The 49477-nt window shown below is 67.5% G+C and carries 48 protein-coding genes and 1 pseudogene (1 of these 49 only partly in view); 18 read left to right on the top strand and 31 right to left on the bottom strand.

Annotation, left to right across the window (positions count from 1 at the left end):
- The 3 genes from J2X70_RS05745 to J2X70_RS05755 form a co-directional block, all read right to left on the bottom strand.
- A protein-coding gene (locus tag J2X70_RS05745; RefSeq protein ID WP_032978283.1) for an FtsX-like permease family protein crosses the window boundary here: on the bottom strand, positions 1-910 show its 5' portion. The gene continues 248 nt to the left of window position 1, outside the view; the window shows 910 of its 1158 coding nt (coding positions 1-910); it begins with the start codon at positions 908-910; the stop codon falls past the left edge of the window.
- 14 nt (positions 911-924) lie between these two features.
- Entirely contained in the window at positions 925-1614 is a 690-nt protein-coding gene (locus J2X70_RS05750; RefSeq protein WP_025878346.1) for an ABC transporter ATP-binding protein, read from the bottom strand.
- Positions 1615-1731: 117 nt separating this feature from the next.
- A complete protein-coding gene (locus J2X70_RS05755) occupies positions 1732-2979 on the bottom strand; it encodes an efflux RND transporter periplasmic adaptor subunit (RefSeq protein ID WP_309909385.1) in 1248 nt (415 codons plus the stop codon).
- A gap of 202 nt (positions 2980-3181) precedes the next feature.
- On the opposite strand from J2X70_RS05755, the pseudogene J2X70_RS05760 reads away from it, so the two are divergent.
- The 3 genes and pseudogenes from J2X70_RS05760 to J2X70_RS05770 all read left to right on the top strand — a co-directional run.
- A pseudogene (locus tag J2X70_RS05760) lies at positions 3182-3493 on the top strand (ATP-binding cassette domain-containing protein); the annotation flags it as partial.
- A 30-nt stretch (positions 3494-3523) separates the two neighbouring features.
- Entirely contained in the window at positions 3524-4738 is a 1215-nt protein-coding gene (locus tag J2X70_RS05765) for a sensor histidine kinase (protein WP_309909387.1), read from the top strand.
- Entirely contained in the window at positions 4735-5337 is a 603-nt protein-coding gene (locus J2X70_RS05770) for a response regulator transcription factor (protein WP_025878350.1), read from the top strand. The genes J2X70_RS05765 and J2X70_RS05770 overlap by 4 nt, the downstream gene beginning before the upstream one ends.
- 510 nt (positions 5338-5847) lie before the next feature.
- Here the strand turns inward: J2X70_RS05770 and J2X70_RS05775 are convergent.
- The 10 genes from J2X70_RS05775 to J2X70_RS05820 form a co-directional block, all read right to left on the bottom strand.
- The gene (locus J2X70_RS05775) at positions 5848-6384 is read right to left on the bottom strand and encodes a cytochrome b (protein WP_088100728.1); all 537 of its coding nucleotides are present in this window, start codon (positions 6382-6384) and stop codon (positions 5848-5850) included.
- Entirely contained in the window at positions 6381-7487 is a 1107-nt protein-coding gene (locus J2X70_RS05780) for a catalase (protein ID WP_309909390.1), read from the bottom strand. Before J2X70_RS05780 ends, J2X70_RS05775 begins: the two co-directional genes overlap by 4 nt.
- A gap of 168 nt (positions 7488-7655) precedes the next feature.
- Positions 7656-9023 (bottom strand): M17 family metallopeptidase, encoded by a 1368-nt coding sequence (locus J2X70_RS05785; RefSeq protein WP_223497514.1) that lies wholly within the window; start codon positions 9021-9023, stop codon positions 7656-7658.
- 3 nt (positions 9024-9026) lie between these two features.
- Complete coding sequence (locus tag J2X70_RS05790; protein WP_025878355.1) at positions 9027-9755, bottom strand: HAD-IA family hydrolase; 729 nt, start codon at positions 9753-9755, stop codon at positions 9027-9029.
- Between the two features lie 62 nt (positions 9756-9817).
- Positions 9818-10288 (bottom strand): hypothetical protein, encoded by a 471-nt coding sequence (locus J2X70_RS05795; protein WP_032978295.1) that lies wholly within the window; start codon positions 10286-10288, stop codon positions 9818-9820.
- A gap of 96 nt (positions 10289-10384) precedes the next feature.
- On the bottom strand, positions 10385-11491 hold the full coding sequence (locus J2X70_RS05800; protein ID WP_025878356.1) for an AI-2E family transporter: 1107 nt from the start codon (positions 11489-11491) through the stop codon (positions 10385-10387).
- 67 nt (positions 11492-11558) lie between these two features.
- Complete coding sequence (locus tag J2X70_RS05805) at positions 11559-11996, bottom strand: protein sip-5 (RefSeq protein WP_309909393.1); 438 nt, start codon at positions 11994-11996, stop codon at positions 11559-11561.
- Positions 11993-12463, bottom strand: a complete 471-nt coding sequence (locus J2X70_RS05810; RefSeq protein WP_025878358.1) for a phage holin family protein — start codon at positions 12461-12463, stop codon at positions 11993-11995. Before J2X70_RS05810 ends, J2X70_RS05805 begins: the two co-directional genes overlap by 4 nt.
- An 8-nt stretch (positions 12464-12471) precedes the next feature.
- A complete protein-coding gene (locus J2X70_RS05815) occupies positions 12472-12834 on the bottom strand; it encodes a hypothetical protein (protein WP_025878359.1) in 363 nt (120 codons plus the stop codon).
- 104 nt (positions 12835-12938) lie between these two features.
- Positions 12939-14372 carry a Do family serine endopeptidase gene (locus J2X70_RS05820; protein WP_025878360.1) on the bottom strand — a complete coding sequence of 478 codons (1434 nt, stop codon included), beginning with the start codon at positions 14370-14372 and terminating at the stop codon, positions 12939-12941.
- 489 nt (positions 14373-14861) lie between these two features.
- Between J2X70_RS05820 and J2X70_RS05825 the strand changes: the two genes are divergently transcribed.
- Both J2X70_RS05825 and J2X70_RS05830 read left to right on the top strand, forming a co-directional pair.
- The gene (locus tag J2X70_RS05825) at positions 14862-15776 is read left to right on the top strand and encodes a histone (protein ID WP_223483448.1); all 915 of its coding nucleotides are present in this window, start codon (positions 14862-14864) and stop codon (positions 15774-15776) included.
- A 139-nt stretch (positions 15777-15915) separates the two neighbouring features.
- Positions 15916-16614, top strand: coding sequence for a hypothetical protein (locus J2X70_RS05830; protein ID WP_223483449.1), 699 nt, complete (start codon positions 15916-15918; stop codon positions 16612-16614).
- Between the two features lie 15 nt (positions 16615-16629).
- Here J2X70_RS05830 and J2X70_RS05835 read toward each other — a convergent pair whose 3' ends face one another.
- Positions 16630-16989 carry a DUF1428 domain-containing protein gene (locus tag J2X70_RS05835; protein WP_025878363.1) on the bottom strand — a complete coding sequence of 120 codons (360 nt, stop codon included), beginning with the start codon at positions 16987-16989 and terminating at the stop codon, positions 16630-16632.
- A 278-nt stretch (positions 16990-17267) separates the two neighbouring features.
- Between J2X70_RS05835 and J2X70_RS05840 the strand changes: the two genes are divergently transcribed.
- Together J2X70_RS05840 and J2X70_RS05845 are read left to right on the top strand one after the other, a co-directional pair.
- The gene (locus tag J2X70_RS05840) at positions 17268-17840 is read left to right on the top strand and encodes an Ax21 family protein (protein WP_025878364.1); all 573 of its coding nucleotides are present in this window, start codon (positions 17268-17270) and stop codon (positions 17838-17840) included.
- A gap of 191 nt (positions 17841-18031) precedes the next feature.
- Positions 18032-18709: a response regulator transcription factor gene (locus J2X70_RS05845; protein WP_033832821.1), complete on the top strand. Its 678-nt coding sequence runs from the start codon at positions 18032-18034 to the stop codon at positions 18707-18709.
- A gap of 9 nt (positions 18710-18718) precedes the next feature.
- Here the strand turns inward: J2X70_RS05845 and J2X70_RS05850 are convergent, their stop codons facing one another.
- Positions 18719-19108, bottom strand: coding sequence for a DUF6165 family protein (locus tag J2X70_RS05850; RefSeq protein ID WP_025878366.1), 390 nt, complete (start codon positions 19106-19108; stop codon positions 18719-18721).
- A 165-nt stretch (positions 19109-19273) separates the two neighbouring features.
- Between J2X70_RS05850 and J2X70_RS05855 the strand changes: the two genes are divergently transcribed.
- Positions 19274-19972 (top strand): TorF family putative porin, encoded by a 699-nt coding sequence (locus J2X70_RS05855; RefSeq protein ID WP_025878367.1) that lies wholly within the window; start codon positions 19274-19276, stop codon positions 19970-19972.
- Here the strand turns inward: J2X70_RS05855 and J2X70_RS05860 are convergent.
- Positions 19969-21162, bottom strand: a complete 1194-nt coding sequence (locus tag J2X70_RS05860) for an MFS transporter (protein WP_309909398.1) — start codon at positions 21160-21162, stop codon at positions 19969-19971. The genes J2X70_RS05855 and J2X70_RS05860 overlap by 4 nt on opposite strands.
- Positions 21163-21261: 99 nt before the next feature.
- Between J2X70_RS05860 and J2X70_RS05865 the strand changes: the two genes are divergently transcribed.
- On the top strand, positions 21262-22149 hold the full coding sequence (locus J2X70_RS05865; protein ID WP_309909400.1) for a LysR family transcriptional regulator: 888 nt from the start codon (positions 21262-21264) through the stop codon (positions 22147-22149).
- Here J2X70_RS05865 and J2X70_RS05870 read toward each other — a convergent pair.
- A complete protein-coding gene (locus J2X70_RS05870) occupies positions 22118-22585 on the bottom strand; it encodes a DUF1456 family protein (protein ID WP_025878370.1) in 468 nt (155 codons plus the stop codon). The two genes, J2X70_RS05865 and J2X70_RS05870, sit on opposite strands and share 32 nt — an antisense overlap.
- An 85-nt stretch (positions 22586-22670) precedes the next feature.
- On the opposite strand from J2X70_RS05870, the gene J2X70_RS05875 reads away from it, so the two are divergent.
- Positions 22671-23165, top strand: a complete 495-nt coding sequence (locus J2X70_RS05875; protein WP_309909403.1) for a hypothetical protein — start codon at positions 22671-22673, stop codon at positions 23163-23165.
- Between the two features lie 88 nt (positions 23166-23253).
- Positions 23254-24006 (top strand): SDR family NAD(P)-dependent oxidoreductase, encoded by a 753-nt coding sequence (locus J2X70_RS05880; RefSeq protein ID WP_025878372.1) that lies wholly within the window; start codon positions 23254-23256, stop codon positions 24004-24006.
- Between the two features lie 85 nt (positions 24007-24091).
- Here the strand turns inward: J2X70_RS05880 and J2X70_RS05885 are convergent, their stop codons facing one another.
- The 4 genes from J2X70_RS05885 to J2X70_RS05900 all read right to left on the bottom strand — a co-directional run bounded on the left by J2X70_RS05885 (position 24092) and on the right by J2X70_RS05900 (position 28212).
- The gene (locus tag J2X70_RS05885) at positions 24092-24985 is read right to left on the bottom strand and encodes an SPOR domain-containing protein (RefSeq protein WP_080150423.1); all 894 of its coding nucleotides are present in this window, start codon (positions 24983-24985) and stop codon (positions 24092-24094) included.
- Positions 24986-25006: 21 nt separating this feature from the next.
- Positions 25007-26695: an arginine--tRNA ligase gene (argS, locus tag J2X70_RS05890; RefSeq protein WP_025878374.1), complete on the bottom strand. Its 1689-nt coding sequence runs from the start codon at positions 26693-26695 to the stop codon at positions 25007-25009.
- A 114-nt stretch (positions 26696-26809) separates the two neighbouring features.
- Positions 26810-27514 (bottom strand): DNA repair protein RadC, encoded by a 705-nt coding sequence (gene radC / locus J2X70_RS05895; RefSeq protein ID WP_025878375.1) that lies wholly within the window; start codon positions 27512-27514, stop codon positions 26810-26812.
- A 71-nt stretch (positions 27515-27585) separates the two neighbouring features.
- Complete coding sequence (locus tag J2X70_RS05900; RefSeq protein WP_025878376.1) at positions 27586-28212, bottom strand: response regulator transcription factor; 627 nt, start codon at positions 28210-28212, stop codon at positions 27586-27588.
- A 225-nt stretch (positions 28213-28437) separates the two neighbouring features.
- On the opposite strand from J2X70_RS05900, the gene coaBC reads away from it, so the two are divergent.
- From coaBC to J2X70_RS05915, 3 genes are read left to right on the top strand one after another with little or no spacing between them, the layout of a single operon-like run.
- Entirely contained in the window at positions 28438-29694 is a 1257-nt protein-coding gene (gene coaBC, locus J2X70_RS05905; RefSeq protein WP_059064131.1) for a bifunctional phosphopantothenoylcysteine decarboxylase/phosphopantothenate--cysteine ligase CoaBC, read from the top strand.
- Positions 29691-30179 (top strand): dUTP diphosphatase, encoded by a 489-nt coding sequence (gene dut / locus J2X70_RS05910; RefSeq protein WP_309909408.1) that lies wholly within the window; start codon positions 29691-29693, stop codon positions 30177-30179. Before coaBC ends, dut begins: the two co-directional genes overlap by 4 nt.
- Before the next feature lie 12 nt (positions 30180-30191).
- Entirely contained in the window at positions 30192-32540 is a 2349-nt protein-coding gene (locus tag J2X70_RS05915; protein WP_309909410.1) for a phosphomannomutase/phosphoglucomutase, read from the top strand.
- Between the two features lie 333 nt (positions 32541-32873).
- On the opposite strand, the gene J2X70_RS05920 is transcribed toward J2X70_RS05915, so the two are convergent.
- The 8 genes from J2X70_RS05920 to pyrE form a co-directional block, all read right to left on the bottom strand.
- The gene (locus J2X70_RS05920) at positions 32874-33587 is read right to left on the bottom strand and encodes a response regulator transcription factor (protein WP_025879418.1); all 714 of its coding nucleotides are present in this window, start codon (positions 33585-33587) and stop codon (positions 32874-32876) included.
- Entirely contained in the window at positions 33568-36228 is a 2661-nt protein-coding gene (locus tag J2X70_RS05925; protein WP_025879419.1) for a sensor histidine kinase KdpD, read from the bottom strand. The genes J2X70_RS05920 and J2X70_RS05925 overlap by 20 nt, the downstream gene beginning before the upstream one ends.
- Positions 36229-36279: 51 nt before the next feature.
- Positions 36280-36924, bottom strand: a complete 645-nt coding sequence (kdpC, locus tag J2X70_RS05930; RefSeq protein WP_025879420.1) for a potassium-transporting ATPase subunit KdpC — start codon at positions 36922-36924, stop codon at positions 36280-36282.
- Positions 36921-38981: a potassium-transporting ATPase subunit KdpB gene (gene kdpB, locus J2X70_RS05935; RefSeq protein WP_309909414.1), complete on the bottom strand. Its 2061-nt coding sequence runs from the start codon at positions 38979-38981 to the stop codon at positions 36921-36923. The genes kdpC and kdpB overlap by 4 nt, the downstream gene beginning before the upstream one ends.
- Positions 38982-38990: 9 nt before the next feature.
- Entirely contained in the window at positions 38991-40700 is a 1710-nt protein-coding gene (gene kdpA, locus J2X70_RS05940; protein WP_025879422.1) for a potassium-transporting ATPase subunit KdpA, read from the bottom strand.
- 12 nt (positions 40701-40712) lie between these two features.
- Positions 40713-40805 carry a potassium-transporting ATPase subunit F gene (locus J2X70_RS05945; RefSeq protein ID WP_005407770.1) on the bottom strand — a complete coding sequence of 31 codons (93 nt, stop codon included), beginning with the start codon at positions 40803-40805 and terminating at the stop codon, positions 40713-40715.
- Positions 40806-40980: 175 nt separating this feature from the next.
- Positions 40981-41655 (bottom strand): hypothetical protein, encoded by a 675-nt coding sequence (locus J2X70_RS05950; RefSeq protein WP_025879423.1) that lies wholly within the window; start codon positions 41653-41655, stop codon positions 40981-40983.
- A gap of 18 nt (positions 41656-41673) precedes the next feature.
- Positions 41674-42333, bottom strand: coding sequence for an orotate phosphoribosyltransferase (gene pyrE, locus J2X70_RS05955; RefSeq protein WP_025879424.1), 660 nt, complete (start codon positions 42331-42333; stop codon positions 41674-41676).
- A 163-nt stretch (positions 42334-42496) separates the two neighbouring features.
- On the opposite strand from pyrE, the gene J2X70_RS05960 reads away from it, so the two are divergent.
- The 3 genes from J2X70_RS05960 (at position 42497) to J2X70_RS05970 (ending at position 44906) form a co-directional block, all read left to right on the top strand.
- Complete coding sequence (locus J2X70_RS05960; protein ID WP_033832834.1) at positions 42497-43297, top strand: exodeoxyribonuclease III; 801 nt, start codon at positions 42497-42499, stop codon at positions 43295-43297.
- Entirely contained in the window at positions 43294-44598 is a 1305-nt protein-coding gene (locus tag J2X70_RS05965; protein ID WP_059064137.1) for an MFS transporter, read from the top strand. Before J2X70_RS05960 ends, J2X70_RS05965 begins: the two co-directional genes overlap by 4 nt.
- 77 nt (positions 44599-44675) lie before the next feature.
- On the top strand, positions 44676-44906 hold the full coding sequence (locus J2X70_RS05970; protein WP_025879428.1) for a hypothetical protein: 231 nt from the start codon (positions 44676-44678) through the stop codon (positions 44904-44906).
- Positions 44907-44993: 87 nt separating this feature from the next.
- Here J2X70_RS05970 and J2X70_RS05975 read toward each other — a convergent pair whose 3' ends face one another.
- Both J2X70_RS05975 and J2X70_RS05980 read right to left on the bottom strand, forming a co-directional pair.
- Positions 44994-46121 carry an anhydro-N-acetylmuramic acid kinase gene (locus J2X70_RS05975; protein WP_080277682.1) on the bottom strand — a complete coding sequence of 376 codons (1128 nt, stop codon included), beginning with the start codon at positions 46119-46121 and terminating at the stop codon, positions 44994-44996.
- Between the two features lie 64 nt (positions 46122-46185).
- A complete protein-coding gene (locus J2X70_RS05980; RefSeq protein ID WP_025879426.1) occupies positions 46186-47655 on the bottom strand; it encodes a peptidoglycan DD-metalloendopeptidase family protein in 1470 nt (489 codons plus the stop codon).
- A gap of 167 nt (positions 47656-47822) precedes the next feature.
- Between J2X70_RS05980 and tyrS the strand changes: the two genes are divergently transcribed.
- Positions 47823-49031: a tyrosine--tRNA ligase gene (gene tyrS, locus J2X70_RS05985; RefSeq protein WP_309909420.1), complete on the top strand. Its 1209-nt coding sequence runs from the start codon at positions 47823-47825 to the stop codon at positions 49029-49031.
- Positions 49032-49477: the final 446 nt, after the last annotated feature.

The raw sequence follows: 49477 nt of genomic DNA on the forward strand, positions 1-49477 counted from the left end.
CCGTGCTGTCCTTGAAGCCCAGCGTCTTCAGCGTGGCCAGTTCCGGAACGCGCTCGCGCACCGCCTGGGCCATGGTGTTGCCGGTCAACAGCAGCAGGGTGAAGAACACCGCGCCCATGATCGAGGTGACGATCATGCCGATGTCGGCGAACTGTTTCACGAACGCCTGCTGGAACGCCGATTCGGTCTGGGTCTTGGTTTCGTGGTCGGAGTTGGCCGAGATCGCATCGATGGCCTGCGCCACTCTCGACGACTGCTCCGGGTTGTCCAGCGTCACCGTGTACCAGCTCACCTGGTTCTTGATGTAGTCGTTGGACTCATCGAAGTACTTCCAGTTCATCATCAACTGGCGTTCTTCATTGGCCGCCAGTGCGCGATCCTTCGAGCGGTAGATGCCCTTCAGTTCCAGCGGCCAGTCGTTGCTGCCGCCACGCGGGAAGATGGTGGCCTGCAGCGGGATGGTGTCGCCGATCTTCCAGCCGAACTGCTTGGCCAGCGTCTCGCCGACGATCGCGCCGGTACGGGTCTGCTGCCAGTCCTGCAGCTGCGCCGGGTCGATCTGCAGCTCGCGGTAGACATCGAAGTAGTTGGGCGCCACCGAGAAGTTGGGGAAGAAGTTCTTCGGGTCCTGGTAGATGCCGCCGAACCACATGCCGTAGGTGACATCGCGCACGCCGCTGACCTGGCGGATCTGCGTTTCCAGGCGGATCGGCAGCGACTGGGTGATCGACAGGCGCGAAGCCACCACCAACCGGTTGGCACCTTCCACGCTGCCACCGGACGAGAACGCCACGCGCACCGAGTCGAGCATGCCGAACAGCAGGAACGCGGCCACCACCGACAGCAGGGTCAACAGGGTGCGGGTGCGGCTGCGGAACAGCTGCGCCCAGACCAACGAGAAGTATTTCATCGCTGTGGCCTCCGTCAGTGGGCCAGCGGCGCGTCGGCCAGCTCGCCCTTGTCCAGGTGCACCGTGTGGGTGGCGTACTCGGCAGCCTTCGGGTCATGGGTGACCATGATGATGGTCTTGCCGTGTTCGCGGTTGAGTTGCTGCAGCAGGCCCAGGATCTCTTCGGCGGACTGGCGGTCAAGATCGCCGGTAGGTTCGTCGCAGATCAGGAAGGTCGGGTCGGAGACGATCGCGCGGGCGATCGCCACGCGCTGCTGCTGGCCGCCGGACAGTTCGTTGGGGCGATGGCTGCGGCGGTCGGCCAGGCCGACCAGGGTCAGCGCGATCTCGGCATTGCGCTTGCGCTGCGCCGCGCTGAGGTGGGTCAGCAGCAACGGCAGTTCCACGTTCTTCTGCGCGGTCAGCATCGGCATCAGGTTGTAGAACTGGAACACGAAGCCGACATGGTGGCTGCGCCACGTCGACAGCTGGCCGCCGCTCATCTGGTCGATGCGCTCGCCTTCGATGCTGATCTCGCCGCCGGTGGGGTTGTCCAGGCCGCCGATCAGGTTGAGCAGGGTGGTCTTGCCGGAACCGGACGGGCCCATCAGCGCGACGAAATCGCCGCTGGCGATATCCAGGTCGATGCCGTGCAGCACCTGCACCTTTTCGGGGCCACGCTGGTAGGTCTTGGTGATGTTGCGCAGTGAAACCAGGGTCGACATGGGTGGTTCTCCACGAAAGGCGGGAAACGGGGATGCGTCCCGGCCAACGGCCGGCACGCGTCGAACAGTGGTGTTTTCCAGCGGTACTGCCGGTGGCGCCATGCGGGCGCCGGGCCGTTACTGCGCTTGCTTCTGCTTGACCCTGGTGCCGTCGCGCAGGGTGTCCGGCGGGTTGACCACCACCGACTCCCCTGCGCTCACGCCCTTGAGGATCTGGCGGTCCTTGCCCATCGCCTGGCCCACCTCGACCGTGCGTTGCTGCACACGGTTGTCATCGCCCAGTGCGAAGGCCACCGACGCGCCCTCACGCTCGACCACCGCAGTGGCCGGAACGCGTACGCCCTGTGGCTTGGCTTCGGTCTGCGGCTTGGCCTGTTCCAGGAAGCTGACCCGCACGCCCATCTCCGGCACGATGCGCGGGTCTTTCACCTTCAGTGCGACCCGTACCTTCACCGTGGCCTTGCCGCGGTCAGCGGTGGGGACGATGGCGATCACCTCGGCCGGGATCTTCCAGTCCGGGTAGGCGTTGAGCGTGGCTTCCACCGGCATCTTCGGCTGCACGCGGCCGATGAAGGCTTCGCCGACCTCGACTTCGATCTCCAGCGATTCCATGTCGACGATGGTGCCGATGCCGGTACGGGTGAAGCCACCACCGGCCGACAGCGGCGAGACGATTTCGCCGGGCTGCGCGGCCTTGGCGGTGACCACGCCGGAGAACGGCGCGCGCACGATGTTGTTGTCCACGCCAAGGTCGGCGATGGACAGCTGGTCGTTGGCAACCTTGACGTTGCGTCGTGCGGTTTCCAGCTGCGCACGCAGGCTGTCACGCTGGGCCACGGCCTGGTCGTACTGCGAACGCGAGACCAGCTGCTGGCCGACCAGTGCCTGCAGGCGGCTGGTTTCAGCGGCGGCCTGCTTCTGCTGGGCTTCCAGGCCGACCACCTGGCTGCGTGCGGCCTGCAGCTGCGAGGCGTACAGGTTGCGCTGGGCGTCGGCATCGATCGGGTCCAGGGTGGCCATGATCTGCCCCTGTTCCACCCGCATGCCTTCTTCGATCATCACCTCGCGCACCTTGCCGGTGATCTTGGCCGACACCGTGGCCATGCGCCGGGCGACCACGTAGCCGCTGGCGTCGAGCACCGAGCTGCTGGCGCTGCCCTGCTGGATGGCCACCGCCGGCGCGGTGTCCACTTCCACGGTGGGCGCGCGGCCGAACAGTGCGAATGCACCACCGGCCAGCAGCACGATGATCACGGCCACGGCGATCCACAGCCAGCGGCGGCCACCACTGCCGCCGCTGGAGGCGGGCGGCGGCGACTTGCGGTCGATACGGAGTTCCTTCAACAGCTCGGCAGAAGCGTTCATTCGTTCCATCACAGGCGTTCGGGCGGGTGTGACCGGAGGGGCAGGCAGCGGCGGTTCCGGCGGTGGAGCGTGCGGCACAGCATGAAGGCAGGTGCATCGGCGATGGCAGTGACAGCTGTCATCCGATGTCATTGACGGCGGCAACTGCGAAATGTGACCACGGCGGCACAGGATGGCAACGTCCCCGCTACCGGTACCGCCCATGGATACGATCGCTCCGTCGCTGGCCCGCCTGCAGCAGGTGCAGGTGCGTTACCGCGACCATACCGCCCTGCACGGCATCGACCTGCAGGTGCGCGCTGGCCAGGTACTGGCCCTGCTGGGCCGCAACGGTGCCGGCAAGAGTACCGCGATCAGCGTGCTGTTGGGCCTGCGCCGTGCCGACGCCGGCCAGGTCGAGCTGCTGGGCGGTGATCCGCAGCAGCGCGATCAGCGGCTCGGCCTCGGCGTGATGCTGCAGAGCACCAGCCTGCCGCCGATGCTGCAGGTGGATGAACCGGTGGCGCAGGCGTGTCGGCGCCTGCGCCGGGTCGGCTGAACTGGCATGATCGGCAGCGATCGTCCCCGCCTGGAATCTTCCGTGCCACCGAGCTGGCCTGCGTCCCTGCTGCGCCCTGCCCCGGATTCGGCGGTGGCCGAACTGCTGCGGCGTGGCAAGTCGCCCTGGAGTGGTGCGATCCACCTGCTGTGGTCGGTCTGGATCTTCCTCACCCCGGTGCTCGGGAATGGCTTCACGCTGCGCTGGCTGTTGCTGACGCTGGCCAGCTATCCGTTGTTCCTGCTGTTCTATGCCAGGGCGATGCTGGCGCCACGGCACCACGCCTGGCGCTACGCGCTGGGCATGATTGCGATGGCCCTGGTGCTGCTGCCGTGGTATCCGTCGGGACTGAGCTACTTCGTGTTCGGCTGCGTGATGATCCGCATGAGCAGCCGCGGCGGCTGGTGGGTGTACCTGTTGCAGCTCACTGGCCTGAATCTCCTGTTCTGCAGCACCGCGCTCTACTTCGGTTATCCGTGGCAGGCCATGGTGTGGATGCCGGCGGTGTCGTTCATTGTCGGGCTGGTGGTCAACGTGGAGGCCTTGAGCCATCAGCGCGACGTTGCCCTGCAGCTGTCCCAGGACGAGGTGCGGCGCCTGGCGACCACCGCCGAGCGCGAGCGCATCGGCCGTGATCTGCATGACCTGCTGGGGCATACGCTGTCATTGATCACGCTGAAGCTGGAACTGGCGCGCAAGCTGTACGACCGCGATGACGCGCGTGCCCGGCAGGAAATCGGCGAGGCCGAGGACATTGCCCGCGAGGCGCTGGCGCAGGTACGCAGTGCGGTCACCGGCATCCGCGCCAGCGACCTGGCCGGCGAACTGGCCTCGGCACGCCTGCTGCTGGAATGCCAACAGGTACACCTGCAGTACATGCCGCCGCCACCGATGCCAGTGGAGGTAGAGCGTGGGCTGGCACTGGTGCTGCGCGAGGCGGCGACCAACATCGTGCGCCACGCGCAGGCGACCCGGGTGCAGGTGGATTTCATGCTTGAGGACCGACAGTTGGTGATGCAGATACGCGATGACGGCCGTGGTGGTGTGCAGGCCGAGGGCAACGGATTGTGTGGCATGCGTGAGCGCGCAGCGGCGCTGGGTGGCCAGTTGACGCTGCAGTCGCCGCGCGGGGAAGGCACGCTGCTGACCGTGCGCGTGCCCCTGGTGGCCGCGACTACGCCGCTGTCGCCGGCATCGCTGGCACAGGGAGGCGCGGCATGATCCGCATCCTGCTGGCCGAGGATCAGGCGATGGTGCGTGGCGCATTGTCGGCGTTGCTGGGCCTGGAACCGGATATCGAGGTACTGGGCAGTGCTGCCGACGGCGAAGCCGCCTGGCGCATGCTGCAGCAGCTGCAGCCGGACATCCTGGTCACCGACATTGAGATGCCGGGGCTGAGCGGGCTGGAACTGGCCCAGCGCATCGCCCGCCATGAACTGCCGATCAAGGTGGTGATCGTGACCACCTTCGCCCGTGCCGGTTTCCTGCGTCGCGCATTGGAAGCGGGCGTACTGGGCTATCTGCTGAAAGATGCACCGGCCGAGAACCTGGCCGAGGCACTGCGCAAGGTGAAGCAGGGCATCCGTGCGATCGATCCGCAGCTGGCGCTGGATGCGTGGTCGCAGGCCGACCCGCTGACCGACCGCGAACGCCGCGTGCTGCGCCTGGCGGGCGAAGGTCGCACCGCCAGCGAGATCGCCGAGCAGCTGGGGCTGTCGCACGGCACGGTGCGCAATTACCTGTCCGAATGCATCGGCAAGCTGGGCGTGGCCAACCGGATCGAGGCGTATCGGCTGGCACGGCAGAAGGGGTGGTTGTAGGGGGGTGTCACTTTCTTTGCTCGTGCAAAGAAAGTAACCAAAGAAACACGCCGCCGGCCGCGAGCCGGTGCTGCGCACCGGTACCCTGCGCTTCTCGGTGAATCAGGGGACGGCGCCGAACTCGCTGCGCTCAGACATCGGCGCCTCTACGCCCCTGCTTCCCCTGCGATGCTCGGCTCGCTATAAGGCGGACCCAACGTCAAACGCCACACCTGCACCCAGTAGATCCACGCCATGCGTGGATGCTCTTCGCTTTGCTTTTCCAATCCGCCTTCAAGCGAGCCGAGCACCGCAGGTCCGGCGAGGGCGAAGAGGCGCGGGTGTCTGAGCGCAGCGAGTTCCGCGCCGTCCCTCGGCGGACCGAGGAGCACAGGGCACCGGCGTGCGAAGCACGCCGGCTCGCGGCTGGCGGCGCGTTTCTTTTGGTTACTTTTCTTTTCGCGCGAAAAGAAAAGTGACACCCCTCCGCAGTCGCGGAAATGACCAGCCGGGAACCCCCGGCGAACCCATTCAATCCTTCCCGCGTGCCATCGCCTGGAACACGCCATCGCGGCGCACCCACAGGTGGAACAGCGCCGCACCCACGTGCATCAGCACCGTGGCGAACAACACGTAGGCCAGCAGGCTGTGCGCATTGCGCAGCGCGGCGTACAGCGCTGGCGTGTGCGGCACGATCGGCGGCAGGTGCAGGCCACCACCCAGCACGATCGGGTAGCCGCCGGCCGACAGCATCGCCCAGCCGATCAGCGGCATCGCCAGCATCAACGCGTACAGCATCCAGTGCGAAGCCTTCGCGGCCAGCACCTGCCACGCGGGAAGATCCGCTGGCAGCGGCGGTGGGCGATGGCGCAGGCGGTTGTACAGGCGCAGCACCGCCAGCAGCAGGATGGCGATACCCAGCGGCCGGTGCAGGTCGATCAGCATGGGGCGCAGGTGCAGCGAGGCGACCATGGTCACGCCGATGAACAGCATGGCGATGATCATCAGCGCCATGGACCAGTGCAGCACCCGGGCGAGCGGGTTGAAGTGGCCGTTGCCGGTACTCATCGTGCTTCCCCCTTCGTTTGTGCCGCCGCACCGCTGGCGCGCTCGCGCTCGCGGCGGTTGAACGACTGCGAATACACCGCCGAGCGCGCAGCCAGGATCGGGTCGTCGCTGCCGCGCACGCCGCTGGGCACGATCAGCGGATCGAAGTTGAGCTGGCCGCAGGCGCCTTCTTCCTGCGACTGCATGCGGTCGAGGCTGAGCACGCCCGCCACCACCTGTTCGCGCGATTCAGGCCACGGCACCGAGGGATCATCGATGGCATCGCCCGGCGCGGCCAGGCTGACCACCAGGTTCCAGCGCACCGGGCCGGTGGCCAGGCGCTGCTGCAGTTCCTGGCTGAGGAAATCGACATTGGCCTGCTTGCGTGCCTCCGCATCCATCTCCACCAGCGGCGCCTGCGGCTGCCAGCGCCAGCGCACCGCGCGTTTCTGTCCCTGCGCGTTGGTGAACCAGAAACTGTTGACGCTGTTGAAGGTGGTGTTGGCCCAGCTGCTGGTCCACGGTGCGCTCTTGGCCCACTGCTGGAAGGCCTGTGCGCTGGGGTACCTGGCCAGCACGGCCGCCATCTTCTGCGGGTCGGGCTTGCCGGTGGCCGGATCCGGAATCTGCGCGCGGGTCTGCTCGTAGAACGCCTCGGCGGTGGGCACGGCGAAGAACGGGAAGCTGTTCATCGCCATCCGCCATTCCTGCCCGTCATCGCCCACCAGCTGCACGGCGATGCTGCGCACGCGCGCGCTGCCATCGGCGCCGTGCGGATCGCCGCCGCCGATCGACAGCCGGCCCAGCACCGGAACCTTCGCCTGCGAGAACACCCGTGCGCTGGACAGCGTGGGCGCCTGTGCGCTGGGTTCGAACCAGCCGCTCACGCACACCCCTTTGCTGTGCGCGCGGCGGAAGCCGGGATGTGCAGGGCCGGTGGCCTCGATGGTGTCGGTGAAGCGCTGTGCGGTCAGCCGGTCGCGGCCGATCCAACCGGCCAGCCAGGCGAAGGCGAGGGCAACGATGCCCAGGATCAGTGCGATCAGCGCGATCCAGGGCAAGGGCGAATGCCGGTGCGGCGCGCCCGGCTCCTGGCCGGCGCGGGTGTAGCGGAAGAGCGACATGGTCGGAGTCCTGCCTTCACGGATGTGTGGGTGGGCGACCACACCATCCTCGCAGAACCCGGCCGGGGCCGAAATTCAATTTTTCGTCAGATTTGCAGGGTGATGCAGTGCCGACCACGGTCGGCACCCACCGGCATGGGCAGCGCCGGGCCATGCCCGGCGGCTCCATCAGCCGTAACGTGCCTTCAGCATCGTCCAGGCCGAACGCAGGGCCAGGGCTTCGCCACCGGCCGGGCGGCCCGGGCGCTCGCCATCGTTCCAGGCATACACGTCCAGATGTGCCCAGCGCTGTCCGTCTTCCAGGAAGCGTTCCAGGTACAGCGCGGCGGTGACCGAGCCGGCCATGCGCGAACCGGCGTTGGCCAGGTCGGCGATGCCGCTGCTCAGGTAACGCAGGTACGGGCGCCACAACGGCATGCGCCACACCGGGTCACGGGTGGCGTCGCCCGCCTGCAGCCACTGCTGGGCAACCGTGTCATCGTTGCTGAACAGCGCCGGCAGGTCCGGGCCCAGCGCGATGCGTGCCGCGCCGGTCAGCGTGGCGAAGTCCAGCACCAGGTCCGGCTTCTGCTCACCGGCGAACGTCAGCGCGTCGCACAGGATCACCCGGCCTTCGGCATCGGTGTTGTCGATCTCCACGCTCAGGCCCTTGCGGGTGGCGATCACTTCGCCCGGACGGAAGGCATCCGGGCCGATCGCATTTTCCACCGCCGGTACCAGCAGGGTCAGGCGCACCGGCAGCTGCTGGGCCATCACCAGCCCGGCCAGCGCCAGCGCGTGTGCGGCGCCGCCCATGTCCTTCTTCATGTTGCGCATGCCATCGGCCGGCTTGATGTCCAGGCCGCCGGTATCGAAGCACACGCCCTTGCCGACCAGCGCCAGCGCCGGGTCGGTCTCCTTGCCCCAGCGCAGCACGATCAGCCGCGGCGCACGGTGCGAGGCACGGCCCACCGCATGGATGGCCGGGAAGTTCTGCGCCAGCAGTTCGTCGCCGGTGATGGCTTCCACCTGCGCGCCATGCGCTTCAGCCAGGGCACGCGCGGCGTCTTCCAGCTGCTGCGGGCCCATGTCTTCGGTCGGCGTGTTGACCCAGTCACGCACGCGCAGGCTGGCGGCGATCAGGTCGGCCACTTCGCCGGTCGGTGCAGCCACCAACTGGGCCGGCGCGCGGTTGCGCTTGCGGTAGCGGTCGAAGCGGTAGCTGCCCAGGCCCCAGCCCAGCTGCAGCAGCGCCTGCTCGGCGGCCGGCAGTTCGCTGGCCAGCTGCCACACGCTGCCTTCCGGCAGGGCATGCGGTGCATGGGCGTAGCTGTAGGCGTCGGCACGATCACCGACGCCGATCACCGCGCCAGCCAGGCCATCGGCGCCGGGCAGCAGCGCAACCGAATGCGCGCCCGCAGTGAAGCCCTGCGACTTCAACCACGCCTGGGTGGCAGCAGATTGGCTGTTCTTCCACGCCTCGAACTGGCTGCGGTCCAGCACGTGCAGCGGCAGTGCGGCGGTGGTGTCGGCGGTGAAGCCAGTGATCTCGCTCATGCGTCAGGTACTCCGGGATGCGTCAGCGTCGGCGGCGTCGAGGTTGGCATCGAGCCAATCGGCCAGGCCGGTGAGGGTGTCGAACTGCAGGTCAGGCTGCAGCTGCGGATGGTTCCAGGTGGCTGCTTCGCGGTTGATCCAGCAGCCGCGCAGGCCGGCAGCCATCGCGCCGGCCACGTCCATCTCGACGTGGTCGCCCACGTGCAGCACCTGCGCCGGGGCGACGCCCAGACGGTCGCAGGCAGCGTGGAAAATGCTCGCTTCGGGCTTGGCCGCGCCATGCTCGCGCGCGCCCAGCTGGAAGCTGAAGTGATGGGCCAGGCCGATCCGTTCCAGATCGGCGTTGCCGTTGCTCAACGCGGCCACCGGCACCCGCGCGGCGATACGCGCCAGTGCGTCCAGCGCATCGGGGTAGCACTCCACCTGGTTGCGCGCGGCGTAGAACACTTCATACGCCGGCTCCAGAAGATCCAGGCTGGCGCCACTGTTTTCCAGCGCCTCCTGGATCGTCAGCCGGCGCAGCGCGCTCAGGTCGAAATGCAGGTGGGGGTTGTCGCGGAACGAGCGCTCGCGCAGTTCGCGCATGGCCGCCACCGGATACATCGCGGCGGTGGCGGGGCTGTGTTCGCGCATCCAGTCGAACAGGACCTGGTCGATGCGGGCGCCGATCGGAGCGAACGGCCACAGCGTATCGTCGAGGTCGAGGGTGATGGCAAGGACAGGGAATTTCACCCCGCCATTCTACGCCTGCCCGCGCGGGCTTTCATGCGCGCGGCGGGCAGGCGCTGCCGCCGTCAGTGGCTGCGCAGGTCGTAGGAGCAGTACAGGACGGTCTGGCCATCGACGCGATCCACGCTCAGGTCATGCCTGCCCACTTCGCGCCGGTAGCCACCGGCCACCGGCGGCGGCATCTTCGCCAAGGCGGCGACCTTGCTGATTTCCGCGCTGCCGAAGTACGCCGTGTAACTGTCCACGCCATCCTCGCCGCTGGAGCCGTCGTAGGAGGTCACATGGGTCACCGGCAGGCCAAGCACCATCAGCGGCGAGGCCAGTGTGTAGCCGTCGTCGTACTCGTCCCTGGTCTTGGCCCCGGCGGGCATCAGCACCTTGGCCATGGCATCGAACTGTTCGGGCGTGAGATGGCGCTGGCAGGTGATGGCCTCCACCAGCTGGGTGCGGGCCACTTCCGCACTGGGCGGGGCCGCGGCGAAGGCGGGGGCGGCCAGGCAGGTCAGGGCGAGGCATCGACGCGCGAAAGAGAACATGGGGAGGGTTCCATCCTGGGAAAAGCGGGCGCATATTCTGCCAGCCTTCGCCGTCCCACCGTTCCTCTCCCCGCACGCCCGTCGATGGAGCGCGCCTCACTCCAGCAGCCGCGCCCAGCCGTGCATGCCGTCCAGCCGCGCCAGCACCAGCTTGATGCAGACCAGCAGCGGCACCGCCAGCAGCAGGCCGATCATGCCCCAGGCCCAGCCGAACACCATCAGCGCCAGGATCAGCACCAGCGGTGACAGTTTCATCTGCCGGCCAAGCACGATCGGCGTCACCAGCTGCCCTTCCAGGGTATGCAGGGCCAGGTAGGCGGCCGCAGGCAGCAGTGCCTGAAGCGGGTCGCGGAACTCCACAAAGCCCATCAGCAGCATCAACGCGACGCCGAGCAGCGGGCCGACATAGGGCGCGAAATTCAGCAGCGCCGCCACGGTTCCCCACAGCAGCGCCTCCTGCAGGCCGATGCCCAGCAGCATCAGCACCCCGGCCAACAGCAGGCCGACCACCGTGTTGATCACGCTGATGGTCAATACGTAGCGCGACACCTCATGCTCGATCGAGCGCAGGATGTCACTGGTGAAACGCTGCTGCTGCCGGTTCGGGAACAGGGCGATCGCTGCACGCTGCAGGCTCTGGCCGTAGATCATGAAGAACAGCGTCAGCAGCACGACGGCCAGCACCGAGGCGGCCAGCCGCGGCGCACGGGTGAGCATCCGGTAGGGGTCGTCCAGCTGGGTGCGGATCACCTGCACCTTGCGGTTGCCGTCGCCGCCGGCCACGCGCGCGAAATTCTCTGCGGCCTGGTTGGCCTGCTGCACCGGCTTGGTCAGGTCCTGCACCTGGCGCGCAACCTTGCGCAGCTGCTGCGGTGCTTCCTGTGCCCAGTCCATCGCCGGGCCGATCAGCTGCACCGCCAGCGCACCGGTCACGCCCAAGCCGGCGCCCAGCACCAGCAGGGCGCCGAGCGCGCGCGGAATCCACAGCTTCTGCAGCAGGCGCAGGATGGGGTTGCCGACCAGGGCGAAGAACATCGCCAGCAGGACCGGCAGGATGATGTCCTGCGCCGCCCACAGGGTGAACGCCACGGCCAGGGTCGCCAGGATCACCAGCGACATCGGGCCACGTGGGCGCGAGGGCGGCGGCAGGGGTGCGGACTCGTCCGGCGCAGGCGACGACGGGGACAACAGGGACTCGCTCATCGACGCACCGACCAGAAAGAGAAGCCCATTATCGGCCCGCCGCGATCAACGCGGCGGGTAAGGTTCGTCAACGTTCGGACATCTCGGTCGCCGCTTCGGCCGGACGGGGCTCACGCAGCTCGGGCTCGGCCACCGGGCGTGCTGCCGGTCGTGCTGCGGCGGAGGGGGGCGGCCCGGCCGCTTCATCCACCTGGTCGGCGGCATCGTCTGCGGTTTCCGCCGCCTGCGCCGCCACCACCGAAGCAAACGCGGCCTGGGCGCTGGCGAACAGGCTGGACACCGAACCGACCATCTGCAGCCAACGCGCTCCGTTGACCTTGCCCGGAACCTCCAGCTTGCCGGCGATGAACCCGCCGGCCAGACCCACCACCACGATGCGCAGTGGCGACCAGCCCTGTCGCCAGACCTGGCTGAGCACGTTCCAGTGGTCCTGGGTCTCGCCGAGGCGCACGGCCATCACCTGTTCGCAACGTTTCACACGCCGCTGCAGTGCACCGAACTTCATGGCTTGCCCTCCGGGATCTGCACGCCTGCATCGGGATCATCATCGGTGGGCTCATCGAACAGGCCCAACCGGGACAACTGACGCCGGGTGGCGTGCATGCCGGTGTGGTGGAAGAAGTAGGAAACGCGCCATATCGCATAGCCGGTGACGGCCAGGCTCAGCAGCGAGGTGATCAGCAGGGCCTGCAGCCAGCTCAGGCCGAAGCTCTGCAGCAGGGCGATGAGGGTGGCGGCCAGCAACAGCCAGGCCGACGCACCGAACACGATGGCGACGCCGGCCCAGGCCAATGCGCGGCCGAATGCGCTGCGCGCCAGCGCGAAGTCCGCCGACGCCAACCGGCGCAGCGAACGCAGTGAGTGCTTGGCCGAATCGGCAGTCGCCCGGCCGGCTGCGCCGACCTGGCGGATGCTTTCGTCCAACGGCGGCGTGGCCGCCGGATCAGGACGTTGCGTGGTGTCTTCGCTCACGCCGCAGCTTACTTGTCGCTGCCGCGGGCCAGCTTGGCGATGATCCAGCCGGTAGCGAAGGCCACGCCGAACGAGGCCAGCGGACGTTCGCGGATCAGCTCAGCAGCGCTGTCGATCAGGTCCTTGCCCTTGTCCATCAGCGCGTCGACCTGTTCCTTGGCGGCGGCACCACCGAACTCGGCAGCAGCCAGGCCCGACAGCGCGCTGTCGGAAAGTTCAGCCTTGACGTTGGCCTTGCCGATGCGCAGTTCATCGGTCGCGGCGCCGGTAGCGCCCTTGATCGCACCGCCGGCAGCGCTGGCGGCCTGCTTCAGGTGGGAACCGGCTTCACCCAGGTGGTCCTTCAGGTTCTCGGTATTGGTGGGGCTCATCGAATCACTCCTGTTGCGATGGGGGAACGGGCGATCGGCGCTTGGCCGACCTGGACGTACAGCAATAGCATCACGTGGGTATAGGGGGCGTTACGGCCAGGCGATCAGCGCATCACCAACTGGCCCTGCTGCTGGCCATTGTTGCGCAGCACGCGCAGCACCAGGGTGGGCGGGCGCTGCTGGAAATTGGCGCGCCAGCTGGCCAGGTCGGCGAATTCGCCCACCGTGGCGTCGGTGATGATGTCGCCCTGCTGCAGGCCATTGGTCGCGGCGCGGCTGCCGCGCTTGACCTCGCTGACCAGCACGCCGCCCACGCCAGACTGACGCAGCGATTCGGGCAGGTCGACGAAGCTGGCACCGGTCAGGCGCGGGTCCAGGCTCTCGCCGCTGACCACGCGCGCCTGTTCCTTCAGCGTTGCCTTGATCTGCAGCGGCTTGCCTTCGCGGCGAACGTCCAGGGTCAGCACGCTGCCCACCGCCGCCAGGCCTTCCACGTTGTGCAGTGCTTCGGCACTGTCCACCCGCTGGCCGTTGGCCGATACCACCACGTCGCCCGGCTTCAGTCCTGCGGCGGCACCGGCCGAACCGGCCAGCACGCGGGTTACCAGGGCGCCGCGGGTTTCGCCCAGGCCCAGGCCCTGCGCGATCTGCGCGCTCAGGTTCTGGCTTTCGATGCCCAGTGTGCCGCGCACCACCACGCCATGCTTGACCAGCTGGTCGACCACGCTGCGGGCCAGGTTCGACGGAATCGCCAGGCCCAGGCCGATGTTGCCGGCCATGCTGCCCTGCGGGTTGAAGCTGGCGGTGTTGATGCCCACCAGCTGGCCCTGCAGGTTGACCAGCGCGCCTCCGGAATTACCCGGGTTGATCGATGCATCGGTCTGGATGAAGTTCTGGTAGCCCAGCCCGCGGATGCCACTGCGGCCCACCGCCGAGACGATGCCCGAGGTGACCGTCTGGCTGAAACCGAACGGATTGCCGATGGCGACCACGAAGTCGCCCACCCGCAGCTGGTCGCTGTTGCCCAGCTTGATGTCGGTCAGGTTCTGCGCCGGAATGCGGATCAGCGCGATGTCGGTGTCGCGGTCCGAGCCGAGGAACTCGGCCTTCACCGTGCGCCCATCGGCCAGTGTCACCTGCACGTCATCAGCGTTGTCGATGACGTGGTGGTTGGTCAGCACCAGGCCTTCGGTGGCATCGATGATGACGCCCGAACCGAGTGACTCGTTGATTCGCTCCTGCGGGATGTCCGGGAACAGGCGGCGGAAGAACGGGTCGTTGAAGAACGGGTTGCGTACCCGCACCACCTGCTTGGTGTTGACGCTGACCACCGCCGGCATCGCCTTTTCCAGCATCGGTGCAAGCGAAGGCACCGCCTGCCCGGCGACCGCGGCCGGCAGCGCTGCGGAGGTGGGCAGTACCGCCGGCAGCGGAGCGGCATCGGCACGGTTGTCCAGGTGCGCATTGAGGCCGGTGGCAACGAAGCCGCCGAAGGCAGCGGCGATTGCGAGCGTAAGCAGGGTGGGAAGCGGTCGCATGGGAGTCGGTTCGCAGGCTGAGGTTGGGGCCGTTGACGCATACGGTAGAACAAGCTGAATGAGTGTGTCGCGATCTGGATAAATGCCCCATGAAAATCCGACCCCCACCGCAGGCGCCGGAAAGCTGACGCGCGCACCACAACGCTGTTCGCGACAGCCGCGAGCGAGCGCCGCAAGGCACGCCGGCAGCGCCCTGATACACCGCGACACTTGCGCAGTTCCGCGCATCCCGACCTTGCGATGACGCTCAGTGCTGCGCGGATGTGTGGCTGCTGCCAGTGCCTGCATCGGCACGCCAGCAGCAGGCAGGCTGCGCAGCACACTGCTTAAAAAAAGGGATTTCCTGACTGCGGGGCACGTCAGCCGCCGCTATCGCTTACTCCAGTTGCGTCGCACCGGATGCGATTGGCTGGTCGTGCCCGTTCCACGATAGCCATTGTCGGTATAGCATCGCCCCGTTTTGACAATCCAGGCCCCTAGGAGGGCAACATGAGCAACGGTAATGGTGTGTCGGTCGTGACCGACGCCGTCGAGAACGTGAAAGAAACCGCCACCAACGTCGGCGAGACCATCGCCCACGCCGCCGAAGACGCAGTGAAGTCGGTCAAGAAGACCGTCAAGCGCGCCCGCAAGGCTGCCACCACCCGCGTCGCCAAGGCCAAGAAGGTCGTGGCCAAGGTCGAGAAGACCGTTGCCAAGAAGGCCGAGAAGGCTGCCAAGTCGGTCGGCAAGACCGTTGCCAACGCCAAGAAGAAGCTGGAAGCGGCCAAGAAGAACGCCAAGGCCGAAGCGGCTGCCCTGAAGAAGGAAGTGGCCAAGAAGAAGGCGGCTGCCGGCAAGACCGTGACCAAGAAGGCTGCTGCTGCCAAGAAGACCACCAAGGCTGCCGGCAAGAAGGTCGCTACCGTGAAGAAGGCCGCCACCAAGAAGGTTGCGACCGCCAAGAAGGCTGTGGCAAAGAAGACCGCTGCTGCCAAGAAGGTTGTCGGCAAGAAGGTCGCTACCGCCAAGAAGGCTGTGGCCAAGAAGACCGTGGCCGCCAAGAAGGTTGCCGGCAAGAAGGTCGCTACCGCCAAGAAGGCTGTGGCCAAGAAGACTGTCGCTGCCAAGAAGGTCGTCGGCAAGAAGACCGCTGCTGCCAAGAAGGTTGTCGGCAAGAAGACCGTCGCTGCCAAGAAGGTCGTCGGCAAGAAGACCGTCGCTGCCAAGAAGGTTGTCGGCAAGAAGACCGCCACTGCCAAGAAGGTTGTCGGCAAGAAGACCGCTGCTGCCAAGAAGGTTGTCGGCAAGAAGGTCGCTGCTACCCGCAAGACGGTCGCCAAGAAGGCTGCACCGCTGAAGAAGGCCGTGGCCAAGAAGGCTCCGGCCAAGAAGGCCGTGCGCAAGGCTGCCAAGCGCAAGTAAACGCGCGTGGTTCGAAGGCCCTTCCGCTCATCGGGCGGGAGGGCCTTCTGCGTTTTCGGGGGGGGACTGATCATTGCCTGGCGTGGATCTGCGGCAGCAGCCTGGGGCAAGATGAAGGTCTTCCGCAGGAGCCCTGACCATGCGCGGCATCGATTTCAGTTCCTGGCAGGGCGTGCTGTCCACCCTGGCCGGGTTGGTCCTGATCACCCTGCTCGGCGTGGGCATCCGCCTGCTGGTGATGCAGACCCTGCAGCAGCGCCGCGAACGAGAGAACCGGCAGATCAATGAGCGGCTGCGTACCTTGATGGCGGCCTACAAGACGCTGGGCGGCTCCTTCACCGGTGAACTGGGGGTCGATCCAACCCACCTGCGCGACCTGCGCCAGCGGGCCCACGAAGAAGGCATCGCCGAGCCGGGCTCGGATCGGGCCCGGCGCATCCGCGATGCGGTCGAAGCGGCCTTGTCGGACATCCTGCTGCTGGGCACCGACGAGCAGGTACGGCTGGCCGCGCGCGCTGCCAGTGAACTGGCACAGGGGCGTGCGGTGCACACACACGAACTGGTGATCTCGCTGCGCGACTTCGTCCGCGAGGCGCTGGACCTTGCGCCGGTACCGGGCGACCTGGAGATCCCGCGCCAGGGGCCTACCCGCCCTGCGGGCAGCGGTGGCGGAAGTGGCAAGGGCCGCAACGAGGGCGAAGCCAAGGGCGGTCGCACCGGTGGAGGTGGCGGCGGTGGCGGCGGCATGGGTGCCGGAATGGGCGGGCTGGGTGTTGGTGCCGGTGCTGCGCTGGGTGCCGGCCACGCGGCCGGTGAGGATGAAGCGGGCGCCCGCTGAGGACGCCCGCCCGGGTCAGCGCTTGAGTTCGAAGATCGGCTCGAATCCGCCGTAGATCATCCGTGCACCGTCGAACGGCATGGGATTCTTCGACGGGTCCAACCGCGGGTCTTCCATCATTTTCTGCATGCCTGCATCGCGGGTGGCCTTGTCCGGCCACTCGATCCAGGAAAACACCACGGTCTCCTCCGCCGTGGCTTTCACCGCGCCGAAGAAGTCGGTGGTCTTGCCGTGCGGCACGTCATCGCCCCAGCACTCGACCACGCGCAGCGCGCCGTGTTCGAGGAACACCACGTCGCCGCTGCGCGCGTGGGCGAGGAACTTCTCCTTGTTGGCGGTCGGCACCGCCAGGACGAAACCATCGATGTAGCTCATCGCTTGCCTCCGGAATGGACCGTGCCAAGTGCACGGCCTTCATTGAGTCGACGCTTCAGGGCGCGGCAAATCGACATCGATTGCCGCGCCATTGAATCGAAGCGCGTGCGCGTACCGCGCGCGTATGCCTGAGCCTTGCTGAATCAATGCAAAAAATTCAGCAATGCGAAGACCGCTGTTTTCAGGGAGCGTTGTGGCGAATAACGGAGAATTTACATTCCCGATGCGATGGCGCCCTGGCGCTGCTGCACACCATAAGAAAGTAAAGGTGTACCCCCATGAAGAATTCGCTGATTGCTCTGGCTCTGGCCGCTGCCCTGCCGTTCACCGCTTCGGCCGCCGAGAACCTGTCCTACAACTACGCCGAGGCTGACTACGCCAAGACCGACGTTGACGGCATCAAGGCTGATGGCTGGGGCGTGAAGGGTTCCTACGGCTTCCTGCCGAACTTCCACGCTTTCGGCGAGTACAGCCGTCAGGAAGTCGACCACACCAACATCAAGGTTGACCAGTGGAAGGTCGGTGCCGGCTACAACGTCGAAATCGCTCCGTCGACCGACTTCGTTGCCCGCGTCGCCTACCAGAAGTTCGACCAGAAGCACGGCCTGGATTTCAACGGCTACAGCGCTGAAGCCGGTATCCGTACCGCGTTCGGTGCCCACGCTGAGGTCTACGGCCTGGTCGGTTACGAAGATTATTCGAAGAAGCACGGCGTCGACATCGACAGCCAGTGGTACGGCCGTCTGGGTGGTCAGGTCAAGCTGAACCAGAACTGGGGCCTGAACGGCGAGCTGAAGATGAACCGCCACGGCGACAAGGAATACACCGTCGGCCCGCGCTTCAGCTGGTAATTGCATCTACGGCGCGCCCGCGCGCTGTTCGTGCTGAAACAGGCCCGGCATTGCCGGGCCTGTTGCGTTGTGGGGAATCAGAACAGAGTCTGACTGCGATGCGCGGCGTCATGTTGCATTGCAATGAATTGGATTCCGCCACCGCCAGTGGCGGCCTACGGTGGATATCCCGTGCTGCCGGATACACCGCGATGCCGCCCGTACTCCCACCGCTGCTCCCCGACCGGCCGCGCCGTCTGGCGCTGCTGGATCCGCATCCGGTGCTGCGGCTGGGGGTGGAAGTGCTGCTGCACCAGCACAGCGGCGTGCACGTGCGTGGCAGCTACGCCAACGAAGATGACCTGGTGGAACTGCTGCAACGCGAACCCGGCTGCGTTGACCTGCTGGTGATCGATGCGCTGCCGCTGGGGGATCTTGGCGACGGGTTGCAGCTGCTGCGCGGATTGTCCCGGCGCTGGCCCAGCCTGCCGATACTGGTGCTGTCGGCGCACTGCAATGCCAGCACCGTGGCCACGACGATGCAGGCCGGCGCACGCGGCTTCCTGTCCAAGGCGACCACGCCGGAAATGCTGCTGCGCGCGGTGGACGTGGTGGCCCGCGGTGGGCGGTTCGTGCCCCCGGAGCTGCGCACGCAGCTGAATCGATCGCGCGCGCGGCGGATGTCGGCACCCAGTCTGACGCCACTGAGCCGGCGTGAACGCGAAGTGCTGCGGCTGGTGCTGCAGGGGTGCAGTACCGGCGAAGTGGCCCGGCGCTTCCAGCGCTCGGCCAGCACGATCAGCACGCAGAAGAAAGCGGCCTACCAGAAGCTCGGCATCCGCAGCGATGTCGAACTGTTCCGCATCCGCCACCTGCTGGAGTGTGGCTGACGGGCGCGCTTACTCGCCCTGGTACTGCTTTTCCTCGACCAGCGCCGAACCGGCAACACGGTTGATCTCGTTCTTCACCTGCACGCGTTCGCCGTTGGTGCCGTACACGCCGCGCGCCAGCTGGATGAACGCCTCGTCGAATACCTGCGCCGCTTCCTTGTCGCGCAGCTGGTCCTGGATCTCCCACATGCGCTCGTTGATGGCCTTCAACTGCGTCTTCAGCGCGGCCAGTGCCGGCTGCGCGTCAAGCTGCTGCTGCAGCAGCGGCAGCAGGCCGTCAAGCTCGGTGCGCACGTTGGCCAGCTTGGTCGCATCGTCGATGCGCTCGGCCTTGATCTCGAGAATGGTGATCTTGTCGATCAGCTCGCCGATCGATACCGGGGTCAGGATGGCGTCCACGTGGTTGGTTCCTGGAAATAGGCCCGCATGATACCGCGCCCACCGCAGCGCGGATTTACGCTGAATTTGCGCTGGCACGGCAGCATCGCCATCGAACCGTTACGGCCCTGCCATCGACACTGCCGTCCCGGCGGACAGACCGCCTTCGACGAGGAAGTGAGTGCAGTGAAGAGCAAGGGGATGATCGTGGCCAGCGCGGCCGCACTGGCGGGGCTGCTGTGCGCCGGCAGCGTGCAGGCGCAGGTGCAGGTGAGTGGCACGGCGGCATTGACCAGCGACTATGTCTGGCGCGGCAGTTCGCAGAGCGAGGGCGATCCGGCCGCGCAGGTGGGGGCAAAGGTGACGGTGGGTTCGGGCTGGTATGCCAGCGCATGGGGATCGAATGTCTCGTTCACGCCGGACAGCGGGGCACGCAGCGAGTTCGATCTCGTCGCCGGCTGGTCCGGCGCGCTGTCGCCGGACTGGAGCCTGGATGCGAACCTCACCCGGTATGTCTATCCGGGCACTGGCCGCGCACTGGACTGGACCGAACTCAATGTCACCACCACCTGGAAGCAACGCGCCTGGCTGCAGGTTGCCCACTCCAACGATGCCCTGGCCGGCGGCCATCGCGGCACCTACGCACAGCTGGGCGTGCGGGTGCCGTTGAACGAGCGCGTGCGGTTGGAAGCGGCGGTGGGGCAGTACTGGCTGGCCACCGCGCAGGGGCCGGACTACCTGCATGGCCAGCTCAGTGCCATTGCCACGTTGACGCCGGCGTGGGAACTGCGCGCCACCGTGCATGACACCGACAGCGCCGCCAAGCGTCTGTTCCCGGGCAATGCCGGTGGACGCTGGGAACTGGCGCTGCAGGGCAGCTTCTAGTCGGCCGACGCGGCCTGGCGTGCGCGCCAGGCACTGGGCAGCCACACCAGCAGGGCCAGTACCGCCACCGCGGTACCGGCCACGCATACGCCGGTCCAGCCGAAACGCTGGTAGACCTGTGCCGACAGCAGCGAGCCCAGCGAACCCCCGATGAAATAGCCGGTCATGTAACCGGCATTGAGGCGGTTGCGTGCCTCCGGCTGCAGTGCGTAGATCAGGTTCTGGTTGCTGACATGCAGCAGCTGCGCGGCCAGGTCCAGCACCACCACGCCGACCAGCAGCGCCAGCAGCGAATGCGCCGAGAGCCCCAGAGGCAGCCAGGACAGCAGCAACAGCACCAGCGCAATGGCCGTGGCCCGGCCGGTCTGGCCACGATCCGACATGCGCCCGGCAAGGCCGGCAGCCAGCGTACCGGCGGCACCGACCAGCCCAAACAGGCCGATGGTGGCGTCGCTGTAGGCATACGGTGGCTGCGCCAGCAGGAAGGCCAGTGGCGTCCAGAAGATCGCGAACATCGCAAAGCTGCACGCGCCGAGCAGCGTGCGCTGGCGCAGCACCGGCTCCTGCACGAACAGCGTGCCGATCGAGCGCAGCAGCGCGAAGTAGCTCAGCCCGGCGCTGTGGTGGAAACGCGGCAGGCCGCGCTGCAGGGCCAGCGCGGTCAGCACCAGCGTACCTGCAGCGATCGCATAGACCAGGCGCCAGTCGCCCAGGCTCGACAGCAGCCCGGCCACGGTGCGTGCCAGCAGGATGCCCAGCAGCAGCCCGCTCATCAGCGTGCCGACCACGCGGCCGCGATGCTCCGGTGCGGCCAGGGTGGCGGCGAACGGCACCAGCACCTGCGCCACCACCGAGAACAACCCGGTGATCGCGGTACCGGCCAGCAGCCATGGCAACGACGGCGCGCACGCGCTGATCACCAGCCCGCTGGCCGACAGCAACGTCATCACCACGATCAGCCGGCGGCGCTCGAACAGGTCACCCAACGGCACCAGCAGGATCAGGCCAGCGGCGTAGCTCAACTGCGCAGCGGTCACCACCATGCCGACCTGGCCGAAAGGCACGCCGAAGGCATCGGCGATGGTATGCAGCAATGGCTGCGCGTAGTAATTGCTGGCCACCGCGACGCCGGTGGCGACCGACATCAACAGGATCTGCCAGCGCTGCAGGGGAGGAAGGGAATGAGACACGCGATGTTCCGTGAAGCAGGGCAGCACAGTGTCTGCCTGCTGCGATCATGATGGAAATGAATCATCATCATCGCTGTCATCTGGAATTGAGATACGGGTGTGAACCTGAAGCAGCTCGAGTTCGCCGTGGCCCTGGCTGAAGAGCGCAACTTCACCCGTGCGGCCGCGCGCTGCCACGTCGTGCAGTCGGCCCTGAGCCATCAGATTGCCCATCTGGAGCAGGAGCTGGGCACGATGTTGTTCGAGCGGCTGCCGCGCCAGGTGCGCGCCACCGCGGCGGGGGAGGCGTTGCTGGTGCACGCCCGGCAGGTGCTGGCCAGCCTGCGCCACCTGCGTGCCGACGTCGCTGCCGTCAGTGGTGACGTGCGCGGGCTGCTGGCGATCGGGCAGATCTCGTCGCTGACCGGCGTCGACGTGGTGGCCATGCTGGCTGCCTTCCAGCAGCAGCACCCGCAGGTGGAGTTCCAGTTGCGGGTGGACAAGAGCGAGACCCTGCTGCAGCAGGTGCAGTCGCGCGCACTGGACGTGGCGCTGGTGGGGCTGGCGCCGTCGGCCCATCTCGAGGGCGTCTGCCACCAGATGCTGCAGGAAGAGGATCTGGTGGCCGTGCTGGCGCCGCAGCATCGGCTGGCCACGCGCCAGCGGTTGCCGTTGGCGGCGCTGCAGGATGAGGCCCTGGTCGATTTCCCGCGGGGGACCGGCGCGCGCCGGCAGACCGATGATGCGTTCGCCGCAGCGGGCCTGCCGCATCAGGTGCGTTTCGAGGTCAACCTGATGGAACTGGTCGAGCGCTTCGTCCGCCACGGCCTGGCGGTGGGCATCGTGCCGGTGCGGATCGCCGACGGTTTCGAAGGGGTGGTGCAGGTGCCGCTGCAACCGACCCCGACCCGGCGCGTACATCTGGTGTGGCAGCGACTGCCGACGCCGGCCGCACGCGCCTTCGTCGACGCCGTGCTCAGCTGCGCAGGCGCAGGCTCAGGCCCTTGAGGAAGTTGCGCAGCATCTGGTCCAGGCAGCGCCGGTAGTTCTTGTGGCCGGGCTGGCGGAACAGCGCGCCGAGTTCGGATTTGGAGACGTTGAAGCCGATGCTGGTGAAGATCTCCATCATGTCGACATCGCGCAGCTGGAAGGCCACGCGCAGCTTCTTCAACACCAGGTTGTTGTCGATGCGGGTTTCCACCGCACGCGGCGCCTGGCCCTCATCGTGACCGCGCAGGTGCAGGATCAGGCCATCGAGGAAGTGCGCCAGCGCACTGTCGCTCATCGGCTGGAAACCCGGCTCGTCTTCACGCAGCAGCCAGGCCTTGGCCTGGTCGACATCCACTTCGAACGCCGGATCGGCCATCTGGCACAGGGTCACCACGTGGTGGTCGCCGAGGTCCAGGGAATAGCGCACGCTGCGCAGTACATCATTATTGATCATGGCCCATTGTACCGGCCCTGCGGCTGTAACCGGACTGTCACCGGATTGCAGCATCGTGAGCGCTGTTCTGCAGAGACCCTCTCCAATGCGCCGGTACCTCCTTTCCGTTCTGCTGGCCGCCAGCAGCTTCGCCGCCACCGCCCAGGACCGTTTCGTGCCCGTGGAGCAGCGTCTCAGCGCGGCCCAGCTGGCCGAAGTGGGCCTGGACGCGACCCAGCTGCAGACCCTGAACCGCATGCTGCGCGAGGCCGAGGCATCTACGCCCGTACCCACGCGGGCGGCGGTTGCGGCCAACACCGGCGCGCCGGTGCCGGCCAACGTTCCCGCCCCGGCGGCGATGCACCTGGGCCTGGAAGAGGGGCCGGTCAGCGCCCGCGTGGTCGGCGACGTCGCGGGTTGGCAGCCGGGCACGGTGTTCACCCTCGACAACGGTCAGCAGTGGCAGGTGATGAAGGGCCAGATGAAGCTGCGCAAGACCCTGCAGGCACCGCAGATCGAGGTGATTCCGGGCATTGCCGGGCGCTGGTTCCTGCAGGTCGACGAAGATCTGCCGAAGGCACGCGTGTTCCGCCTGCGCTGACCGCGCGCACCGCAGCGGGCCGATCCGGCAACGCAGCCGTGGGCCGACGGTGCCAGAATGGCGGTCTGGTTTCCCACGGAGTTGTCTGATGACCCGAACCGTCCTGATTACCGGCGCCACGTCCGGCTTCGGCGCCGCTGCCGTACACCGTTTCGCCCAGGCGGGCTGGAAAGTGATCGCCACCGGCCGTCGCAGCGAACGCCTGCAGCCGCTGGTCGAGCGCTACGGCAAGGAGGTGGTGCACGCGGCCGTGTTCGACGTGCGTGATCCGGTCGCGATGGAAGCGGCACTGCTGGCGCTGCCGCCGGCCTTCGGTGACATCGATCTGCTGGTCAACAATGCCGGTCTCGCCCAGGGCACCGCGCCGGCGCAGAGCGCCAGCCTGAAGGACTGGACGACGATGATCGACACCAACATCACCGCGCTGGTCACCCTGACCCATCGCCTGTTGCCGCAGCTGGTGGAGCGCAAGGGCGCCATCATCAACATTTCGTCGGTGGCCGGTGTCTATCCGTATCCGGGCGGCAACGCCTATGGCGGCACCAAGGCGTTCGTCAGCCAGTTCTCGCTGGGCCTGCGTTCGGACCTGCACGGTACCGGTGTACGCGTGACCACCATCGAACCGGGCATGGCCGAAACCGAGTTCACCGTGGTCCGCACCCATGGCGACCAGGTTGCGTCGGACAAGCTGTACACCGGCGCCAACCCGATGACCGCCGAAGACATCGCCGAGCAGATCTTCTGGGTGGCGAGCCTGCCCCCGCACCTGAACATCAATCGCCTGGAACTGATGCCGGTCAGCCAGTCGTTCGCCGGTTTCCAGGTTGCCCGCGAGAGCTGATCCGCTGTCTGCAGCGTCGAGCCCGGCGCTGCACGGGCAAAAAAAAGCCGGGCAATGCCCGGCTTTTTTCATTATGCCCGCACGCTTACTGCGCCTTGATCGCCATCGCCTGCAGGCCGGTGCCATCCAGCTTCTGCTTGGCTTCGGAAAGCTCACCGGCGGTGCCATAGGGCCCCATGCGTACGCGGTACACGGTCTTGCCGTTGATCTGCGCCGACTCCACGCGTGCGGCCAGGCCCATCATCGCCAGCTTGGCCTTGGTCGCTTCGGCATCGCCGGACGCGCCGAACGCACCGGCCTGCAGGATGTAGCGGGCGTTGTCGGCCGGTGCCGGGGCTGCTGCAGTGCTGGCGGCGGCCGGCGCGGTTTCGCTGCGTGCCGCAGGAGCGGCGGCAACGGTGCTGGTGCTGGCCGGCGCGGTGGTGGCCGCTGGCGCGGCGGTCGTCGGGCGTTCACTCACCGGCGTCGGCAGCGGACGGCTGGTGGCGGTCACCGGCGCGGTGCTGGCAACGCTCGCCGTCGCCGCAGGGGCTGCGGCCGCAACCGCCGCCGGCACGGGCTTGCCTTCCAGTGCGGCCTGCGCGCGCTGCGCTTCGGCCTTGCTCCGGCGCTGTTCCTCGGCGCGCGCGCTGGCGGCCAGTTCGGCGTCGGACATCTCCACTTCCTTGCCAGGCAGCAGGGTGTAGAAGTCGTACTGGGTGGCGGCCGGCTTTTCCGGCTCAGCCGGTTTCGGCGTGGCCGGCTGTGCGGCCGGCTGGGTGCCGACATCGCCTTCGCCATCGGCCACCGGCGCCGGCTGCGCGTTCGGGTTCGGCTGCGGACCGGCGCGCAGGAAGCCATCGCCCTCGCCCTTGAACAGGTTCGGCGCCGCCAGGAACACCACGGCGGCGATCGCCACGCCGGCAACCAGCCACACCCATCCGGGCGTGCCTTGGCTGCTGTTGCGCCGAGCCTGTGTCTTGCCGCGTCGTGCTGCCATGTCTACTGCGTCTCCTGAGGCTTACATTTTTTCCGGGGCGGAAACGCCCAGGAGGTCGAGGCCGTTGGCCAGTACCTGGCGCGCCGCGCAGGCCAGGGTCAACTTGGCATTGCGATCGGTCGCGTCGTCCACCAGCACCGGCGTCCCGTGATACCACGTGTGGAAGGCGTGCGCCAATTCGCGCAGGTACTGCGCGACCAGATGCGGTTCCAGCGCCACGCCGGCCGCTTCCACCACTTCCGGATAACGCGAGATCTCGTTCATCAGGGCCAGCGATGCGTCATCGGCCAGGCGGCCCAGATTGGACAGGCCGGTGCCCTGTTCGTAGACCAGACCCTTCTCCTGCGCCTGGCGCAGCAGGCTGCAGACGCGGGCATGTGCGTACTGCACGTAGAACACCGGGTTGTCGTTGCTCTGCTGACGGGCCAGGTCGATGTCGAAGGTCAGCTGTGAATCGGGCTTGCGTGCGATCAGGAACCAGCGGGTGGCGTCGCGGCCGGCTTCTTCGATGAGGTCGCGCAGGGTGAAGTAGCTGCCGGCACGCTTGGACAGCTTCACTTCCTCGCCGCCGCGCATGACGGTGACCATCTGGTGCAGCACGTATTCCGGCCAGCCCTGCGGGATGCCCACTTCCATGGCCTGCAGGCCGGCACGCACGCGCGCCAGTGAACCGTGGTGGTCCGCGCCCAGTTCGGTGATCGCGCGCTCGTAGCCGCGCTGCCACTTCGACAGGTGGTAGGCCACGTCCGGCACGAAGTAGGTGAAGGTGCCGTCGGACTTGCGCATCACGCGGTCCTTGTCGTCACCGAAGTCGGTGCTGCGCAGCCACAGCGCGCCGCCTTCCTCATAGGTATGGCCCGACGCCTGCAGCTTGGCCACTGCCTCGGCCACCTTGCCATCGGCGTACAGCGAGCTTTCCAGGAAGTAGATGTCGAAATCCACGCCGAACGCGGCCAGGTCCAGGTTCTGCTCGTTGCGCAGGTAGGCCACGGCGAAGCGGCGGATCGCCTGCAGGTCGTCCGGGTCCTTGGCGCCGACTACCAGGGTGCCTTCCAGGTCGACGCTGGCGCCGGACATGTAGGCACGTGCCACGTCGGCGATGTAGTCGCCGCGGTAGCCGCCTTCCGGCCAGCCTTCCTGGTCCGGGGCAATGCCCTTCACCCGGGCCTGGGTCGACAGCGCCAGGTTCTCGATCTGCACGCCGGCATCGTTGTAGTAGAACTCGCGCTTGGCATTCCAGCCGTTGGCATCGAGCACGCGTGCCACGCAGTCGCCGATGGCCGCGGCGCGGCCGTGGCCGACATGCAGCGGACCGGTCGGGTTGGCCGACACATACTCCACGCCTACCGTGCGGCCATTGCCGGACAGGTTGCGGCCGTAATCGGCGCCTTCCTTGATGACGGTGACGGCTTCGCGCTGGTACGCGGCCGGCGCCAGGTGGAAATTGATGAAGCCGGGGCCGGCGATCTCGACCTTGCTGACGTCTTCGCTGCGCGGCAGTGCCTCGACCAGCGCCTGTGCCAGTGCGCGCGGATTGCTGCGCGCGGCCTTGGCCAGCAGCATCGCGGCGTTGGTGGCGAAGTCGCCGTGGTCGCGGGTCTTCGGGCGCTCGACCACGAAGTCCGGCGGCAGGGAGTCGACGGGCAGGGTGCCATTGGCGCGCAAGGCTTCGATGCCTTGGCTGATCAGGGCGCGGAGGAGATTTTTCACGAGGCCTGCTGTGAGAATGAGCGGCGGAATCGCCCATTTTAGCGCAGATGCCGGCCTCAACGCTGACCGGGGCCTGCCTGCCAGGGCACGCGTCGCGGCGTGCTGCTGCGGGGCTCATCCGACCAGGCGGGCCTGGAGCGGTGGCAGAAGACCCCGTTCAGCAAACGAAACCGGACGCCCCTCGCCGACCACGAAGTGGTCCAGCAGGCGGATGTCGACCAGTGCCAGGGCCCGTTGCAGTTCCTCGGTGATCTGCGCGTCGGCGGCCGAGGGTTCCGGGTCGCCAGAGGGATGGTTATGGCTGAGGATGACCGCGGCGGCGTTGTGCAGCAGGGCTCTGCGCACTACTTCACGCGGGTAGACCGGGGCCGCGTTGATGGTGCCGGCGAACAGTTCCTCGCAGGCGATCAGGCGGTGGCGGTTGTCCAGGAACAGGACCACGAACAGTTCCCGTGCCTGCCCACGCAGACGGTGCTGCAGGTAACGGCCGACGGCGGCAGGGTTGTTGCCGACCGCTTCGCCCTGCTGCAGTTCAGCGGCCAGGTAGCGGTGGGCCAGCTCCAGCCCTGCGGCCAGCGTGCAGCTGCGAGCCGGCCCCAACCCGGGGAGTTTCGATAGTTCGCGGGCGGAGCGGTCCAGCAGCACCCGCAACGGGCCGTGGGCGAGCAACAGGTCGCGCGCGGTCTGTACGGCGTCCCGGCCGCCAATGCCGGAACCCAGGAACAGGGCCAGCAGTTCGGCGTCGGACAATGCCGTGGGACCCCGGGCCAGCAGCTTCTCGCGGGGACGCTCTTCTTCGGGCCATTCGTGGATGGGCATGGCGCCCATCATGGCGATCATCGCCGACCGCTCCCATAAGCCCTTGCCGCACCTGCGGGTCGGCCAAGCCCTCAGTCGCGCCGGGTCTGCAGGTAGTCGTAGAGTTCCTGGTTGGTCTGCAGGCCAAGCTTGCGCATGGCTTCGGCCTTCTGCCGGCTGATCGTCTTCGGGCTGCGCCCGCTGCGGTCGGCGATGGCATTGATGTTCAGGCCGTCGGTCAGCAGCTGCAGCACTTCCAGTTCGCGTGTCGACAATGCGGCCGGTGGGTGGGGAAACAGCAGATCGCGGGCCTGCAGGTGGCGCCGCAGCTGGTCGGAAACGAACACCTGCCCGGCCATGGCGGCATGCAGGGCCTGCGGTAGTTCGGCGAAGTCGGCGCTCTTGTCGACAAGGCCGTGTACGCCATCGCGCAGCAGGCCATCGAGCAACCCCGGGTGCCTGGCCCCGGTCAGCACTACCACGGGAAGGTCGGGATGGCGTTGGCGCAGCTCGGCCAGCAGTTCAGGGCCGTCCGGGCCGGGGCCGGGCATGGACAGGTCGGTGAGTACGGCGTGGCAGGGCTGCTGGACCAGCAGCTGCAGCAGTCCGGCACCGTCGGCAGCGGCACCGGCCACGTCCATCTGGTGACGCTCAAGCACGATTCGGATGCCGTGCAGGACGACCGGATGGTCGTCGGCAATGATGATGCGCGGTTGCACGGGGAACTCCTGGGAAATCGAACGGCACACCTCGGTGGCCAGCAATGATTCTGCAAAGCGGGGACGCGAAGAGGTATAGGAAAGTTCCGAATCGGCGCGCAGCAAACCCGGAAAACTCCATCGGCCCCCGCCCATGTGCTGATAGCCGCCCGCTATGTGCCGCGTGCACCGGGAGGTTGCTGGCCTTCGGGTAAGCTAACGCCCTCGTTTGCACAGGAATTCCAGGTGGCTGATTCTCCCAACGCTTCCCCGACGCGGACCCGCGCGCTGGAAGGCCAGAAACTGCTCTTGTGTGTCGGTGGCGGGATCGCGGCCTACAAGGCCCTGGAACTGGTTCGACGCCTGCGTGATGCCGGTGCGCTGGTGCAGGTGGCGATGACGGCCGGCGCCCAGCAGTTCGTCACCCCACTCAGCTTCCAGGCCCTTTCCGGCCAGCCGACCCGCACTACCTTGTGGGACAGCGCCGCCGAACAGGCCATGGGCCACATTGAACTGGCACGCTGGGCCGATCGCATCGTGATCGCGCCGGGTACCGCCGACCTGCTGGCCCGCCTGGCCCAGGGCCACGCCGATGACCTGGTCAGCACCTTGTGCCTGGCCAGCACCGCACCACTGACCGTGTGCCCGGCGATGAACCATCGGATGTGGCTGCATCCGGCCACCCAGGCCAATATCGCCCTGCTGCGCCAGCGCGGCGCGCAGGTGATCGGTCCGGTCGATGGGCCGCTGGCCGAAGGCGAATCCGGCCCCGGTCGTTTGGCCGAGCCGGCCGACATCGTCGCCGCCCTGGCCGCCAACGGCGCTGCCGCTGCCGCGGCGCCGGAAACGCGCGCCCTGCAGGGCCTGCGCCTGCTGATCAGCGCCGGCCCGACCTATGAAGACATCGATCCGGTGCGTTACGTGGGCAACCGCAGCAGCGGCAAGATGGGCTACGCGCTGGCCGCCGCTGCCGCCGGGCTCGGTGCCCAGGTGGTGCTGGTCAGCGGCCCGGTGCAGCTGCCGACGCCGCCCGGCGTGCAGCGCATCGATGTGCGCTCTGCCGCGCAGATGCGCGAGGCGGTACTGGATGCGCTGCCGGCCGACATCTACATCGGTGCTGCCGCCGTTTCCGACTACACCCCGCGTCAGGTGGCCGCGCAGAAGCTGAAGAAGACCGCCGACAGCCAGTCGCTGGTGATCGAGCTGGTGCGCACCCCGGACATCCTGGCCGAGGTTGCCGCGCAGACGCAGTCGTTGAAGCTGGTGGTCGGCTTTGCCGCCGAGACCCACGATGTGGAGAAATATGCGCGCGGCAAGCTGGTCGACAAGCGCCTGGACCTGGTGATCGCCAACCAGGTGGGCATCAGCGGCGGTGGTTTCGAAAGCGACAACAATGCCGCCACGGCCTTCTGGCAGGATGGCGAACAGGTATTCCCGGCTACTTCCAAGCGTGAGCTGGCCGAACAACTGCTGGCGCTGATCGCGCGGAGGCTTCAGGCATGACCCAGGCAAGCAACACCCACGGATTCATCCCGCAACCGTTGCAGGTCAAGCTGCTCGACCCGCGCTTCGGCGACAGCTGGCCGCTGCCGGCCTATGCCACCGAAGCCAGCGCCGGCATGGACCTGCGCGCGGCGCTGGAAACCGCGCTGACCCTGCAGCCGGGCGATACCGCACTGGTCCCCAGCGGCCTGGCCATCCATATCGCCGATCCTCATCTGTGCGCAGTGATCCTGCCGCGTTCGGGCCTGGGCCACCGCCATGGCATCGTGCTCGGCAACGGCACCGGCCTGATCGACGCCGACTACCAGGGGCCGTTGCTGATCAGTGTCTGGAACCGTGGCCGCGAGGCCTTCACGATCGAGCCGGGCGATCGCATCGCCCAGTTGGTGATCGTGCCGATTGCCCGCGTCAGCCTGCAGGTGGTGGATACTTTCACCGACAGCGTGCGGGGAACGGGTGGATTCGGCCATACCGGGGTGCGTTGACAGGGGACATCGATGAGCGGCATCGGGGAAGCACAGCGGGGAACGACGTTGGGACGCAGCGCGCCATTGCTGGGCGTGCTGCTGGTACTGCTGGCCGCCTGGTTCGGCTGGAGCGCGGTGCAGCAGTGGCGGCAGGCCGCCAGCGGGGACGCGCTGGAACAGGCCCGCGACCAGGCCGTGCAAGGGCTGCAGCAGGCTGCCTCCGGCCAGTTGCAGCAGCTGCAGCAGCAGTTGAAGGGCGACCGCGTGCAGCAGGCGCTGCAGGTCGGTGATGCCGCCGGCGCCGCGCTGGCGCTGCGGGAAAGCTGGACCGGCGTCGAGCAGGTGGAGGTGCTGGGCGCTGACCTGGCCGCAGGCTATGCCGATGCGGCCACTTTTGGATTCGCACGCCTGGCCCTGCTGGAATCGGCGCTGGCCGAAGGCAAGGCAACCCTGCGCGTGGTCCGCGATGGCGGCGGCAACCGCCTGGGTCTGGCCGCGCCGGTACAACTGGCCGGTGTCGGGCCGGCGGTGGTGTATGTCCGCCAGCCGCTGTTGCGGTTGACCGCGCCGCTGGATCAGGTGAGCGCTCCCGGCAACGGCTTCCTGGCGCTGCGCCAGGGAGCACACAACATCGTGGTGCAGGGCGATACCGGCCTGTCCGAGAGCGCCGAAGCAATGGCGCGCCCGGTGGCGGGAACGCCGTTGCGGCTGGCCGCCGGGGTGCCCAATGTGGAACCCGGCCCGCTGGGGCTGGGAGCCCTGGCCAGCGCGATTGTCGCCCTGCTGCTGGGCTTCATCGCGGTACTGCTGGTGGTAGGTCGTGGCCGGCTGCCGAAGTCGCTGCCGCTGCCCAGCCGGCGCAGCGCGGTGGCCGACGCCGATCATGGCCCGACCCTGCGCGAAAGCCTGCAGATGGTCCCGCCAACTGTGCCCGGCGAGACGGTGGCCGAGGCTGCGCCACCTCCGCCGCCACCGGTTCCGGCCGACGAGCTGGCTGCAGGCATCTTCCGCGCCTACGACATCCGCGGCGTCGTGGGCAGCGAGCTGACCGCGCGCACCGCCGCGCTGATCGGCCAGGCCATCGGCACCGTCGCCCTTGAGCAGGGCCTGCGCGAGGTGGTGATCGGTCGCGATGGGCGCTTGTCCGGTCCCGAACTGTCGGCCGGTCTTGCCGAAGGCCTGCGGCGCGCCGGCTGTGCGGTCATCGATATCGGCCTGGCGCCGACCCCGGTGGTGTATTTCGCCGCCTTCCATCTGCGCACCGGTACCTGTGTAGCGGTCACCGGCAGCCACAATCCGCCGGACTACAACGGTTTCAAGATCGTCATCGGTGGTGAGACCCTGTCCGGCGATGCGATCACCGACCTTTACCAGCGCATTGTCGAAGGCCGTCTGGTGCAGGCTGCGGAGCCGGGAGATTACCAGCAGCGCGAGGTCGCCGCCGATTACATCCAGCGTATTGCTGATGACGTGCAGCTGGACCGACCACTGAAAGTGGTGGCCGACGCGGGCAACGGCGTGGCCGGTGCCTTCGCCCCGCAGCTGCTGGAAGCGATCGGCGCAGAAGTCATCCCGTTGTACTGCGATGTCGACGGCACCTTCCCCAACCATCACCCCGATCCCAGCGAGCCGGCCAACCTGGAAGACCTGGTGCAGACGGTCAAGCGCTTTGGCGCCGACCTCGGCGTGGCGTTCGATGGTGATGGCGATCGCCTTGGCGTGGTCACCAGTGAAGGCAGGATCATCTACGCCGACCGTCTGCTGATGCTGTTCGCCGCCGACGTGCTGATGCGCAACCCGGGCGCGATGGTGATCTACGACGTGAAGTGCACCGGCAGGTTGTCCGATCACGTGCTGCGCAACGGCGGCAGCCCGTTGATGTGGAAGACCGGGCACTCGCTGATGAAGGCGAAGATGCGCGAGACCGACGCCGAACTGGCGGGCGAGATGAGCGGCCACTTCTTCTTCAAGGAACGCTGGTTCGGCTTTGACGATGGCCTGTACGCCGCTGCACGCCTGCTGGAGATCCTCGCCCAGCGCGAGGAAACGCCGGACGAAGTGCTGGCCGAACTGCCGGAAATGGTGGCGACGCCGGAGCTGAAGGTGCCGGTGGCCGAGGGCACCCCGCATGCGTTGGTGGCGATGCTGGTGGCCGCTGCGCAGTCGCCGGACAACCCGTATGTCGGCGGCCGCCTGTCGACCATCGACGGCCTGCGGGTGGACTTCGCCGACGGCTGGGGCCTGGTTCGCGCCTCCAACACCACGCCGGTGCTGGTGCTGCGTTTCGAAGGCAACGACGAAGCAGCACTGGAGCGTATCCAGGCGCTGTTCCGCAGCCAGCTGCAGCCGGTGCTGGGCGACACCCCGCTGGGGTTCTGAGGTGAGGCCGGGCTGCGCCCGGCACCCGCGGTAGTGCCGGCCGCTGGCCGGCAACCTCAACAGCAACAGCGGGCACTCCGTGGGTTGGTGGAGCGGTGTCGGAGTGCGGGGACGCCGCAAGTACGTCCTTGTAGGCTTGGCAGCCGCATCCATGCGGCTGACACCCCGCACTCCGACACCGCCCCACCTCTGACAATTTCCCGGTGCTGTTGGTGGGTCGACCTTGGTCGACACAGTAGATCCACGCCAAGCGTGGATGCTCTTCGATGATGTCCATCCACGCATGGCGTGGATCTACTTGGCTGGTGGGTGCCGACCGTGGGTCGGCACGCCTCACCCCTTGAACCGCAACCCCACGCCCGGTTCGGTGAACAGGTAGCGCGAATCCAGCGCCGAGTCGCCCAGCTTGTGCCGCAGCTTGCCGACCAGGATGCGCAGGTAGTGGGTGTCGTGCTGGTGGGTGGGTCCCCAGATTTCCTGCAGGATCTGCGGTTGCGTCACCACCCGCCCGGCATTGCGCAGCAGCAGCGACAACAGCGCGTACTCCTTGCGGGTCAACGCCACCAGCTCGCCGTCGATCGCCACTTCGCGGCGCACCAGGTCCACGTGCAGGTGGCCATCGTCGAACACCGGCGGCGTGCCATCGGTCGGCACACTGCGTGTGCGCAGCAGCGCCCGCACCCGCGCCATCAGCTCCTGGGTACCGAAGGGTTTGGTCACGTAGTCGTTGGCGCCGTTGTCCAGTGCACGCACCTTCTCGGTTTCGCCGGCACGCACGGTCAGCATGATCACCGGCACCTGGCTCCACTGCCGCAGCTGTTCCAGCACCTCGTGGCCTTCCATGTCCGGCAGGCCGATGTCCAGGATCACCAGGTCCATGTCCTCGCTGGCAGCCATCTGCAGGCCTTCCTGGCCGGTCGCGGCCTGGCGCACCTGGTAGCCCTGCGCGCGCAGGCTGATGTCCAGGAACCGGCGGATCTGGGTTTCATCGTCGATCACCAGCACGCGCGGGGCCGGCGCGCTGGCATCAGTCGGGGTCGGACTCATCGTGGGAGGCTGGCTTGAGCAGGGGCAGGGTAATGCGGATCAGGGTACCGCGACCGTCGCGCCCGGGCAGCGCCTGCACGCTGCCGCCGTGTGCGCCGATCATGCCCTGGCAGATGGTCAGGCCCAGGCCGGTGCCGTGGCGGCCGCGGTCGCCGCGTTCGACGCTGTAGAACATGTCGAAGATGCGCGCGCGCTCGTCGTCGGGAATGCCGGGGCCGGCATCGATCACGTCGATGCGCAGCTGACCGTCCAGTTCGCGCGCCAGCACCTGCACGGCGGCATCGGCTGGCGAGAACTTGGCAGCGTTCTCCATCACGTTGAACACCGCCTGTTCCACCAGTGCCGGATGCACCCATATCGGTGCCAGCGTTGCCGGAATATCCAGCTCCAGCCGCACCTTCGGCTGGTAGCGCTGCAGGCGTCGGGCGGCCGAACCGATCAGCTCGTCCACGCCTATCCAGTCGCGGTTGATCTTCAGGCCCTCGTGGCCCAACCGGGTCATGTCCAGCAGGTTCTGGATGTAGCGGTCCAGGCGCTCGCCTTCGACCAGGATGGTGTCCAGCAACGCGCGGCGGTCGGCCAGATCCATCGCCGTACCGTAGCTGGCCAGGCTGTCGGCCGAGCCGATCATCGCTGCCAGCGGCGAACGCAGGTCGTGCGACACCGAAGAAAGCAGGGCAGAGCGCAGCCGCTCGGTCTCGTTGCTCACATGCGCCTGTTCCAGCTCGGCCACCAAGCGCGTGCGCAACGCGGCCTGGGCGATGTCGTCGACCATCGCTTCGGCCAGCTGGCGCTGTTCGGGCAGCAGCCGCGCCTGCGCACCCGGCAGGTACAGGCCGGCCACGCCGATCGCGCGGTCTTCGCCGTCCAGCAGCGGCAGGAACCACCATTGCGCGCCGGCCAGGGTATCGGTGAAGCGGCCACTGGGCTGGCCATGGCGCAGGGCCCAGTCGGCCGCCGCCAGATCGGTATCACCGGGCAGGCTGCGGCCACCGGCGGCGGTATCGGCGCCGATCCGCAGCCAGGCCGGTACGTCCATGGCCTGTTCCAGCGCATGCCGGCCGGCCTGTGCCACTTCACCATTGCCGGCCGCGCTGGCCAGCTGCCGGCCCAACTGCTGGCGTGCGCGTGCATGGCGGTTGGCCGCGCGCAGTGCGATCACCTGCATGCGCAGGCGCGACGCCAGGCGTCCGGCCACCAGCGCCGCCGCCAGGAACAGGAACACGGTGATCACGCCCTGCCGCGCGCCGATGGCGAAGGTGAAGCGCGGCGCGATGAACAGGAAGTTGTAAGCGAGAAAACACAGGATCGCCGCCATCACCGCGACGCTGGCGCGGGTACGTGCAGCCACCAGCACCACCGCCACGATGAACACCATCGACAGATCGGCCATGCCCACCCAGCGTTCGACCAGCCACGCCACCGCGCAGGCAAGGGCGGTGGCGATCAGGGCCTGCAACGGCTCGTGGCTGACCCCGCGCATCGGTGGCAGCAGCCCCTCTCGACGGGAACGCGCACGCGCCTGCGGCGTGCTGATGATGGTGATCTCGTAGTGCGCGCCGCGCTGGATCAGCTGCTGGGTCAGGGTGCGGTTGAACATCCGCGCCAGCGGCCGTTCGCGGGTACGCCCCAGCACCAGCGTCGATACGCCGTTGTGCGCGGCGTGGTCGAGCAATGCATCGGCGATGCTTGAACCATGCAGCAGCTCGGCTTCGCCGCCGAGGCGGCGGGCCAGCGCGAACGCAGCATCGATCTCGCGCCGGGTCGCTTCGTCCTGGCGGCGCCCCTGCACCGTCACCACCGTCCACGGTGCATCGCGGCGTTCGGCGATGCGCCGTGCCACCCGCACCAGGTATTCGCTCTGGCCACCGCCGTCGATCGCCACCAGCACGCCACGCCGCAACGGCAGATTGCTCTCGCCGCGCGCGGCGCGGGCTTCGCGCAGGCTGCTGTCGACACGGTCGGCGGCCTCCTGCATCGCCAGCTCGCGCAATGCAGTCAGGTTGGCCGGCGAGAAGAACGCCTGCAGGGCCTGCGCGGCCTGCTCGGGCACGTACACCTTGCCCTGCTGCAGGCGCGCGATCAGTTCGCGCGGCGGCAGGTCGACCAGCACGATGTCATGCAGGCGGTCGAGCACGCCATCGGGCACGGTCTCGCTGACACGCACGCCGGTGATGCGCATCACCACATCGTTGAGGCTCTCTAGATGCTGGATGTTGACCGTGGTCCAGACGTCGATGCCGGCGTCCAGCAGTTCCATCACGTCCTGCCAGCGCCGTTCGTGGCGGCTGCCCGGCGCATTGCGATGGGCCAGCTCGTCCACCAGCACCAGCGCTGGTTTCCTCGCCAGCACGGCGTCCAGGTCCATCTCCTGCAGGTCGTGGCCATGGTAGGCCACGTCCTTCAGCGGCAGCCGTGGCAGGCCTTCCAGCAGGGCCTGGGTATCGGCACGGCCGTGGGTCTCCACCAGCCCGACCACCAGGTCCACGCCACGGCGCAGCTGTTCCTGCGCGCGGGTCAGCATGGCGTAGGTCTTGCCGACGCCGGGCGCAGCGCCCAGGAACACGGTGAGCTTGCCACCGGCTTCGCGTTGCAGTCCTTCCACCAGGGCGTTGGCCTGGCGGGTCCGCAGATCAGTCATGGGAGCCGCTGTCATGGCCGCCATTGTGCGCGCAGCGGGTGCAGCCCTGCATCACGGCGCGCGTGCCGCGTGGTCCAGTGCGAAGTTCAGCGTCACCACGTTCACTCGTGGCTGGCCGAATACGCCCCATTGCCGGCCCTGCGTGTTGGCCTTCACCAGTGCCTGCACCTGCTCGACGGGCAGGCCACGCGCACGCGCCACCCGGGCAACCTGCAGCTGCGCTGCCGCCGGCGACAACTGCGGATCCAGGCCGCCGCCGGACTGGGTGACCAGATCGGCAGGCACCTGCGCGGGCGTTACGCCTTCGCGCGCGGCCACTGCTGCGGTGCTCGCCGCCACACGCTCGGCCAGCGCCGGGTTGCTGCGGGCCAGGTTGGAGCCGGCCGCCGCCATCGGGTCGTAGTTGGCGGCCGACGGTCGCGCCTGGAAGTAGCCATCGCCGGTGAACGGCTGCGACAGCCATGCCGACGCACGCACCTGGCCGCTGCCATCGCGCAGCAGGCTGCCTTCGGCCTGCGCCGGGAAGGACAGGCCGGCAAAACCGGTGGCGATGCCGGCGTAGACCGCACCGGCCAGCAGCAGGGTGGCCACGCCCAGGCCGATGGCCGGGCGCCAGCTGGCGCCATCCTGCAGCGTGGCCACGCGCGCCTCGCGCTTCAGCTCGCGGGAAAGGGAAGGGGAGTCAGAACGGTTCATGCGCCAAATACCAGGACGAGAAGGAGGTCGATCAACTTGATCGCCGCGAACGGCAGCAGCACGCCACCCAGGCCGTACACCAGCATGTTCCGGCGCAGCAGCGCCGTTGCGGTGGCCGGGCGGAAGCGCACACCGCGCAATGCCAGCGGGATCAGGGCGGGAATCACCAGGGCATTGAAGATCAGCGCCGCCAGCACCGCGTTGCGCGGGCTCGACAGCTGCATCACGTTCAGCGCGGCCATCGCAGGCACGGTGGCGGCAAACAACGCCGGCAGGATCGCGAAGTACTTGGACACATCGTTGGCCAGCGAGAACGTGGTCAGCGCGCCGCGGGTGATCAGCTGCTGCTTGCCCACCTCCACCACCGCCAGCAGCTTGGCCGGATCCGAATCCAGATCGACCATGTTGCCGGCTTCCTTGGCCGCCTGCGTGCCCGAATTCATCGCCAGGCCGATGTCGGCCTGGGCCAGCGCCGGCGCATCGTTGGTACCGTCGCCGACCATCGCCACCAGGCGGCCACCGGCCTGCTCGGCACGGATGCGGGCCAGCTTGTCCTCGGGCCGTGCCTCGGCGATGTAGTCATCCACGCCGGCTTCGGCGGCGATCGCAGCAGCCGTCAGCGGGTTGTCACCGGTGATCATCACCGTGCGGATGCCCATCGCCCGCAGCTGTGCGAACTTCTCGCGCATGCCGTGCTTGACCACGTCCGACAGCTCGATCACGCCCAGCACATGGCGACCCTCGGCCACCACCAGCGGCGTGGCACCGTTGCGCGCGACCTGGTCCACGCGCCCGGTCAGTTCGGCCGGTACGGTGCCGCCGAGCGCCTGCACATGGGCACGGATCGCATCGGCAGCGCCCTTGCGGATCTGCCGGCCGTGCACCAGGTCGACACCGGACATGCGGGTCTGCGCACTGAAGGCCAGGTAGTCGGCCTGGTCCGGCTCGGCGGTTGTGCAGCCCTGTTCGCGGGCCAGGCGCACGATCGACTTGCCTTCCGGGGTCGGGTCGGCCAGCGATGACAGCAGCGCCGCCTCACGCAGCTGGTCGGCGTCGATTCCGGCCAGTGCGTGGAAGTGGCTGGCCTGGCGGTCGCCGTAGGTGATGGTGCCGGTCTTGTCGAGCAGCAGCACGTCGACGTCACCGGCCACTTCCACCGCCTTGCCCGACTTGGCCAGCACGTTGGCGGCCAGCGCGCGGTTCATGCCGGCGATGCCGATGGCCGGCAGCAGGCCACCGATGGTGGTCGGGATCAGGCACACCAGCAGCGCGATCAGCAGCAGCGGATCCACCTTGACGCCCACCGACGCACCGATCGCCGGCAGCGTCGCCACCACCACCAGGAAGGTCAGCGTCATCGCCGCCAGCAGCAGGGTCAGCGCGATTTCATTCGGGGTCTTCTGCCGGTTGGCGCCTTCCACCAGCGCGATCATGCGGTCCAGGAAGCTGTGTCCCGGCTCGGCAGTGATGCGTACGACGATCTGGTCGGACAGCACCTTGGTGCCGCCGATCACGCCGGAGCGATCAGTACCCGCCTCGCGCAGCACCGGTGCCGACTCGCCGGTCACCGCCGCTTCGTTGATGGTGGCCAGGCCCTGCACGATCTCGCCGTCGGCCGGCACCAGCTCGCCGGCACTGACGATCACATGATCACCGGGGCGCAGTTCCGCGGCGGGCACCTGGGTCTCGCTGGCACCGGCCTGCGCCGACGCCAGACGACGCGCCACCAGGTCCTGGCGGGCGCGGCGCAGCGAGGCGGCCTGGCCACGGCCACGTGCTTCGGCCACGGCCTCGGCGAAATTGCCGAACAGCACGGTGACCAGCAGGATCGCGGTCACCGCCAGGCCGAAGCCCAGTGGTGCATTGCCGGTCAGGGTGATGATCGCGGCGACGATCGTGCCGGCCATCACCACCGCCATCACCGGGCTGCGCACCAGATGCATCGGCGACAGCTTGCGTACGGCCTCGATGAGCGCGCGGCGCAGGCCGGCGGCATCGAGCAGGGCCGGGCGGGAAGCCACGGAAGAGGAACGGTTTGCGGTTGCGTGACTACTCATGGGGTGTCCTCAGTGCAGTCCCAGGCTCAGGTGGTCGGCGATCGGGCCGAGTACCAGCGCCGGCATGAACTGCAGCACGGTCAGGATGACGATCACCGAGACCAGGGTCAGGGCGAACGTCGGGGTTTCGATCTGCAGGCTGCCGGCCGATTCAGGGGCCTGCCGCTTGGCGGCCAGCTGCGCGGCCACCACCAGCGGGATGATCAGCAGCGGGAAGCGGCCCAGCAGCAGCACCAGCGAGCAGCTCAGGTTCCACCAGGGCGTGGCGTCACCCAGTCCCTCGAAGCCCGAGCCGTTGTTGGCGTAGGCCGAGACGTACTCGTAGAACACCTGGCTGATGCCATGGAAGCCGGGATTGGAGGTGCCCGCCAGACCCGGCACGGCCAGCGTGATCGCGGTGAACAGCAGCAGCGTGATCGGCTGCAGCAGCACCAGCAGTGCCAGCAGGCGCACCTGCGGCGTTTCCAGCTTGCGGCCGAACAGTTCCGGTGTACGGCCGGTCATCAGCCCGGCCAGGAACACACCCAGCAGCAGGTACACGATGAACTGCTGCAGGCCGCAGCCGATGCCGCCCCAGATCGCGCTGACCAGCATGTTGACCATCGCCAGGCCGCCAGACAGCGGGCTCAGCGAATCGTGCATGCCGTTGACCGAACCGTTGGAGACCTGGGTGGTCACCGCCGCCCACAGCGCGGTGCCATCGGCGCCGAAGCGTACTTCCTTGCCTTCCATCAGCAGCGGCGTGGCCGCGCTGGCGCTATGGCCCTCGCTCCACACCATCGCACCGGTGGACAGCAGCGACATGCCGAGCATGCAGCTGAACACCAGCGCGCCGAAACGACGGCGCCCGGTGAACGCGCCGATCATGAAGATCACCGCCATCGGCACCAGCAGGATGCCGATCACCTCCAGCATGTTCGACACCGGGGTCGGGTTCTCCAGCGGGAAGCTGCTGTTCGGGCCATACCAGCCGCCGCCGTTGGCGCCCAGCTGTTTGGCCGCGACCATCGCCGCAACCGGGCCCAGCGGCAGCTTCTGCTGCGCCATGCCGGCACTGGCATCGATCGGCGTGGCCTGCGGGCCACCGGCCATCGTGGAGGGCACGCCCTGGCTGGTCAGCAGCAGCGTCCATACCAGGCACAGCGGCAGCAGGAAGCGCACGCACAGGCGCACGACGTCGGCGTAGTAATTGCCCACCGCCACCTGGCGGTCATCGCCCGCGGCGGGCGCAGTAACCGATTTCGGCGCGCGCGAGAACAATGCACGCAACGTGGCCACGGCCAGCGCCAGGCCCATCATCGGCGTCACCACCTGCAGGCCGGTGATGCCGGTCATCTGCGAGAAGTAGGACAGCTGGGCCTGGCCGGAATAGTGCTGCTGGTTGGTGTTGGTCAGGAACGAGATCATCGTGTGCAGCGCCGTGTCCCAGCGCATGTTCGGGATCTGGTCCGGATTCAACGGCAACCACGCCTGGGTCATGAACACGGCCTGGGTCAGCACCGCGATCACCACGTTGCTGAGCACGAATGCCAGCACGTAGCCCCGCCAGGACATCGAACGTGAAGGATCAACGCCGAGCACCTTGTACAGCGGCTTTTCGATCCAGTGGAACAGCACGTCGACCTTCATCGGCGTGCCGCGCATCACCCGGGCGAGGTACAGGCCCAGGGGCCAGGCCAGCACCAGGCTGGCGGCAAGAATGGCAAGAATTTCAGTCATGGCAGGCTCCGCTCAGAACGACTCGGGCCGCAGCACGACATAAAGAAGATAGGCGGCGGCAACCAGCACCAGCACGCCACACAGCAACGACAGCCAGGGGGACATGGAATTTGAGACCTGGTGGAACCCCTCCACCTCAGGCCGTCATCGTCGTCTCCGCCCCCATAAACGCACTACGCGCCGGACAGGGCCGACGCGTAAAGAGTGCATAAATTTCAGGGTCCAGGCCGTAACCCGGCAAGCGGCAGCGCCGGGCCATGCCGGGCGAGCAGCGCGCCGCTCAACCCGCCGGGGTCTGTGCCGGCACGTCCACCGGCGCCAATCCCTTCAGCTGCCGATAGCGCTGCAGGCTGCTTTCGATTTCGACCTTCAATGCCTGCTGCTGCTGTTCGAAACTGGCCAGCAGCCGTTGCTGCGACTGCAGCTGCGCATGGCGCTGGCCGATCGCCTGGGCCTGCTTGTCGGCTACCTTGCCGCCGGCCAGTTCGCGGTCGCCGGCGGCAGCAAGCAGGGCCACCAGCGATTCGCGCAGGCTGGCCACGTTGTACTGGGCGGTCTTGAGGTTGTTGTCGAGCACCTCCTGGCGCTCGGCGAACACGCGCCGCAGCGCATTCTCATCACCGTAGGTGGTCAGCATCGCCTGTTCGGTACGCTGCCGGGTCTGCTCGGCCATCTGATCCAGCTGGACCTGCGCCGCCGCCGTGCTGGCGGCAGCGCGTTCCTCATCGCTCAACGCGCGCTGCACCTGCGCGTTGCGCAGGCCGCTGTTGGCGCTGAACTCATCACGGGCGTGGTTGACCGCATCGGCCGGCAGCGCGTCGCTGCAGATCCGCTCCTTGCCCTCGTTCCAGCAGTACAGCTTCTTGTCTGCGGCCTTGCCGCTGGACTGTGCCAGCAGCGTCTGCGGCATCACCAGCAGCAGGCTGGCGGCGACGATGGCAGGAACTCGGAACATGCGACTTCCCCCTGGTGATCAGCGCGTGGAACGGACGCCGTACTGGGCGCGATAGGCCTCCAGCGGCTGCCGGTAGCCTACAAGTTCCGGATTTCCGGACGCGAAATCAAGCAGGTCGGCCAGCGTCGCCACGGCGATCACCGGGATGCCGGCTTCTTCGGCCACGGCCTGTGCGGCGGAGCGATGGTCGCTGTCCGAGGCGATCTCCTGGCGGTCCAGGGCGACCACGATGCCGGCCGGAATACCGCCCGCAGCGCGGATGATCGCCAGCGCCTCGCGGATGGCGGTGCCGGCGGTGATCACGTCGTCGACGATCAGCACGCGCTTGCCGGTCATGTCGGCGCCGATCAACTGGCCGCCTTCACCATGGTCCTTCACTTCCTTGCGGTTGAACGACAGCGGCAGGTCGCGGCCACGCTGGGCCAGCTCGCAGGCCATTGCGGTGGCCAGCGGAATGCCCTTGTAGGCCGGGCCGAACACCACGTCGTACTTGATCCCGGTGGCGTCGATGGCGTCGGAATAGCACGCACCCAGCTGCGACAGCAGGGAACCGGAGTCGAAACGGCCGGCGTTGAAGAAATAGGGGCTCAGCCGGCCGGACTTGAGGGTGAACTGGCCGAAGCGCAGGGCATCGGCGGTCAGGGCCAGCTGCAGGAAACGGTGACGGTGGTCGCTCATCAAAACTCGATTCATCTTCATTTGGAGCGCAAATCCTAATCCAGCTGGGCTTTCTGCGCTCGTCCGGCCCCTTCACGCAGGTATCGGCAGCTGCCCCCGCGGGCTGCTCAGCCCGGCAGGCAACCGGTATGCTTGCCCGGTTTCCCGCCGTAGGTTCTTCCGCATGCGCATCATCAGCTTCAACGCCAATGGCATCCGCTCGGCCGCCACCAAGGGCTTCCTCGACTGGTTCCGTGGCCAGGACGCCGACGTCCTCTGCATCCAGGAGACCAAGGCCCAGGAAGACCAGCTGACCGACCCGATGTTCCGCCCGGACGGCCACCATTGCTTCTACCGCGATGCCATCACCAAGAAGGGCTACAGCGGCGTGGCGATCTACAGCAAGCGCGAACCGGACCAGGTCATCACCTCGCTGGGCTGGGCCCCGTTCGACGACGAAGGCCGCTACATCGAGGCCCGCTTCGGCAACCTCAGCGTGGTCTCCTTCTATATCCCGTCAGGCAGTTCGGGCGACCTGCGCCAGGGCTTCAAGTTCGAAGTGATGGAGTGGCTGCGGCCGATCCTCGAGGAATGGGCGCGCAGTGGCCGCGACTACGTGCTGTGTGGCGACTGGAACATCGTCCGCTCGGCGCTGGACATCAAGAACTGGAAGTCCAACCAGAAGAACTCCGGCTGCCTGCCCGAGGAACGCGACTGGCTCAATGCCCTGTGTGCCGACCATGGCCAGGCCACCGATGTGGGCGCAGGTCGCGGCTGGGCCGATGCCTACCGCCTGCTCAACCCGACCGGCGAGGACTACACCTGGTGGAGCAACCGTGGCGCCGCCCGCGCCAACAACGTTGGTTGGCGCATCGACTACCAGTTCATCACCCCGGGCCTGCGTGACCACCTGCGCAGCTGCTCGATCTACCGCGACCAGCGCTTCTCCGACCACGCGCCGTTCATCGTGGACTACGACCTGTGACCGAGGCTGCCAAGCCTGCCGGCTACAAGGGCTGGGCCGGCATCAAGCGTGCGTTCGGTACGCCCTCGGCGCTGACCATGGCCCTGCTGGGCTTCGGTAGTGGCCTGCCGTTCCTGCTGATCGCCTCGCAGACCCTGTCCACCCGTCTGCGCGATGTCGGCCTCGATCTGGGCAGCATCGGCCTGATCAGCCTGGCCAGCTTCTTCTACCTGCTCAAGTTCGTCTGGGCACCCCTGCTTGATCGCTACGCGTTTCCGTTGCTGGGGTTCCTCGGTCGCCGCCGCTCGTGGCTGCTGGTCTCGCAGATCCTGGTGCTGGTGGGCCTGGTGGCACTGGCGTTCGTGCGGCCAGAGCAGGGCGTGTGGCCGCTGGTGGCCTGGGTACTGGTAGCATCGTTTGCAGGTGCCACCCAGGATTCAGTGGTCGACGCCTACCGCATCGAGATCGCGCCGCAGACCGCGCAGGCCGCGTTGGCCGCCACGTACACGCTGGGCTATCGCATCGGCCTGATCCTGGCCGGTGCCGGCGCCTTGTACCTGGCACAGTTCGAAGGCTGGATCATTGCCTATCTGGCCATGGCCGGATTGATGATCCTGCCGATCATCACCACGCTGTTCTGCCGCGAACCGGAGCGCCCGGCCAACGCCGTGCAGCGCCGCATCGACATTGCCGAAGCGTTCGTACAGCCGATCACCAGCTTCTTCACCCGCAACGGCATGGCACTGGCGCTGGCGCTGCTGGCGTTCGTCGGGTTCTTCAAGTTTCCCGACCAGGTCATCGGCGTGATGGCCGGACCCTTCTATCTCGATTCGGGCTTCGACAAGGCCGACATCGCGACGGTCTCCAAGCTGTTCGGCGTGTGGATGGGTATTGGTGGGGCGTTCCTTGGCGGTATCGCCGTCGCCGCCTTCGGTTTCCGCCGGATGCTGCTTGTCGCGGCGCTGGGTGTGGCCCTGTCGAATCTGGCCTTCCTGCTGATGGCGCACAATCCGGGGCAGTTGTGGGCGTTCTACGCCGCGCTCAGCGCCGACAACCTGTTCCAGGGCTTTGCCGGCACGGTGCTGGTGGCTTTCATGTCTTCGCTGACCGATCGCAACTTCACCGCAACCCAGTATGCCCTGCTGGTATCGCTGGCCAACCTGCCGGGCAAGTTCGTCGGCGGCGTTTCCGGTTACATCGTGGAGGCCACCTCGTACAGCACCTTCTTCATGCTCAGCGCCGTCACGGTGGTGCCCACCATGCTGCTGCTGGCTTGGCTGTGGCCACGCATCGTTGATCGTGGGCCGTCCCCCGCCGCCTGATTGCCTGTCCGTGCTTACTGCGGGATGATCGCCCCGACGCGCCGAGGGGGCGGTGCCTTGCGAACGGGGAAGTGAGCATGGCCGACGTAGTGCTGCGGGACCTGGACCCGCTGCTGCTGGAACGCATCAAACGGGTCTCGGTGGCCCGTGGCTGGACCCACGAACAGACCTGCGCGGTCCTGCTGGAGCAGGGCCTGTTCAGCAGTGAACTGGAGGTCCGCTCCGGCTTCGGCGATCCCGAAGTCGACGCGCTTTCCGACGCGATCGCCGCACTGCAGGCGCTGCCGGCCGGCCAGGGCTTCGATTGATCTGATGTCGGGTCGCCGGGCATGGCCCGGCGCTACCGCGCGCCGCCGACGGGTAACGCCGGGCCATGCCCGGCGGATGGCGTCACCTCACGCCGGATGAATCGCCCCGAGAATCCGCGGCCCCGTCGCCCCGGTCACGCTCGGCAGGTTGCCCGGCAGCCCGTCCATCGTCCGCTGCGCCAGCCAGGCAAACCCCATCGCCTCCACATACTCCGGGTCCAGCCCGTGCAGCGCCGTGGACTCCACCACCACGCCCGGCAACCGCGCCGCCAGCCGCCGCATCAACTGCGTATTGCGCACGCCACCGCCGCACACCAGCACCCGCCGGGTGTGCGGCTGCTGGGCCAGCAGCGCATCAACCACCGTCGCCGCGGTCAGCTCCAGCAGTGTCGCCTGCACATCGGCTGCGGCGAACTGGCCTTCCTCCATGTGTGCTTCGGCCCACGGCAGGTGGAACTGCTCGCGCCCGGTGCTCTTGGGCGGCGGCAGCGCGAACCACGGATCCGCGCGCCAGCCGGCCAGCAGGCTGTCATCCACCGCACCGCTGGCTGCGTAGGCGCCGTCAGCATCGAAGCTGCGCCCGGTATGGCGTTGGCACCAGGCATCCATCAGCGCGTTGGCCGGGCCGGTATCGAAGCCACGCACGACGCCCTCGCGGGGAATCAGGGTCAGGTTGGCGATCCCGCCCAGGTTCAGCACCGCACGGTCCTCATCGGCCGCACCCAGCATGTCCAGGTGGAAGGCCGGCATCAGCGGCGCGCCATGGCCACCGGCGGCAACGTCACGGCGGCGGAAATCGCACACGGTGGTGATGCCGGTCAGCTCGGCGATGCGGTTGCCGTCACCCAGCTGCACGGTGAAGGCCGGGTCGGCCAACGGTCGATGGCGCACCGTCTGCCCGTGCGAGCCGATGGCTCGTACCTGCGAACGGTCGACACCGGCTTCTTCCAGCAGCTGGTTGGCGGCGGCGGCGAAGCTGATCGCAATCCGCGCGTCCAGTTCGCCCAGCTCCTCCAGCGACTGCAGCGGGCCGCCTTCGCCGAGGGCCACCAGCCGCGCCCGCAGCACCGGCTCCCAGCGGGCGGTCAGCCCGTGCACGAAGCGGCACCCCCCATCGGCCGGGAACTGCACCAGCGCGGCATCGATGCCGTCAGCGCTGGTGCCCGACATCAGGCCCAGGTAGAGGGGAAGGGACGGATCGGCAGTGGTGTTCATGGCGGGCATAAAAAAAGGACACGGCAAGCTTGTGCTGCCGTGTCCTCCTTCGTCAACGCAGGGCTCAGCCGCGCTTGCGGCCTGCCGGCGCCTTGTCCTTGGCGCTGGCCACCTCGGTGCTCGCGCTTTCGGCGGCCGGCGCGGGGCTGGCGTCGGCGTAGATCAGCTTCTCCATGCCCTGGATGCGGGCCATCGCCGGCGCGGTCTGCGCCCGGAAGGCCACCAGCTCGGCGCCCTTAAGCGGCTCCGGCGGCGGCATGGTCACCGTCAGCGGGTTGCGGTGCTCACCGTTGACGCGGAATTCGTAGTGCAGGTGCGGGCCGGTCGCCAGGCCGGTCGAGCCGACGTAGCCGATCACCGTGCCCTGGGCCACGCGCTGGCCATTCTTGATCCCGGCAAAGCGCGACATATGGCCGTACAGGGTGGTGTGGCCACGGCCGTGGTCGAGGATCACCACGTTGCCATAACCGCGCTGCACGCCGACGAACTGCACCCGCGCATCGCCGGCGGCCATGATCGGGGTACCGGTCCGCGCGGCGTAGTCCACGCCCTTGTGCATGCGCATCTTGCCCAGCACCGGGTGTTTGCGCGCGCCGAAGGTCGAACTCAGCCGTGCGAACGGGATCGGCATGCGGATGAAGCTCTTCTTCAGCGAACGGCCGCTGATGTCGTAGTACTCGGACTTGCCGTTGCGGTCGAAGCGGAAGCCGGAATAGGTCTTGCCGCCGGTGGTGAAGGTCGCCGCCAGGATCTTGCTGGTATCGACCTTCTCGCCCTCGCGCCAGGTCTCATCCATCACCACGCTGAAGCGGTCGCCCGGCTGCAGGTCCTTGGAGAAGTCGATGTCGTACTTGAAGATGTCGTCGGTCATCGTCGCGATTGCCGACGGTGACAGTCCGGCGCGGCGCGCGGCCGCATACAGCGAACTGGTGATCTCGCCGCTGGTGACCACCGTGCGCGTGGATGTCTCGCGCTTGGTCACCGTTTCCTTGATGTCATCGCCGCTCAGGCTCAGTTCGACCCGGTTGTCGGCATCGCGGTCGAAGCGGATGCTGCGCAGGTCACCGGACAGCGGCATGTCGAAGGCGATCTCGGCACCCGGGCGCAGCTTGGTCAGCGATTCGCGCGCACCCGGATGGTCCAGCACCCGGTGCAGGGTGGTGGCGGAGATGCCGGCCTTGTCGAACAGGTCGCTCAGGGTCTGCCCGCGCTGCACCCGCAGCACCTGCCAGCTGTCGCCGGGGATCTGCTGCTGGCGGGCCATTGCCAACGGCGGCAACGGCAGTGCCAGGCTGGTGTGGCTGTCGGCGTAGGGCGCATCGATGGTGTGCGAGAAGCCCGGCACGATCGTGGCCACCAGCGCGCCAATGGTCACAAACAGGCTGGCGTGCATCCAATGACGCCGCGTCCAGCGCTCATTGAACGCAGCGGGAAGGTGTTGCCTCAGCTTCCGGTGCAGGGCGTTGTCGTGCAGGACGTGGAGTCGTTCCTGGAAGCGCTGCTTGCGAGCGCGGCCTTGATCGGAATTGAGCATCAGATGTCGGTCTCTGGCTGACCCGGGAACGCGGGCCCAAACGCCGGTAACATAGACACCTAACAAATTCGCGTCAAACCCTTGTGCCTATTGGCTTTTGTGAAGCCGATCGGGTTAACTTCGCTTTAACACCCCACATAAGAAACGGCGTTGCCGGGAGTAGTCACGTGTCCTCGATTGAAGAAGCCCTTGCCCTGATCGGCCGCGGTGCCGACGAGATCCTCAAGCTCGAGGATCTGCGCGCGCGCCTGCAGGAAGGCCGCCCGCTGCGCATCAAGGCCGGCTTCGACCCCACCGCGCCTGACCTGCACCTGGGCCACACGGTGCTGCTGAACAAGATGCGTCAGTTCCAGGACCTCGGCCACCAGGTCATTTTCCTGATCGGCGACTTCACCGGCATGATCGGCGACCCCTCCGGCAAGAGCCTGACCCGCAAGCCGCTCAGCCGCGACGACGTGCTGGCCAACGCCCGTACCTACGAGGAACAGGTGTTCAAGGTGCTGGACCGCAGCCGCACCGAGGTCCGCTTCAATTCGGAGTGGTTCGGCAAGATGAGCGCGGCCGACATGATCCGCCTGGCCGGCCAGCACACCGTGGCACGCATGCTCGAGCGCGACGACTTCGCCAAGCGCTATGCCGCCCAGCAGTCGATCGCCATCCACGAATTCCTGTACCCGCTGGTGCAGGGCTACGACTCGGTGGCCCTGGAAGCGGACGTCGAGCTGGGCGGTACCGACCAGAAGTTCAACCTGCTGATGGGCCGTGGCCTGCAGGAACACCACGGCCAGAAGCCGCAGGTGGTGCTGACCATGCCGCTGCTGGAAGGCCTGGACGGCGTCAACAAGATGTCCAAGTCGCTGGGCAACTACATCGGCATCAGCGAGCCGGCCATCGATATCGTCACCAAGACCATGAAGGTCGATGATGCCCTGATGTGGCGTTGGATCGAGCTGCTGTCCTTCGATATCAGCCAGGCCGAAGCGGCCTCCCTGCGCGAGCAGATCGCCGCCGGCCTGAATCCGCGCGTGGTCAAGCTGCGCCTGGCCCGTGAACTGGCTACCCGGTTCCACGATGCCGCAGCGGCAGAGCAGGCGATTGCCGGCTGGGAAGCTGCCGTTACCGGGCAGGGCGACATCACCCAGCTGCCGCTGCAGGATGTGGCCATCCCGGCCGAGGGCCTGCGCATCGCGGCCCTGCTGACCGCCGCCGGCCTGACCCCGAGCAACTCCGAGGCCAACCGCAAGCTCAAGGAGCGTGCGGTGAAGGTGGACGGTGAAGTGCTGGAAGACGGCCAACAGGTACTGCAGCCCGGCTTCGAGGGGCTGCTGCAGGTCGGCAAGCGCACCTTCGCCCGCGTGCGCCTGGTCGCTGCCTGACCGGAGGCAGGGGCCGGCGCAGCCGGCCCCTGCTTCTGCTCCTGCAGAGCGGCGCTGACGCTCTGCCGCTGTTCGCGGGGCCTGTGGCGGCGCCTTTGCATGAACGGATGCAACATCCGATGAAAAAAGTTGCCACACCCCCTTCACAAAGGCCGCGAATAGGGACATACTTTCCCTCCCCCGTCGCAGGGGTCGCCAACAAGGGGCTTCAGCGACACAAGGGACGCCACCACCGACGAACGAGATGATCGAACGAAAGGTGTTGACGGACTCGAAAAGTCCGGCATAATAGGCGGCTCGCTACGAAGGAAACTTCGCAGCACACGGGAATGGCGCTGAGGCCACTTCCCCGGATCTTTGAAAGTATGCGCAGGTATCTTGTGAAGGCGCCTGCAGGAAGGATGATTGTCCATCTTGCAGACGTTTGATCAAGCAACTATTAATTG

It is taken from the genome of Stenotrophomonas sp. 1337 (assembly GCF_031455455.1).
Lineage (GTDB): Bacteria > Pseudomonadota > Gammaproteobacteria > Xanthomonadales > Xanthomonadaceae > Stenotrophomonas > Stenotrophomonas indicatrix.

What these genes read in the sequence shown, in the direction of transcription:
- J2X70_RS05920 (WP_025879418.1), bottom strand. Translation starts at nt 33,587, where the DNA reads ATGAGTCCGACCCCGACTGATGCCAGCGCGCCGGCCCCGCGCGTGCTG.
- J2X70_RS05765 (WP_309909387.1), top strand. Translation starts at nt 3,524, where the DNA reads ATGATCGGCAGCGATCGTCCCCGCCTGGAATCTTCCGTGCCACCGAGC.
- J2X70_RS05970 (WP_025879428.1), top strand. Translation starts at nt 44,676, where the DNA reads ATGGCCGACGTAGTGCTGCGGGACCTGGACCCGCTGCTGCTGGAACGC.
- J2X70_RS05960 (WP_033832834.1), top strand. Translation starts at nt 42,497, where the DNA reads ATGCGCATCATCAGCTTCAACGCCAATGGCATCCGCTCGGCCGCCACC.
- pyrE (WP_025879424.1), bottom strand. Translation starts at nt 42,333, where the DNA reads ATGAGCGACCACCGTCACCGTTTCCTGCAGCTGGCCCTGACCGCCGAT.
- J2X70_RS05755 (WP_309909385.1), bottom strand. Translation starts at nt 2,979, where the DNA reads ATGAACGCTTCTGCCGAGCTGTTGAAGGAACTCCGTATCGACCGCAAG.
- J2X70_RS05880 (WP_025878372.1), top strand. Translation starts at nt 23,254, where the DNA reads ATGACCCGAACCGTCCTGATTACCGGCGCCACGTCCGGCTTCGGCGCC.
- J2X70_RS05775 (WP_088100728.1), bottom strand. Translation starts at nt 6,384, where the DNA reads ATGAGTACCGGCAACGGCCACTTCAACCCGCTCGCCCGGGTGCTGCAC.
- J2X70_RS05840 (WP_025878364.1), top strand. Translation starts at nt 17,268, where the DNA reads ATGAAGAATTCGCTGATTGCTCTGGCTCTGGCCGCTGCCCTGCCGTTC.
- J2X70_RS05945 (WP_005407770.1), bottom strand. Translation starts at nt 40,805, where the DNA reads ATGTCCCCCTGGCTGTCGTTGCTGTGTGGCGTGCTGGTGCTGGTTGCC.
- J2X70_RS05815 (WP_025878359.1), bottom strand. Translation starts at nt 12,834, where the DNA reads ATGAGCCCCACCAATACCGAGAACCTGAAGGACCACCTGGGTGAAGCC.
- kdpA (WP_025879422.1), bottom strand. Translation starts at nt 40,700, where the DNA reads ATGACTGAAATTCTTGCCATTCTTGCCGCCAGCCTGGTGCTGGCCTGG.
- kdpC (WP_025879420.1), bottom strand. Translation starts at nt 36,924, where the DNA reads ATGAACCGTTCTGACTCCCCTTCCCTTTCCCGCGAGCTGAAGCGCGAG.
- J2X70_RS05885 (WP_080150423.1), bottom strand. Translation starts at nt 24,985, where the DNA reads ATGGCAGCACGACGCGGCAAGACACAGGCTCGGCGCAACAGCAGCCAA.
- dut (WP_309909408.1), top strand. Translation starts at nt 29,691, where the DNA reads ATGACCCAGGCAAGCAACACCCACGGATTCATCCCGCAACCGTTGCAG.
- J2X70_RS05975 (WP_080277682.1), bottom strand. Translation starts at nt 46,121, where the DNA reads ATGAACACCACTGCCGATCCGTCCCTTCCCCTCTACCTGGGCCTGATG.
- J2X70_RS05820 (WP_025878360.1), bottom strand. Translation starts at nt 14,372, where the DNA reads ATGCGACCGCTTCCCACCCTGCTTACGCTCGCAATCGCCGCTGCCTTC.
- J2X70_RS05825 (WP_223483448.1), top strand. Translation starts at nt 14,862, where the DNA reads ATGAGCAACGGTAATGGTGTGTCGGTCGTGACCGACGCCGTCGAGAAC.
- J2X70_RS05915 (WP_309909410.1), top strand. Translation starts at nt 30,192, where the DNA reads ATGAGCGGCATCGGGGAAGCACAGCGGGGAACGACGTTGGGACGCAGC.
- J2X70_RS05830 (WP_223483449.1), top strand. Translation starts at nt 15,916, where the DNA reads ATGCGCGGCATCGATTTCAGTTCCTGGCAGGGCGTGCTGTCCACCCTG.
- J2X70_RS05980 (WP_025879426.1), bottom strand. Translation starts at nt 47,655, where the DNA reads ATGCTCAATTCCGATCAAGGCCGCGCTCGCAAGCAGCGCTTCCAGGAA.
- J2X70_RS05925 (WP_025879419.1), bottom strand. Translation starts at nt 36,228, where the DNA reads ATGACTGATCTGCGGACCCGCCAGGCCAACGCCCTGGTGGAAGGACTG.
- kdpB (WP_309909414.1), bottom strand. Translation starts at nt 38,981, where the DNA reads ATGAGTAGTCACGCAACCGCAAACCGTTCCTCTTCCGTGGCTTCCCGC.
- J2X70_RS05875 (WP_309909403.1), top strand. Translation starts at nt 22,671, where the DNA reads ATGCGCCGGTACCTCCTTTCCGTTCTGCTGGCCGCCAGCAGCTTCGCC.
- J2X70_RS05795 (WP_032978295.1), bottom strand. Translation starts at nt 10,288, where the DNA reads ATGTTCTCTTTCGCGCGTCGATGCCTCGCCCTGACCTGCCTGGCCGCC.
- J2X70_RS05780 (WP_309909390.1), bottom strand. Translation starts at nt 7,487, where the DNA reads ATGTCGCTCTTCCGCTACACCCGCGCCGGCCAGGAGCCGGGCGCGCCG.
- J2X70_RS05805 (WP_309909393.1), bottom strand. Translation starts at nt 11,996, where the DNA reads ATGAAGTTCGGTGCACTGCAGCGGCGTGTGAAACGTTGCGAACAGGTG.
- J2X70_RS05950 (WP_025879423.1), bottom strand. Translation starts at nt 41,655, where the DNA reads ATGTTCCGAGTTCCTGCCATCGTCGCCGCCAGCCTGCTGCTGGTGATG.
- radC (WP_025878375.1), bottom strand. Translation starts at nt 27,514, where the DNA reads ATGCCCATCCACGAATGGCCCGAAGAAGAGCGTCCCCGCGAGAAGCTG.
- J2X70_RS05870 (WP_025878370.1), bottom strand. Translation starts at nt 22,585, where the DNA reads ATGATCAATAATGATGTACTGCGCAGCGTGCGCTATTCCCTGGACCTC.
- J2X70_RS05835 (WP_025878363.1), bottom strand. Translation starts at nt 16,989, where the DNA reads ATGAGCTACATCGATGGTTTCGTCCTGGCGGTGCCGACCGCCAACAAG.
- J2X70_RS05770 (WP_025878350.1), top strand. Translation starts at nt 4,735, where the DNA reads ATGATCCGCATCCTGCTGGCCGAGGATCAGGCGATGGTGCGTGGCGCA.
- J2X70_RS05750 (WP_025878346.1), bottom strand. Translation starts at nt 1,614, where the DNA reads ATGTCGACCCTGGTTTCACTGCGCAACATCACCAAGACCTACCAGCGT.
- J2X70_RS05800 (WP_025878356.1), bottom strand. Translation starts at nt 11,491, where the DNA reads ATGAGCGAGTCCCTGTTGTCCCCGTCGTCGCCTGCGCCGGACGAGTCC.
- J2X70_RS05845 (WP_033832821.1), top strand. Translation starts at nt 18,032, where the DNA reads ATGCCGCCCGTACTCCCACCGCTGCTCCCCGACCGGCCGCGCCGTCTG.
- J2X70_RS05785 (WP_223497514.1), bottom strand. Translation starts at nt 9,023, where the DNA reads ATGAGCGAGATCACTGGCTTCACCGCCGACACCACCGCCGCACTGCCG.